39 protein-coding genes and 3 pseudogenes (1 of these 42 cut by a window edge) are annotated in these 47,697 nt (G+C 71.3%); 22 read left to right on the top strand and 20 right to left on the bottom strand.

Features of this window, described 5'->3' with window-relative positions; translation table 11 throughout:
* Nucleotides 1–249: 249 nt before the first annotated feature.
* The 4 genes from LXN57_RS24890 to LXN57_RS24875 form a co-directional block, all read right to left on the bottom strand.
* Nucleotides 250–924: an activator of HSP90 ATPase gene (locus LXN57_RS24890; RefSeq protein WP_251800583.1), complete on the bottom strand. Its 675-nt coding sequence runs from the start codon at nucleotides 922–924 to the stop codon at nucleotides 250–252.
* Between the two features lie 146 nt (nucleotides 925–1,070).
* Nucleotides 1,071–1,919 carry a bifunctional DNA primase/polymerase gene (locus tag LXN57_RS24885; RefSeq protein ID WP_251800582.1) on the bottom strand — a complete coding sequence of 283 codons (849 nt, stop codon included), beginning with the start codon at nucleotides 1,917–1,919 and terminating at the stop codon, nucleotides 1,071–1,073.
* Nucleotides 1,920–1,940: 21 nt separating this feature from the next.
* Nucleotides 1,941–2,993, bottom strand: coding sequence for a beta family protein (locus LXN57_RS24880; protein WP_251800581.1), 1,053 nt, complete (start codon nucleotides 2,991–2,993; stop codon nucleotides 1,941–1,943).
* Nucleotides 2,994–2,997: 4 nt separating this feature from the next.
* Complete coding sequence (locus tag LXN57_RS24875) at nucleotides 2,998–4,332, bottom strand: AAA family ATPase (RefSeq protein ID WP_251800580.1); 1,335 nt, start codon at nucleotides 4,330–4,332, stop codon at nucleotides 2,998–3,000.
* 907 nt (nucleotides 4,333–5,239) lie between these two features.
* On the opposite strand from LXN57_RS24875, the gene LXN57_RS24870 reads away from it, so the two are divergent.
* The 3 genes from LXN57_RS24870 (at nucleotide 5,240) to LXN57_RS24860 (ending at nucleotide 7,107) form a co-directional block, all read left to right on the top strand.
* Complete coding sequence (locus tag LXN57_RS24870) at nucleotides 5,240–5,908, top strand: hypothetical protein (protein ID WP_251800579.1); 669 nt, start codon at nucleotides 5,240–5,242, stop codon at nucleotides 5,906–5,908.
* A gap of 87 nt (nucleotides 5,909–5,995) precedes the next feature.
* Nucleotides 5,996–6,349 carry a DUF2795 domain-containing protein gene (locus LXN57_RS24865; RefSeq protein ID WP_251800578.1) on the top strand — a complete coding sequence of 118 codons (354 nt, stop codon included), beginning with the start codon at nucleotides 5,996–5,998 and terminating at the stop codon, nucleotides 6,347–6,349.
* Nucleotides 6,346–7,107: an SDR family NAD(P)-dependent oxidoreductase gene (locus LXN57_RS24860; RefSeq protein ID WP_251800577.1), complete on the top strand. Its 762-nt coding sequence runs from the start codon at nucleotides 6,346–6,348 to the stop codon at nucleotides 7,105–7,107. The genes LXN57_RS24865 and LXN57_RS24860 overlap by 4 nt, the downstream gene beginning before the upstream one ends.
* A 12-nt stretch (nucleotides 7,108–7,119) precedes the next feature.
* On the opposite strand, the gene LXN57_RS24855 is transcribed toward LXN57_RS24860, so the two are convergent.
* Nucleotides 7,120–8,553, bottom strand: a complete 1,434-nt coding sequence (locus LXN57_RS24855; protein ID WP_285904668.1) for a hypothetical protein — start codon at nucleotides 8,551–8,553, stop codon at nucleotides 7,120–7,122.
* Between the two features lie 130 nt (nucleotides 8,554–8,683).
* Between LXN57_RS24855 and LXN57_RS24845 the strand changes: the two genes are divergently transcribed.
* Nucleotides 8,684–13,600, top strand: coding sequence for an arginase family protein (locus tag LXN57_RS24845; RefSeq protein WP_251800576.1), 4,917 nt, complete (start codon nucleotides 8,684–8,686; stop codon nucleotides 13,598–13,600).
* Between the two features lie 109 nt (nucleotides 13,601–13,709).
* Here LXN57_RS24845 and LXN57_RS24840 read toward each other — a convergent pair whose 3' ends face one another.
* On the bottom strand, nucleotides 13,710–15,305 hold the full coding sequence (locus LXN57_RS24840) for a restriction endonuclease (protein ID WP_251800575.1): 1,596 nt from the start codon (nucleotides 15,303–15,305) through the stop codon (nucleotides 13,710–13,712).
* Between the two features lie 377 nt (nucleotides 15,306–15,682).
* On the opposite strand from LXN57_RS24840, the gene LXN57_RS24835 reads away from it, so the two are divergent.
* The 4 genes from LXN57_RS24835 (at nucleotide 15,683) to LXN57_RS24820 (ending at nucleotide 19,548) form a co-directional block, all read left to right on the top strand.
* A complete protein-coding gene (locus LXN57_RS24835) occupies nucleotides 15,683–17,371 on the top strand; it encodes an EAL domain-containing protein (RefSeq protein ID WP_251800574.1) in 1,689 nt (562 codons plus the stop codon).
* Between the two features lie 19 nt (nucleotides 17,372–17,390).
* Complete coding sequence (locus LXN57_RS24830) at nucleotides 17,391–17,777, top strand: cupin domain-containing protein (protein WP_221383294.1); 387 nt, start codon at nucleotides 17,391–17,393, stop codon at nucleotides 17,775–17,777.
* A gap of 216 nt (nucleotides 17,778–17,993) precedes the next feature.
* On the top strand, nucleotides 17,994–18,452 hold the full coding sequence (locus tag LXN57_RS24825; protein ID WP_251800573.1) for a MarR family winged helix-turn-helix transcriptional regulator: 459 nt from the start codon (nucleotides 17,994–17,996) through the stop codon (nucleotides 18,450–18,452).
* A gap of 4 nt (nucleotides 18,453–18,456) precedes the next feature.
* Nucleotides 18,457–19,548, top strand: a complete 1,092-nt coding sequence (locus LXN57_RS24820; RefSeq protein WP_251800572.1) for an S-(hydroxymethyl)mycothiol dehydrogenase — start codon at nucleotides 18,457–18,459, stop codon at nucleotides 19,546–19,548.
* A 5-nt stretch (nucleotides 19,549–19,553) separates the two neighbouring features.
* Here LXN57_RS24820 and LXN57_RS24815 read toward each other — a convergent pair whose 3' ends face one another.
* Nucleotides 19,554–20,888: an MGH1-like glycoside hydrolase domain-containing protein gene (locus LXN57_RS24815; protein ID WP_251800593.1), complete on the bottom strand. Its 1,335-nt coding sequence runs from the start codon at nucleotides 20,886–20,888 to the stop codon at nucleotides 19,554–19,556.
* Between the two features lie 268 nt (nucleotides 20,889–21,156).
* On the opposite strand from LXN57_RS24815, the gene LXN57_RS24810 reads away from it, so the two are divergent.
* A complete protein-coding gene (locus tag LXN57_RS24810; protein WP_251800571.1) occupies nucleotides 21,157–22,722 on the top strand; it encodes a COG1361 family protein in 1,566 nt (521 codons plus the stop codon).
* Here the strand turns inward: LXN57_RS24810 and LXN57_RS24805 are convergent.
* Nucleotides 22,674–23,735: a DNA polymerase ligase N-terminal domain-containing protein gene (locus LXN57_RS24805; RefSeq protein WP_251800570.1), complete on the bottom strand. Its 1,062-nt coding sequence runs from the start codon at nucleotides 23,733–23,735 to the stop codon at nucleotides 22,674–22,676. The two genes, LXN57_RS24810 and LXN57_RS24805, sit on opposite strands and share 49 nt — an antisense overlap.
* A gap of 190 nt (nucleotides 23,736–23,925) precedes the next feature.
* Here LXN57_RS24805 and LXN57_RS24800 point away from each other — a divergent pair, with 190 nt between their 5' ends.
* Complete coding sequence (locus LXN57_RS24800) at nucleotides 23,926–25,032, top strand: FAD-dependent monooxygenase (protein ID WP_251800569.1); 1,107 nt, start codon at nucleotides 23,926–23,928, stop codon at nucleotides 25,030–25,032.
* Nucleotides 25,033–25,169: 137 nt separating this feature from the next.
* Nucleotides 25,170–26,924, top strand: coding sequence for an aa3-type cytochrome oxidase subunit I (ctaD, locus tag LXN57_RS24795; RefSeq protein ID WP_251800568.1), 1,755 nt, complete (start codon nucleotides 25,170–25,172; stop codon nucleotides 26,922–26,924).
* Nucleotides 26,925–27,040: 116 nt separating this feature from the next.
* On the opposite strand, the gene LXN57_RS24790 is transcribed toward ctaD, so the two are convergent.
* The 5 genes and pseudogenes from LXN57_RS24790 to LXN57_RS24770 all read right to left on the bottom strand — a co-directional run bounded on the left by LXN57_RS24790 (nucleotide 27,041) and on the right by LXN57_RS24770 (nucleotide 32,232).
* A complete protein-coding gene (locus LXN57_RS24790) occupies nucleotides 27,041–27,526 on the bottom strand; it encodes a TetR/AcrR family transcriptional regulator (protein ID WP_438872910.1) in 486 nt (161 codons plus the stop codon).
* A gap of 347 nt (nucleotides 27,527–27,873) precedes the next feature.
* Complete coding sequence (locus tag LXN57_RS24785) at nucleotides 27,874–28,194, bottom strand: DMT family transporter (protein WP_221382905.1); 321 nt, start codon at nucleotides 28,192–28,194, stop codon at nucleotides 27,874–27,876.
* Nucleotides 28,195–29,092: 898 nt separating this feature from the next.
* Nucleotides 29,093–30,283 (bottom strand): annotated as a pseudogene (locus tag LXN57_RS24780) (MFS transporter); the annotation flags it as partial.
* Nucleotides 30,284–30,356: 73 nt separating this feature from the next.
* On the bottom strand, nucleotides 30,357–30,935 hold the full coding sequence (locus LXN57_RS24775) for an isochorismatase family protein (RefSeq protein ID WP_251800566.1): 579 nt from the start codon (nucleotides 30,933–30,935) through the stop codon (nucleotides 30,357–30,359).
* A 10-nt stretch (nucleotides 30,936–30,945) separates the two neighbouring features.
* Nucleotides 30,946–32,232 (bottom strand): nicotinate phosphoribosyltransferase, encoded by a 1,287-nt coding sequence (locus LXN57_RS24770; protein WP_251800565.1) that lies wholly within the window; start codon nucleotides 32,230–32,232, stop codon nucleotides 30,946–30,948.
* 106 nt (nucleotides 32,233–32,338) lie between these two features.
* On the opposite strand from LXN57_RS24770, the gene clpS reads away from it, so the two are divergent.
* The 5 genes and pseudogenes from clpS (at nucleotide 32,339) to LXN57_RS24745 (ending at nucleotide 35,095) form a co-directional block, all read left to right on the top strand.
* A complete protein-coding gene (clpS, locus tag LXN57_RS24765; protein ID WP_221382937.1) occupies nucleotides 32,339–32,629 on the top strand; it encodes an ATP-dependent Clp protease adapter ClpS in 291 nt (96 codons plus the stop codon).
* A 19-nt stretch (nucleotides 32,630–32,648) separates the two neighbouring features.
* Nucleotides 32,649–33,149, top strand: a complete 501-nt coding sequence (locus tag LXN57_RS24760; protein ID WP_221382910.1) for a DUF2017 domain-containing protein — start codon at nucleotides 32,649–32,651, stop codon at nucleotides 33,147–33,149.
* A gap of 47 nt (nucleotides 33,150–33,196) precedes the next feature.
* Nucleotides 33,197–33,687, top strand: a pseudogene (locus tag LXN57_RS24755) (M67 family metallopeptidase).
* Nucleotides 33,688–33,768: 81 nt separating this feature from the next.
* Nucleotides 33,769–34,122 (top strand): MoaD/ThiS family protein, encoded by a 354-nt coding sequence (locus LXN57_RS24750; protein WP_251800563.1) that lies wholly within the window; start codon nucleotides 33,769–33,771, stop codon nucleotides 34,120–34,122.
* A 7-nt stretch (nucleotides 34,123–34,129) separates the two neighbouring features.
* On the top strand, nucleotides 34,130–35,095 hold the full coding sequence (locus tag LXN57_RS24745; RefSeq protein ID WP_251800562.1) for a PLP-dependent cysteine synthase family protein: 966 nt from the start codon (nucleotides 34,130–34,132) through the stop codon (nucleotides 35,093–35,095).
* 9 nt (nucleotides 35,096–35,104) lie between these two features.
* Here the strand turns inward: LXN57_RS24745 and LXN57_RS24740 are convergent, their stop codons facing one another.
* Nucleotides 35,105–35,515, bottom strand: coding sequence for a hypothetical protein (locus tag LXN57_RS24740; RefSeq protein ID WP_251800561.1), 411 nt, complete (start codon nucleotides 35,513–35,515; stop codon nucleotides 35,105–35,107).
* Between the two features lie 261 nt (nucleotides 35,516–35,776).
* Between LXN57_RS24740 and LXN57_RS24735 the strand changes: the two genes are divergently transcribed.
* The 5 genes from LXN57_RS24735 to LXN57_RS24715 all read left to right on the top strand — a co-directional run bounded on the left by LXN57_RS24735 (nucleotide 35,777) and on the right by LXN57_RS24715 (nucleotide 39,434).
* Entirely contained in the window at nucleotides 35,777–36,523 is a 747-nt protein-coding gene (locus tag LXN57_RS24735; protein ID WP_251800560.1) for an MBL fold metallo-hydrolase, read from the top strand.
* A 70-nt stretch (nucleotides 36,524–36,593) separates the two neighbouring features.
* Nucleotides 36,594–37,778, top strand: a complete 1,185-nt coding sequence (locus LXN57_RS24730; protein ID WP_251800558.1) for a glycosyltransferase — start codon at nucleotides 36,594–36,596, stop codon at nucleotides 37,776–37,778.
* Nucleotides 37,779–37,837: 59 nt separating this feature from the next.
* On the top strand, nucleotides 37,838–38,566 hold the full coding sequence (gene rph, locus LXN57_RS24725; protein ID WP_251800557.1) for a ribonuclease PH: 729 nt from the start codon (nucleotides 37,838–37,840) through the stop codon (nucleotides 38,564–38,566).
* Nucleotides 38,563–39,177 (top strand): RdgB/HAM1 family non-canonical purine NTP pyrophosphatase, encoded by a 615-nt coding sequence (gene rdgB, locus LXN57_RS24720; protein WP_251800556.1) that lies wholly within the window; start codon nucleotides 38,563–38,565, stop codon nucleotides 39,175–39,177. The genes rph and rdgB overlap by 4 nt, the downstream gene beginning before the upstream one ends.
* 80 nt (nucleotides 39,178–39,257) lie before the next feature.
* Nucleotides 39,258–39,434, top strand: a complete 177-nt coding sequence (locus LXN57_RS24715; protein ID WP_251800555.1) for a hypothetical protein — start codon at nucleotides 39,258–39,260, stop codon at nucleotides 39,432–39,434.
* 107 nt (nucleotides 39,435–39,541) lie between these two features.
* On the opposite strand, the gene hutH is transcribed toward LXN57_RS24715, so the two are convergent.
* The 6 genes and pseudogenes from hutH to LXN57_RS24685 form a co-directional block, all read right to left on the bottom strand.
* Entirely contained in the window at nucleotides 39,542–41,077 is a 1,536-nt protein-coding gene (gene hutH, locus LXN57_RS24710) for a histidine ammonia-lyase (RefSeq protein WP_251800554.1), read from the bottom strand.
* A complete protein-coding gene (hutI, locus tag LXN57_RS24705) occupies nucleotides 41,074–42,270 on the bottom strand; it encodes an imidazolonepropionase (RefSeq protein WP_251800553.1) in 1,197 nt (398 codons plus the stop codon). Before hutI ends, hutH begins: the two co-directional genes overlap by 4 nt.
* A 218-nt stretch (nucleotides 42,271–42,488) precedes the next feature.
* Nucleotides 42,489–43,823, bottom strand: a pseudogene (locus LXN57_RS24700) (formimidoylglutamate deiminase); the annotation flags it as partial.
* Entirely contained in the window at nucleotides 43,820–44,995 is a 1,176-nt protein-coding gene (locus tag LXN57_RS24695; RefSeq protein ID WP_251800552.1) for an allantoate amidohydrolase, read from the bottom strand. The pseudogene LXN57_RS24700 and the gene LXN57_RS24695, both read right to left, overlap by 4 nt.
* Nucleotides 44,992–46,632 carry a urocanate hydratase gene (gene hutU, locus LXN57_RS24690; RefSeq protein ID WP_251800551.1) on the bottom strand — a complete coding sequence of 547 codons (1,641 nt, stop codon included), beginning with the start codon at nucleotides 46,630–46,632 and terminating at the stop codon, nucleotides 44,992–44,994. Before hutU ends, LXN57_RS24695 begins: the two co-directional genes overlap by 4 nt.
* 12 nt (nucleotides 46,633–46,644) lie before the next feature.
* Nucleotides 46,645–47,493, bottom strand: a complete 849-nt coding sequence (locus tag LXN57_RS24685; protein ID WP_251800550.1) for a MurR/RpiR family transcriptional regulator — start codon at nucleotides 47,491–47,493, stop codon at nucleotides 46,645–46,647.
* A 179-nt stretch (nucleotides 47,494–47,672) separates the two neighbouring features.
* On the opposite strand from LXN57_RS24685, the gene LXN57_RS24680 reads away from it, so the two are divergent.
* On the top strand, nucleotides 47,673–47,697 hold the beginning of the coding sequence (locus tag LXN57_RS24680; RefSeq protein WP_251800549.1) for a hypothetical protein. Its footprint extends 569 nt past the window's final position; the window shows 25 of its 594 coding nt (coding positions 1–25); it begins with the start codon at nucleotides 47,673–47,675; its stop codon lies beyond the right edge, outside the window.

Here is a 47,697-nt window from a genome sequence, read left to right as displayed (position 1 = left end):
GCAGGGGCAGTTCGCCGGCTGAGCTTCAGCCGCTGGCGCCGTGCGCCCGTTCGCCGTCGCGCCGGTCGGCCGCGGTTGACGGCCGTGCTTCAGCCGGCAGGGGCGGGTTGCGGGCCGTGCTTCAGCTGGCAGGGGCAGTTCGCCGGCTGAGCTTCAGCCGCTGGCGCCGTGCGCCCGTTCGCCGTCGCGCCGGTCGGCCGCGGTTACCGGCCGTGCTTCAGCCGGCAGGGGCAGGTTGTCGGCCGTGCTTCAGCCGGTGGGGGCGGGGTCGTCGGCTGTGGTCAGGTTGGCGTCGGCGGCCATGGGGGCCCAGCGCTTGGCCCACGACTCGCGGGCGGCCTCGAAGGTGGCGTCGTCGGCGCCGAACAGCGAGACCGTCACCTCGAAGCGGGTCGCGGACGGATGGTCGAGCGGGATGCGGCCGGCCGCCACGACCAGGTGGCCGTCGGCGTCGACCGTCCAGGCCACGCGCGGACCGAACCGCTCCCACTCGCCGGGCGCCAGCGACAGTGCCTGGCGGCCGGTGGTCTCGCCGGTGAGATACAGGGTGCGCCGCCGGCCCTGCGGCCGCTGGTCGAGCAGGAAGCGCAGCTGGATCAGGAACGACCGCCAGCCCTCCTCGATCGCGTCGTAGACCTCGGGACCGCCGGGGCCCGTGCCCTCGCGGGCCACCCGCACCCGGGCGGCGTCGTCGTCGCCCACGACCTCGAGATAGGACCCGTCGGCCCAGCCCATCTGCTCGGGCGCCCACAGGGTCGCCTCGTCGACGAAGATCTGCTTGATCTCGGCCGCCAGCCCGTCGTAGTCCCACCCGAACCACTGATGCAGAACGTCGATCTGGGTCACGGATTCCCACGCCTCGTCGCGCCCGGCCCGGACCGAGACCTCGAGGTCGTAGGGCTTCAGCCTGCGCGCCTGGGTCATGCCCGCCCTCCGTCCGCGTGGGTGGGCCCGGCGGGGATAGCCGCGGCGGGACGCTGCTCGGTGCGGCCGATCATGACGGGCCGTCGCCGGTGGGTCGAGTGCTGTCGCAGTGGGTCATGACCCCATTTTTTGGGGCAAGAGTGGTTTCACGCCACGTCGCGGTTCAGTTCCGGATCGAACGGGGCACGTCGGCCGGCGGTCAGGCCCGAGCGCAGAGTGCCCCGGATCTCGGCCCGGCCCAGCCCGGCGAACCGTGCCGCATCCTCGAGTTCCCGCGTCGTCTCGGCCTCGTCGAGCAGGCCGGCCCCGATGAAGCGGCCCAATGCGTACGCCGCCCGATTGAGAGTGTCGTTGCGGGTGCCCACCGGCGCCCGGGCCACCCGGTCGGCCTCGGCGGCCAGGGCCGCCCGCGCGTACCGCGACGGGTGGGCGACCGGGCGGTGGCTCGGCGGCGGGGGAGGGCCCGCGATCAGGGCGCGCAGGGCCGCGGGCCCCTCGGGGAGCGCCCGGCCGGGGCGGAGCACCCAGCGGTAGTCGGCCCCGGAGGCGTGGCGCGACGGCGGAGCCACCACATAGCCCCCGTTGCCCCGCCAGTCGAGGCCGGGCAGCAGGCGCACACGGTTGCCGTAGCCCAGGGGACGGAACCAGAAATGCCACCCGCCACCGCCCGTGCGGACGCGGGGCCCGGCCGGCAGCTCGCCGCCGAGCAGGTGGCAGAGACCGTGCCAGCCCTCGGCCGAGTCGACGTCGGCGACATCCATGGCGACGCCCGTACGCAGGCCGATGTTGGCCGCCGGCCAGCGCGCCCACCACAGCTCGATCAGGCGCGGGTCGGTGCTCGCCTCGGTGAGGCCGTGCCGCAGGTGGGGGTGTTTGGCGGGACGCTCGCACGAGACTCCTTTGTCGCAGGAACAGCCGCCGCGCGGGTCAGGCGCATGCACCGGCAGGACCGGAATCCCGTGCCGGGCGTAGGCCAACGCGGCTGTCAGCGACATTAGAACAAGCGTACGACAGTTTCAGTCGATGCCGGGGTCGTCCGGCCGGAGAGCCCGCAGCACGTGCGCGATGTGGTGCGAGGTGCTCCACGACATCCAGCCGGCCGGGCTGCCGGCGCCCGGCGCCATCCGGGCCCGGCGGGCGATCTCGGCGTCACCCCACGAGAAGCGGGCGCCCGCGGCCGGCCAGTGCGGCGAGGCGACCAGCGTGCGGCACAGGTCGTGGCAGCGGTCGTCGCCGCGTCCGCCCCGCCGCGACCAGCGGTAGATCCACCAGTTGTGCTCGGCCGTGTAGCGCAGCGTCGGCAGCTGACGATGGCGCTGGACGCCGCGGCGCCGCACCGGGGACGTCACGCCGTAATCGGCGTACCCGATCCCCGGCCGGCCGATCCCGCTCCAGACCCGGGCGTCGTGCCGGTCGATCGTGACCGGCCGATCGGTGGGCAGCTCGTCGAGGTTGGCCGGCATCGCGCCCGAGGCCACGCTGATCGAGCGCCAGGGGCGGCCGCCCGCCCACCGCAGGATCCGGTGCAGCTGTCCCTCGAACCGGGCGGCGTGCGCCCCGCAGGCCGTCTCGGCCAGGTCGATCAGCAGGTCAGCCTCGTCCGCGGCCAGGCCCGCGCCGCGCAGCATCCGCTCGACGAGCACGTCGGCCTGAGCCGGGTTGGCCGCGTCGGCATGGGGCTGGAACCGCAGCACGGCGTGGCGCCCGTGCATGCGGGCGGCGAGGCCGTGGGCGGCCAGGCGGCGCCGGCTCTCGGTCGCGCGGAGCACGGGCAGCATGGTGATGCCCAGGTCGCCCAGCTGCTCGGCGAGGTCGAGCGACGGGGCCACGAGCGGGTCGGGCGACTCGACGATCTCGGAGAAGTCGACGGCGAGCGTTGCCGTGCGCGGTGGCAGCTCACGGATCAGCGACAGGATCTCGGTGCCCGGGTCGACCTCGAGGATCGGCCGGACCCGGGCGGCCTCGCCGGCCGTCAGATGGGTGAGCGCCGCCAATTCGCCCCGGCGCGGGCGCAGGATCGGCCGATAAACGCCGTCCTGTTCGGAGCCCGTCGTCGCGAAGACCGCCATTCACTCAACGTAGCGGTTTGTGTCGTCTGAGCGACACTCCCTTGTGCAGATGAGACAGGACGGCCTGATTCGCCTCCCAGCCGTCGGGGAACTTCACGGGCACGTTGAGGTGCACCGGCTCGGTCGACGGGTGGGCGTCGAGCAGCTCGGCGATGCCCTCGCGGGCCACCACGACGCACGCGTGCCGGTGGCGGGAGGTCAGCACGCACAGGCGGCCCGACTCGAGATGGAAGGCGGTCGCGTCCTGCCGGCCCGACAGCGGGTGCAGCACGATCGTCAGGTCGTACTCGCGGCCCTGGAGCCGGTTGGCCGTGTCGACGGTGACGCCCTTGGCCTCGGGCGGGAGGAAGGACCGGATGACCGCGGCCTGATCGCGGTGGGCGGCGCCGATGGCGATGCGGTCGGCGGTGAGCGCGCCGCCACCCGACTCGGAGGAGCTCACCGCCTCGCGGGCCAGCGCGCGGACGGCGAACTGGGCACAGGCGGAGGCGGCTTCGGCGTCGGTGCGGACGGTGAAGCGACCGGGCAGCTCGTGCAGGCCCCAGCCGGACGCGGCGGCCGTGTCGAGCACCTCGTCGAGCGGGTCGGCCGGCGGGCGGCCGAATCGCAGGTTGCGATCGCCGGGGCCGGTGCCGGAGCGGAAGCCCGTGAAGGGATAGAAGGCCTCGGCCACCATCGGGGCGGCCGTGTGGGGCAGCCGCCACGAGACGGGCAGGCGGTGGACGGGCAGGTCGGGGTTGTGTCGCAGCAGGACGGCGACGGCGCTCTGCATCGGGTCCCACGACAGGCCCGTCCAGCGCTCGACCTCGACCGTCGAGAACGGGTCGAGCTGGCCGGGATCGCCCACGAAGAGCGCGCGGACGAACCGGGGCGCCACACGGAGCAGCGCGTCGGAGCGCATCTGGTAGGCCTCGTCGACGATCGCCCACGGCCACGAGCCCTCGGTGACTGTCGCCCACTTGGCGGCGGTGCCGATGGTGACGGCGGGCGACCCGAGGTCGGCCACCTTGGGGCCGACGCGGCAGCGGGGATGGTCGCGAACCCGGTCGCTCGCCTCGTAGTCGACCGCGGACAACCGGCCCACGGCGACCTCGGGCGACCGCGCGCCGAGCCGGGCGATGAGGTCGTCGACCTGCTCGTTGGTCTGCGCCACGATCATCAGCGGCTCGCCCGCCGCCGCCAGCTCGCCGGCGGCCCGCACGACCAGCGTCGACTTGCCGGCGCCGGGCGGTGAGTCGACCACCACGCCGCGATGGTCGCCCTCGCGCAGATCGTTCAGCACGGCGTCGACCACGAGGCCCGCTTCGGCGGCCGGGCTGAGCAGGTGTTCCGAGTTCACCGGGGCACCGTAGCGCGAGGCCCCGACAGTTCCGGCCGGACCGGGTGACCGTCAGCGCGTCGTACCCCGCGGGAATGGTCGGGCGATTATCGGCGGCCGGCTTCTTGATCGCATCGCGGACGCCGATCCCGTGCTCCGCCGACGGGTGGAGTGAATGTTCTCAGCCGGTCCGGCGGCTCGTTCACGCCGGCGATTACTTGATTGCGCGCACAAGGGCTTTGCCGACGAGTCACCGACCCGTTGCATTGAGTCGCCGAATGGCTACCCCTCGCATTCATGGCGGCGGCGTTTGGGAGCGTTCCCATTCGCTCCGCTGCGTTATGCGATCACCGACAGTCGGGAGTGGACGTGCCCGCAGCGGCGCGGAAGTCGATGGGTCAAGGGGCGAAAAGGGTCTAAGCCGCGTATCCCCCGTGCCATCGTGGCACTGACGGAAATCCGACAGCGTTCCGGTCGGCGTTTACCTAGCGGTGCGGTCGCCCGGTCGCCCCGGACGGCGCTGAAGGTCCGGTGGGACCGGCGTCGGAGCCGTCGTGAGGCGGATCACCTGTGGTTCGCGGGTTCGCCGTGGTTGTCTTGGTGCAGGTGAGGGCACTGTGGATCGTCACTGTGAGTGGATGTTTGCGTCGTGGTCACCACCCCGAAATATCCGGGTGATTAACTGGCTGCACGGGGTTAATAGCGAAGCCGGCATGCAACTTGCACGTGCGGTTCGCCGTGCAAGTTGCATGTTTCGCATGGTCCCGGGCAGCTGCTCCATCGTCGTGGCAACGTTTTGATCGTTTCGCTGGATTTCATTCACGGGCGTTTTTGGGATCTAGGAAAGTGCACTCTTCCAGTCGATCACCGGAAGTGGAACTCTTCTAGCCAGCAGTAACGCCAGCGACACGGACGGTGGTGGTATGGAATGCGCCCAGACGTTCTGGTCGGTCCGAGCGAGTGGGTGGTCGAACAGTTCGGCGACAAGGTTGCCGCGGAGCTGTGGACCCGGGTGCCCGAGGCCCTGAGCACAGCGATCGAGCGCGAGATCCATGCTCACCCCGCGATGACGCAGACCATGGAACGCGTGATCGCGAATCCGCGATGGCCGCTTCCCTACGAGGAACTGGTGCTCTTCCTGGGCACGCTCCCCGGCGCCGAGATCATTTCTGTGTCGAAGTCGGTCTACCAGCTGGTCGTGATCGACGGCCACGTGGTGGTGCCGTGGTGCTACGGGCAGTCGGCTCGCGACTCGATGCTCGACGCACCTGTGGGGCGGTCCTTCGGCCGCCTCGCCCGCGAACTGCTGCGCCGGTTCGGCCCGCCCTGGCGCCGGTCGCAGGCCGAGTCCCCGCTGCCGCTCGACTCGGTCGACGAGCGGGAGGTCGCCAAGATCTGTGCCGCGATCGCCCAGATCGACCCGAAGCCCGAGGTGATCATCGCCGGCTTCGCCGGAACGCCCACCCTGGGATTGCTGCGGGCCTGCCTCGGTGAGATCAAGTCCACCGACAACGGCTCGCTCAACTGGAGCCACCTCGACGATCTGCCCCTGCCCCCGCCCGTGATCCCGCGCCCGCGCCGCATGCAGTTCCCCTGACCACACCGGACGTCTGACACGCACTTTCCCGCGTACGGGGAAGTGCGTGTCACGTTTTGCGCCGGAACGCACGGGCAATCGCGTGTCATGGACAGAGGAAGCAACAAGCATTCAGCCCGCGTCGACGACGAGATGGCCCACGAGGTGCGCGGCATCACGCAGGGCGTGACCGGCGGCCGCGTCGAGGAGAGCCGCGAAGCCGAACCGTCGGGCGACGACCAGCCCGAGGTCAGCGGCGTCCTGGAGGACGACGAGACCCCCGACCTCAGCCGTTTCGGCCGCTACATCGGCCTCTCGGCGCTGCCCGGCGACCGGACGAAGCTCCGGCACAGCGCCGAGACGCTGCTGGCCCCCGACGACGTGCTTGCCGACATCGACAGCCTGCCCGCCGACCGGGAGTTCGCGACCGTCACCGAGATCTGGCACGCCCTCGGCCGGTGAACACCGTCGTCACCGGCGGCGGTCGCGGGGTCGGGCGCGCGATCGTCGAGCGGTTGCTGGCCGAACCGGCCGGCCGGGTCGTCGTCGTGGAGTTCGACGAGGCCACGCTCGACTGGGCCGGCGACCATGTGGCGCGGAGCCGGCTCGTGCCCGTGATCGGCGACGCCTCCGACGAGCGGGTGGCCGATCGGGCGGTCGAGGCGGCCGGTCCGCTGGGCGGCTGGGTCAACAACGCCGCCACGTTCCCGTCCGGCTGGTTGCCCGACATGCCGGCCCGCGAGGCGAGCGCGCTCATCGCGGGCAACGTCGACCCCGTCATCACCGGGTGCACCGCCGCCATCCGGGCATTCCTCGCCGCCGGCGCAGGCGGTTCGATCGTCAACGTCTCTTCACACCAGGCCCAACGACCCGTACGCGGCGCCTTCGCCTACGCGACGGCCAAGGCCGCGATCGAGGGACTGACGCGGGCGCTCGCCGTCGATCACGGCCCGCAGGGCGTACGGGTGAATGCGCTTGCTCTCGGCTCGATCGCCACCGACCGCTCGGACGCCCATCTGGCGGCCCTGGAGCCCGCGGCCCAGCAGACGTTCGAGGACGAGATCCGGCTGCTCCAGCCCCTGGGCCGCATGGGCCGCCCGGCCGAGGTCGCCGAGGCGGCGGCCTTCCTGTTGTCGGACCGGGCGTCCTTCATCAACGGCGCGGTCATCCCGATCGACGGCGGCCGCTCAGCGGCCGGCCGCGACCCCGAGGAACTCTGAGGCGCAGCCAGGTCAGCTGCTGCCCGGGTGGGGGATCAGGTAGGCCGTCGAGAAGGGCTCGTGGCGGGCGCGCATGTCGGCGTAGGCGGTCAGGAGCAGGGGGCTCATCACCACGCCGGTGGCTACCGAGAAACCGGCCGAGAGGATGGCCGTGGCGACGGTGAAGCCGGGGCCGGAGCCGGTGGTGGGGTTGACGATGGCGCTGAAGACGCCTTCGACGAGCACGAACGCGATGTGCAGGCCGACCATGGTGGCCAGCCGGGCGACCGCCGCGCCGAAGTTGGCGTGGACCAGCTGGAAGGCGCGGCTGATGCCCTGGCCCCGTTCGACCAGGACGATCACGGGCAGGATCAGGAAGACGATCAGCACGTAGATGCCGGGCAGGACGCAGAGCAGCACACCCACCAGGATCACCAGGCCGGCCAGGATCTGCCAGCCGAGCATGGCGGGGAAACGGCGCAGTCCGGTGAGCAGCGCCCGGCTGACCGATACGGGCCGGCCGGTGGCCCGCTGCACCAGCACATCGAGGGTGGCCAACTGGGCGACCAGGGTCAGCAGCACGGCGGCCAGTGTGAACGGCAGCACCACGAACAGCGGTTCGAAGATGTCGCTGAAGTTGGGTGGCGTGGTCGAGTCGAAGGTGACCGCGCGGTCGGGGGCGTAGAGGGCGGTGAGGACGCCGACGACGATCAGGGGGATCGCCCAGAGCAGCTGGACCTGCGCCATCGGGCGCCAGACGGCTGCGAGCAGGGTGAAGCTGCGCTGCCACCAGCCGCCGAAGTCGGCGCTGACCAGCGGGTCGGCGGGGCCGGCGTAGTAGCCGGACGGAAGCTGGTAGCCGGGTGCGCCGTATCCGGCCGGGCCGTAATTCGGCGGGCCGTAGCCGTAGCCGGGCGGGCCGTACCCGGGCGGGCCGTATCCGGCCGGGCCGTAGCCAGGAGCGCCGTAGCCGGGCGGGCCGTAGCCAGGCGGGCCGTAAGAAGCGCTGTTGTCGGGCTGGCCGTAGGAAGCGCTGTTGTCGGGCTGGCCGTATCCAGGGGCGCCATAACCGTAGGCGGAAGGGTCGTAGCCGGGCGGAGGCTGGTGCGGGTCCTGGGCGGCCTGCCACGGGTCCTGGCCGGGCGGCACCTGGTAGTAGCCGTGCGGTGGCGGCGACTGGTGCGAAGTCGGCGGCTGGTCGCCGGGGACAGGCGGCGCCGGCGGGACAGGCAGCGTGGGCGGGGCCGGCGGCGTCGGCGGTGTCGGCTGCGTTGGCGGGGCCGTCGGGTCGGACGGCGGCTGCGCGGCAGTCGGGTCGGAAGGAGCGGCGTCGCCGGACGGCGGCGGGGCCGGGGCGGATGGCGGGGCCGGGGCGGACGGCGGCGGGGTGTCGCCGGGCTGGTCCGGGGTGGGCGGGGGGTTGCCGGAGGGGTCCGGGCGGTTCTCGTCCGGTGCCTTGTCGCTCACGTTTCCCGCTCCCTGTTTGAAGATCAGCCGCGTCACCATAGCTGTCCCGTTGCGGCCGGCGCCTCCCATGCTGGGCGACCGGAGCAAGACCGCGGCGGCCGACGGGACCGGGCGTTCTAGACTTCGGAGGATGGCCGAGCAGCTGGAGTCGCCCACGACGATCCGCGACCGGGCCGTCGCGGTCGCCGACTATCTGCTCGCCGTGCGCTCCCAGATGGAACGGCCCGCCCGGACGCTGCCCGCCGACACCCTCCGGCTGGACGCTCTGCCGGATCATCCGGCCTGCACCACGGGCCCCGGCGACGAGGCGACGTCCTGGTTGCGGGTGGGGATGCCGGCGCTGCCGGGGCCGGTCAGTGTGCCGGCCGAGCTGCGCCGCCGGCTGCGCGGGGAGGTCTCGGCGGCGGCCGAGCCGGCCGCGGCCACCGAGGACGACGAGTTCGCGGTCTGGCGGGACGAGGTCTGGCGGCCCTGGGCGTACGCCACCGGCGAAGCCGAGAAGACCCGGGAGCTGCACCGCCGGCTGTTCGACCTGATGCACCAGCTCGACATGACCGCCGCCACCACCGAGCTGGTCTGGGGCCACGGCCTGCTGCAGACCACGGTCAACGGCGAGCGTGTGCACTACCCGTTGGTCGCGACCCCGGTGCTGATCGAGTACGAGCCCGACCGCTCCCTGATCACCGTCTCGCCGGCCGGCCCGTCGCGCCTGCAGACCGACGCCCTCGCGGGGCTCGACGACCGCTATCTGAGCCAGCTCGTCGCGCTGGCCGGGCCGGCCGGCACCCTCGAGGTCGACCTGTGGAACGACCTGGAGCGCCGGGAGCTGTTCGAGCGGGCGCTGGGCCGGCTCGGCCTCGACCGGCTGATCACCGACGAGGAGACGAGCAGCCCACACGTACGGGATTCCGGCGTCCTCTTCGTGCGGCCCAAACAACGCCTGCTGCGCGGCTTCCTCGAGAACCTGCGCGACCGCCTGCTCACCGGTGACACCACCGCGGTCGGGTCGCTGGCCGCGATCGTCGCGCACGAGCCCAGCCGGCTGCGGATGCCCGGCGACGACGAGGACCGCTGGCAGCGCGTCGGCGAGCGCCTGCTCATGCCGCTGCCCACGAACGAGGCGCAGGAATCGATCGCCCGCCGCCTGGCTCTGCACCGCAACGTCGCCGTGCAGGGGCCGCCCGGCACCGGCAAGACCCATACGATCCGCAACCTGATCTGCCATCTCATGGCGAACGGCAAGCGGGTGCTGGTCGTCGCGCAGAAGGAGGACCCGTTGCGGGTGCTCCGCGACGGCCTGCCCGAAGAGATCCGCTCGCTGTGCCTGGCCGTGCTCGGCCGCACCACCGACCAGCTGGTCCAGTTGCAGCTGGCCGCCCGGGAACTCTCCGACCGGGCCGCCACTCTCGACAAGGCAGCGGAGGCGCGGCGGGTCGAGCGGCTCACCGGGCTGCTCGAGGACGCCGAGCGGGAGCTGGCCACGGCTCTCGGCGGCCTGCGGGCGATCGCCGAGAACGAGGCGGTCACCTACGTGATCGACGGCGCTCCGATGACCCCGGTCGAGGTGGGCGCGTGGCTGCGCGAGCGCGCCGCCCGCAACGCCGGCATTCCCGACCCGGTCGACGGGCCGCCGCCGCTCGACGGCGCCGAGTTCGGCACCCTGCTCGAGCTGGCTCATGGCCTGAGCCGGTCCGATCGGCTGGCCGCCCTCCAGCCGCTGCCGGACACGGACGATCTTCCCTCCGCGGCCGGCGAGCAGGCGCAGCGGGCGGACAGCGACGCGATGGCGGCGCAGGTGGCCGAGCTCGCCGCGTGGGGTCTCGCGATCGAGAACGTCCGCCAGGTGAACGTCGCCGCCGTCCGTGACGACCTGCACGACGCGCTGGCCTGGCTGCGCCGCCGCGAGGGCGCGTGGACCGACCGCCTGGGCCGGCTGCTGACCGACCCGCACTGGCGCGCGGTCTGGACCGACCACGTGGCCGCCACCGAGGCGCTGCTGGCCGAGCTGGCCGCACTGACCAGGATCCTCGCCGGCCACCAGGTGAGCGTCCCCGAGTCGTACGCCTCGGAACCCAAGCGCCTCCTGGCTCAGCTGGCCGAGATCCGCCAGCGGTTCGCGGGCGGCCGTGGTCTGAGCCGGCTCCTCCAGGCGGCGCTGTTCCGGCTGGCCGACGACGTGCGGGTGGACGGCGAGCCGTTGCGCAGCGCCGAGGACGTCGACGTCGCGGCGGCCTGGGTACGCCGCGGTCAGGCCCGCCAGCGGCTCGGCGGGCACTGGTCGGAATGGCGGCAGCGGCTCGGCATCGCCTCGCCAGCGGGCGGCTGGGGTGACCCCGAGATCTGGGCCGGTGCGCTGCTCGCCGAGGCCGGGCAGTCGCTCGACTGGGACGTCCGGCACTGGCCCGCCCTGGCCGAGCGGCTCTCCCACCTCGTACCCCAGCACGACCTCGATCTGGACCCCACGCGCCTGGCGCTGGTGGCCGAACTGCTCGACGCCGCACCCGTCGTCTACCGACTGGACAACGTTCAGGCACAGCGGAAGTCGATGGCCGAGCGGCTCGAGCCCTGGCCCGACCTCGCGAAGGCGTGGGCGACGCTGACGGGCTGGGACTCCGAGGTGGCCGAGGTCAGACGTCTGGCGGGCCTGCGTCCCGGGGCCGAGCGCTTCACCGCGCTGAAGGGCCGGCTCGCGGCGGCGGCGCCGGAATGGGCCGCCCAGATCGACGAGGGCCGCGTCCCGCCGGTCAGCGGCCAGGCCTGCCTGGCGGCCTGGCAGTGGCGGCGTGCGCAGACCTGGTTCGACGACGTGATCGGCCGTGTGGACCCCGCGGTGCTGGCCAAGCGGGTCGAGGCGGCCCGCGAGAAGATCCGCCGGCTCACCGCCGATCTCGTGGTGGCGTCGGCCTGGCTCGAGGTGTCGCGCAGCCTGGACGACCGGCGGCGAGCCGCGCTGGCCGACTGGACCACCGCGCTCCGCAAGATCGGCAAAGGCACCGGGCGTACGGCGGCCGCCTGGCAGGCCCACGCGCAGCGCGCCATGGAATCGGCCGTCGAGGCCGTGCCGGTCTGGGTCATGTCGGTCGACCGGGCCATCGAGCAGTTCGCCGGGGGCGCCCGCTTCGACGTGGTGATCGTGGACGAGGCGTCGCAGGCCGACCTGTTCGCGCTGCCCGTGCTGTCGCTGGCCGAACGGGCCGTCGTGGTCGGCGACGACCAGCAGATCGGCCCCCAGCTGGGCTTCGTCGGTCCGGTCACCGGGTTGATCCACAGCCACCTGGACGACGTGCCGTCGGCCGAGCACTTCGACCCCGAGTCGTCGCTCTACGACCACGCGGTGCGCCGGTCGCCCGAGCGGATCCTGCTCACCGAGCACTTCCGCTGTGTGCCGCAGATCATCGAGTTCTCGTCCCGGCACTACTACGACGGCAAGATCATGCCGCTCCGTGCGGACCGGCCGGCGTTCGCGCCGATCCGCACGGTGTTCCTGCCGGCCGGGGTGCGGCAGCAGCTCAGCGGCTTCGGGGACGTCAACGTGGCCGAGGCCGAGGCGCTGGTCGAGCAGGTCGTCTCGATCGTGCGCGACCCGCGCTACGACGGCCGGACGCTCGGCGTGATCTCGATGCTGAGCACGAGCGGCCAGGCCGGCTACCTGCTGCACCGCCTGCGGGAGGAGATCGGCGAGGACGAGATCCAGGCTCGCCGGCTGCGGGTCGGCGACGCGTACACCTTCCAGGGGGACGAGCGCGACATCGTGCTGGTGTCCATGGTGGTCTCGGACAACGACCCGCGGGTGGCCGCGTTCACCCGGCGCGAGTACCACCGCCGGATCAACGTCGCCGCCTCGCGGGCCCGTGACCAGCTGTGGATCTTCCATTCGGTGCGGCCGGGCTCGCTGCCGGCCGACGACGCGCGGGGCCTTCTTCTCACGTACGCGCTGAATCTCGCGCCCGCCGAGGAAGTGGCCGACCTGGCCGGCCGCTGCGAGAGCGATTTCGAGCGGGACGTGCTCAAGCGGCTGCTGGCCCGCGGATTCCGCCCGATCCCGCAGTTCCGCATCGGCGCCTACCGGATCGACTTCGTGCTGAACGCGCCGGACGGCCGCCGGCTCGCCATCGAGTGCGACGGCGACGCGTATCACGGCCCGGAGCAGTGGGAGAGCGACATGCGCCGCCAGGCGGTGCTGGAACGGGTCGGCAACTGCGTCTTCGTCCGCATCCGGGGCAGCATCTACGCCCGCGAGCCGGAAGCCGCGATGAGCCCGGTCTGGCAGCGCATCACCGAGCTCGGGATCACCCCGCCGCCCCGCCGCACGGTGCTCGAGGTGGGCCAGTGGCAGGGTTCGGGCTCGCCCGACGCCCGGCGCCTGGCCGAGGGCGCGGCCGTGCTGGCCTCGTTGATCCCGGCCGACCAGCGGGTGCGGGTGCCGGTGACCGACTCGCTGGCCGCCAACCTCGCCGCCGTGCGCGCCGCCGTGACCGACCCGCCGATGGTGACTGTCGGCGGTGACTGCGGCGTCGAGCTGGCCCCGATCGAGGCGGCGCTCGAGCGGCACGGCGACGGGCTGGTCGTGGTCTGGTTCGACGCGCACGGCGACCTCAACACCCCCGAGTCGTCCCCGTCGGGCGCCTTCCACGGCATGGTGCTGCGCACGCTGCTCGGCGAGGGCCCGCCGGAGCTGGCGCCCCGCCGGACGCTGCGTCCGGCTCAGGTGGTGCTGGCCGGCGTGCGGGCCCTGGACGCCGCCGAGAAGGAGTTCATCTCGGACCACGACATCGAGATCGCCGACCTCGAGTCGCTGCCCTCGGTGGTGGCGGCGGCCGGGGCGCGGGCCGTCTACATCCACATCGACCTCGACGTGCTCGACCCGGCGTTCTTCAGCTCGCTGGGCTTCCCCGAGCCCGACGGCGTGCGCCCCGAGCGCCTGGCCGACGCTGTCCGGGCCCTCACCGACCGGTTCCCGCTGGCCGGCCTGGGCATCTGCGAGTACCAGCCGGCCGGCCCGGGCGACCGCGAAGTCCTCGCCGACCTGGTCCGCGCGCTGTTCTAGACCCTCCGCAGGTGCGCGCGATGGTGTCGGCCTTCGGGCGCTGGCTCCCGAAGGCCGAGGCTCTCCGTCACTTGTCGGACCTGCCCCACGCGGCGTACGCGGGGGACGTCTACGCCGTCCGCTCGATCCGGGCCTTCACCCGGCAGTAGTTCGAGAGCAGCGTGACCAGGGCCGGGCCGTCGATCAGCTCGAGCGGGCGGCCGGCCACGGCGTCGTACGCCTCGGGGTCGATGCCGCCCAGCGAGACCAGGATGCCCTTGGTCGCGCCGGCCGCCGTGACCGCGCCGGCCAGCGCGTGCACCGCGGCCGAGCCCGTCGCCGGGCCGCGCACCGCGAAGATCACCACCTGGCCGCCGAACACCGGGCGCGGGTCGGTGGCCAGCCAGCGGGTGCCCAGGTCGGTGCGGGTGGCCGCGCCCATCTCGAGCCCCATCACGCCGAAGAGGTCGGCCAGTTGCTGTTCCCAGGCCGCTTCGCTCAGGGTCACCAGGTTGGGGCGCTCGTCGATCTCGGCGAGGACGTTGAACTCCTCGGTGAAGTCGCGGTCGGCGTCCTCATCGAAGTCGATCTTGCTGGTGACCGCGGCGAGCTCGTCGGGGGCGGCCGAGAGCGCGCCCTCGAGGTGTTTCACGCAGGCCACCGGGTCGACCCGGCGCAGCTTGATGGCGGCGAAGGTCTCGCGGGTGGTCTGCACCGAGACCAGGGTGGGGCGCACGAACCGGCCGGTGCGCCGGTCGATGGTGTCGACGATCCCGTTGAACGACACCTGCCGGACCAGGCCGCCGCGGTCGGCCTCGACGACCTCGTGGATGGTCCGCAGGGTCACCCGGGCGATCACCTCGACGTAGCGCCGCCGCACGTCGGACTCGTCGCGCGGGATCGCCGTCACGTCGTCGCGGAAGCGGTCGTACCGGTACTCCTTGATCTGGGGCACCACCTCGACCGGGGGCAGGTGGTACTCGATCAGCAGGTGGCGCTGCTTGGGCAGGTAGGCCAGGCGGAAGTGCTGCGGGAAGTCGTCGGGGTAGACGGAGTTGCCGAGCACCATCGCGAAGTACTCGACCACCGAGGCCGGGTCGGCGCCGGCCACCGCGGCGGCGAAACGGTCGACCTCGGCGTTGTACGCGGTGATCCTGGCCTCGTACTTGCGCAGGCTCTCGTCGTACGCCCGCTGGCGCACCACCAACTGGCGCTTGCGCCGCTGCTCGGCCTCGACCCACCGGGCCCGCGCCTCGTCGAAGGCGCGCTGAGCGCTCGCGGCCTGTTGCTGCCGCAGCCGGTCGCCACCCAGGATCTTGCCGACGCCGCGCGGCTGCGGCGGCACGTAGCTGTCCCACCGGGGCTCGGGCGCCGGGCGGCCCAGCGGTCCCGGGTCGAACGGCGGCACCTCCACCGGCTTCTTGAACAGTTGCAGGTCGATGTGGTCGTCGACGTCGAGCGTCGAGAGCAGCAGACCGTCGAGATCGCTGAGCCGGGCCCGGATCTCGGCGTTGGCGGCGGCGGTGTCGGCCGTCTTGGCCTCGACGTACAGCCGTTGGTGCTCCCGTTTACGGTCGACGTCGCCCGCGGCCTGTTGCGCGGCCGCGATCGCGTGATCGGCGTTTCGCCGGATCAGATCGCGCTGCTGCGCGGCCGCGGTGTTGGCCCGCTGGTCGGCGAACGCCTGTGTGGCGTGCACCCGCTGCATGTCCCGAATGATGCCCATGCCTCGTCCTCGCTCGGCGTATGTCCAATCGCCACCATATCCATCCCTAATCGGATCAAGTCACTCGGCGCATCCTGGCGAGTGCGTTGCGTGCATGAGCAGGGGTCCGGGCGGGTAGCAATCGCACATGGTTCCGCGATCGGCACTGGTAGTGACTGTCCGTCATGGAAAAGCGCGCCTTTTCGGGGCGGAACTACGCAGCGCAGTGGTCAACCGATCAGGCAATTCCCTACTCTGATCGGGCGAGAAGGTGCTGCTCGGGGTTTTGTTGGGGAGGTCGGCAAAACATTGGGGCGGCCGTCCCCTGTTATCTCGACCCCGTGACCGGTCGTAATAGTTCAGGGGCGTGGGGACACTCTGGGGGAGGCGACGGCCGCATGGCGGCACCTGAGGAATGGCAGCGCGTGCCGGTGCCGCGTCAGCCGGCCGAGGATCGAGCCGCCTGGTTCTCCTACTCGGCCACCGGTGACCGCATCGTCTGGTCGGCCGCGCTGCGCGCCCTGCTGGGCGACCCGCCCGGCCGGGACGAGATCAGCCGCAAGGTTCTCGTCCGCTACGTGCACCGCGACGACCACGCCGAGGCGCTCTCGGCCATCACCCGCGCGTGGACCACCCGGGCCCAGGCGCGCACGACGATCCGGCTGATGCGCACCGACGGCGGCTGGTTCGACGTGGACTGCCGGATCGACCCGGTGAAGAGCCCCGACGGCACCGTCCGGGGAATCCGCGGCACGGTGACCGATGTCTCGGTCCGGGAACGCGCGCGCCGCGAGACCGACCGGCTGGCCCGGCGCGGCGAGACCGTGCAGGCCTCGCTGGTCGAGCCCGACCCGGCGACCGGCCTGCTCACCCGGGCGCGCTTCGCCGACGAGATCGACCGCGCGCTGCGCCGCGGCGGCGGCGCCGTGCTGGTCATCCGGGTTCAGCCCGCGCAGTCCGGGGTGGACGACGACACGGTCCGCCCCGAGCGCAACGCCGACCTGTTGCACCGGGCGGCGCGCGTGGTCGAGGGCGTGATGCAGCAGGGCGCGATGCTGGGCCGGGTCGGGTCCAACGAGATCGGCGTGCTGCTGCCCGGCACCAGCTGGCCGATGGCCCGGCGCGAGTCCGAACTGCTGGTCGAGGCGCTGCGGGCGCAGACGTTCGTGCTGCCCGACACCTGGCTGCGGGCGCAGGCGTGGGGCGGGCTCGTGCGGTTCACGCCCGACGGCGACGCCGGCAGCCATGAGCTGCTGATCGACGCCGAGCACGCCTGGCGGCAGTCGCGCGAGGGCGTCGTGGCGCTGACCCTGATCCCGCACCCGGTGCCGGCCCGCGACCGGCAGGGCTCGTACCGCAGCCGGGTCGCCGACGCCCTCGACACCGACCGCTTCACCCTCTACGCCCAGCCGATCCTCGAGCTGCAGAGCAACGAGGTCACCCGGCACGAGCTGCTGCTGCGGGTGCTCGACGAGGCGGACGGACCGCAGTCGCCGATCCAGGTGCTCGACATCGCCGAGCGCCTCGACGCGGTCTTCGACATCGACCTGTGGGTGGTCGAGCGGGCCATGCAGCTCGCGGCCGACCAGCCCGGCACCTGTCTGCAGATCAACCTCTCGGGCCGCTCGGTCGGCGACCCCCGGCTCACCGATGAGGTCACCCGGCTCATCGAGCGCTACGAGGTGAAGCCCGAGCAGCTCACCTTCGAGATCACCGAGACCGCCCTGATCGGCAACCTGAGCGAGGCCCGCCGGTTCGCCGACCGGGTCCGCGAGCTCGGCTGCGAGCTGGCCCTGGACGACTTCGGCTCCGGCTACGCGTCCTTCCGCTACCTGCGGATCTTCCCGATCGACCTGGTCAAGATCGATGGCGAGTACGTGGTCGATCTGGTCGACAACCCGCAGGACCAGGTGCTGGTGCGGGCGCTGGTGCAGGTGTGCCAGGCGTACGGTATCCACACCGTGGCCGAGTTCGTGCAGGACGAGCCGACCCTGCGGCTGTTGCGTGAGCTGGGCGTCGACTACGTGCAGGGCTATCTGATCGGGCGCCCGGCGCCGGTCGTCGAAGGCCGGTTGCGTACGCCCTGAGCGGGGTATAGGGCCGGGCATGGAGCACTACACGATCGCCACCGTCGCCGAGCAGAGCCCCGACTTCCGCCGCGTGCTCTGGACCGGGAAGCACACCCAGCTCGTGATCATGACGATTCCGCCGGACGGCGAGATCGGCGAGGAGGTCCACGAGGTGGATCAGATCCTCACCTTCGTCAGCGGCACGGGCAAGGCCATCGTGTCGGGACAGGAGCGCAACGTCGCTCAGGGCGATCTGGTCGTCGTCCCGGCCGGCCGCAAGCACAACTTCCTCAACACCGGGCCGAACCCGCTGGTCCTCTACACCGTCTACGGCCCGCCGGAGCACGCCGACGGCGCCGTGCACAAGACGAAGGAGGAAGCCGACCGGCTCGAGGAAGCGGGCAAGGACGAGCCGCCCGCCTGAACCACTCGGCAGGACCAACGAGGTAGCACGACGCCGGCGCCGGACGTGGCCCCCCAGCCGAACCGGCGCCGGCGTCGTGCCGTTCTGGTGTGCCCCGGTGGAAGTTCCAGCGCAGCGTACTAGGGACAACGTCGGTCGTCGATCGCTTCGGCACCCGTCCGGGGCAACCTTGGCCCGGATCGTGACCTGGGGCGGCCGCGCTACTAACCTTCCTCCATGGAAGAGCAGCCCCGCTGGTTGACCGACGAGCAGCAGCAGACCTGGCGGCGCTTCATCGAGGTGCTGATCAGGGTGCCCGCCGCGCTCGAGGCGCAGCTCCAGCGCGACGCGGGTCTGACGCACATGGGCTACATCGTGCTCGTGAGCCTGAGCGAGCAGCCCGACCGGCGGCTGGCGATGAGCAAGCTGGCCAAGGCCGTGAGCGCGTCGCTGTCCCGTCTCTCGCACGTCGTCGCCCGCCTCGAGGGCCAGGGCTGGGTCCACCGCGAGCGCGACCCGCAGGACGGCCGGGTGCAGATCGCCGTGCTGACCGAGGACGGCTTCACCAAGATCAAGGAATCGGCGCCGGGCCACGTCGAGGCGGTGCAGCAGTTGGTCTTCGACCGGCTCTCCCCGGCCCAGGTCCGCCAGCTCAACAAGCTCGCCGAAACACTGCTGGATCAACCTCTAGGCTGAGCTGATGAGTCAGCGAGTTCAGGGCGTCATCGCCCGCAGCAAGGGTGCCCCCGTCGAGCTCACGACCATCGTGGTGCCCGATCCCGGGCCGGGTGAGGCCGTGGTCGCGATCCAGGCGTGCGGGGTGTGCCACACCGACCTGCACTATCGCGAGGGCGGCATCAACGACGACTTCCCGTTCCTGCTCGGCCACGAGGCGGCCGGTGTGGTCGAGTCGGTCGGCGCCGGGGTCACCGACGTCGCGCCCGGCGATTTCGTGGTGCTGAACTGGCGGGCCGTCTGCGGCGTCTGCCGGGCCTGCAAAAGGGGCAAGCCGTGGTACTGCTTCGCCACGCACAACGCGACCCAGAAGATGACGCTGGAGGACGGCACCGAGCTGTCACCGGCCCTGGGCATCGGCGCGTTCGCCGAGAAGACGCTCGTACACGCGGGACAATGCACAAAGGTCGACCCGCGGGCCCGGGCGGCCGCGGTGGGCCTGCTCGGCTGCGGCGTGATGGCCGGCATCGGCGCGGCCATCAACACCGGCGGCGTGACCCGGGGCGACTCGGTCGCGGTGATCGGCTGCGGCGGCGTGGGCGACGGCGCGGTGGCCGGCGCGGCGCTGGCCGGGGCGACCACGATCATCGCGATCGACACCGACGACCAGAAGCTCGAATGGGCGCGCGGGTTCGGCGCGACCCACACGATCAACGCGCGCGGCGTGGACGTCGTCGAGAAGGTCAAGGAGCTGACCGGCGGCTTCGGGGCCGACGTGGTGATCGAGGCCGTGGGCCGGCCCGAGACGTACGAGCAGGCCTTCTACGCCCGCGACCTGGCCGGCACCGTCGTGCTGGTCGGCGTGCCCACCCCCGACATGAAGATCGAGCTGCCCCTGCTCGAGATCTTCGGGCGCGGCGGCGCGCTCAAGTCCAGCTGGTACGGCGACTGCCTGCCGAGCCGCGACTTCCCGATGCTCACCGAGCTCTACCTGCAGGGCCGCCTCGACCTGGACGCCTTCGTGACCGAGGAGATCGCGCTGAGTCAGGTCGAGGAGGCCTTCGGCAAGATGCACACCGGCGGCGTGCTGCGTTCCGTAGTGGTCAGCTTCAGCTAGCTCAGTCAGGCCGCGCGGGCGTAAGCCGGCACGGAACGGTCGGCCAGCAGGTCGAGGGCCAGGGCGGCGGTCCAGCTGAAGGTGGGCGCGCCCAGGCCCTCGCCGGTCGCCGGGTGGAAGTACTCGAAGTGGCCGTGCTGATGCACCAGCCGCACCATCGCCGCGCGCAGCTCCTCGGCCTCGTCGCGCAGGCCGTGCACGAGCAGGCCGCGCCGCAGCAGCCAGTTCACGTTGATCCAGACCGGACCGCGCCAATAGCGCATCGTGTCGAAGTCGGCGGCCGTGCGGTCGTAGCTCGGCGCCGGGAATCCGAACCGGGCCGACCTCGCCTCGGCGAGCACGCCCTCGACCTGCTCGGCGGGCAGATCGGGCAGCAGCAGGGGCATCAGACCGCTCACGCAGCGCGCCGGGCTCAGCGTGCCGGTGCGCAGGTCGCGCGCGTGGAAGGTGCGCGACCGCGGATCCCAGAGGCGGGCCACGATCGCGTCGGTGATGCGGTGAGCCCGCTCGCGGTGGACAGCCGCTTCGGCCGTACGCCCGAGAACGCCGGCGATCTGGGCCAGGGCCAGCTCGGCGGCGCCGAGGATCGCGTTGAACGACGGGCACTCCACCGCGAAGTCGTGCCGGGACAGCAGATCGGTGTCCGAGTAGCTCTCGGCGCGGTAGCTGAGGACCAGGCCGACGTACCGGGAGTAGTCGCGGTCGGTCGGGCGGTGCGCCGCGTCGGCGACGTCGAGATCGCGCCGCCGGTAGGTGGTCAGCAGCGAGAGATCGGCGGGCACGCCCGCCATCGCGGCGTCCCAGGCCGGGCTGTTGTCCAGACCAGATTCCCAGGGGTGCACGATGCTCGCCAGGCCGGCGCCGCCCAGGTTGCGGCGGGTGGTCAGGTAGTCCTGCTGGGCGACCAGACGCGGATAGAGCCACTCCAGCTCGGCTCGGGCCTCCTGCACGCAGGCCGCGCCGTGGGCCGAGGCGCGCCGGTAGACCTTCCAGGCCGCCACGGCGTGCAGCGGCGGCTGGACGATGCCGGTGCTTCCGTTGGCCGGCCTGGCCCCGTACGCGGGAACGCCCCAGAAGGCCGGACCGGGGAAGTAGTCGGCTTCGGCGGTGGCGGGGTCGAAGACGATGTGCGGCACCCGGCCGTCGGGCCATTGGGCCTCGAACAGGCTGCGCAGGTCGCGCCAGGCACGCCCGGGATTGACGTAGGCGAGCCCGATCGCGATGAAGGCGGTGTCCCAGCTCCACTGATGGGGATAGAGGCGGCGGGAGGGGACCATGTGGTCGCCCGACCAGTTGGTCTCGAGGACGACGGCGGCGGAGTTCCAGAGTTCGGCAGACATCTCGGTCACGGGTGCGTAGGGCCGGGGAGTTTCGGGGTGCATCTAATCAGCGGACCTTTCCGGTGCGGGCGCCGGTAGACCCCGGTATCGGGTTGCCGGACCTGCATGCTTTCGGTTCTGCCCGGTTCGGGACGGACCGCGGGTGCGCCGACCACCCGATAACGATTGAGTAACCGGCGTACGGCGGCCCGGCCGGAGACCTACGCTGCGCGGGTCTCGATGTTCGGGTCGCGCGGTCTCACTGTTCGGGTCACACGGAGGATCCCCGGTGCATCCACCCCTCGTACGCCGTCTGTTCGCAGTTCTGGCCGCCCTCACCCTGATTTTTGTGTCGGCGCCGGCCGTTCAGGCCGCACCGGCGAAGGCGAGGGTCGACTTCTACGTCAAGAACTACACCCTCGCGCCGGGCAGCAACCTCCTGCTCCACACGCTGCTCTTCGCCGACCGGCGGCTGCCGGTGGGCACGGGCGACGTGAGTCTCGTGTACCGGTTCATCGACCAGGGCCCCGGCTTTCACTTGCAGGAGGCCGGCCACCAGAACAACTGCAGCGTCCGGCAGCCCGACCTGCTCGAGCTGACCTGCGGCGCCGAGGTCGACGCTCTCACACCGGCCGGTGTCGAGTCCCACGTCGTCGGCTATGTGGTCGCTGGGGAGGACGCTGTCGTGGGGCGGGTCGGCACGCTGACGGCGACGATGACGGTCAAGGGCTACGCCCCGGTCACTCGTACGGCCCGGATCCGGATCGGTGAGCGGATCGGCCTCGCCGCCGCCGACAGCGCCCAGGACACGTCGGCCGCGCCCGGCGACCCGGTCGACGTGCCGCTGACGATCAGCAACACGGGCCCGGCGCCGATCCGGGGGATGGGGCTGGGCGCGTACTCGCAGTACTCGTTCGAGAGCCGCACCCAGTTCAGCAACTGTTACTACCTCGGCGGCGAGCTGCGTGGCTGCGTGTTCGACCAGACGCTGGCGCCCGGCGCCACCTATCGGGTCACGCTGCCGCTGCGGATGCGCGCTGACACGTACGCCCCGAGCTTGCAGTACGGCGGCTGGCAGTGGATGACCAAGGACGAGTTCGCCGATGCCCGGCAGTACGTGGAGAAGGGCGGCTTCGAACCGCTCGGCACGCCCGGCCGGGGCGGTGTGCTGCGCCTGACCCCGCTGGCCACGGCCAAGGCCGACCCGCCGCAGGCGCTCGAGGAGTACGTGTCGGACGGGCTGGTCGTCTCCGTCACCGGCAGGCAATCCACCGACCTGGCCGCGGTGGGCGCCCGGGCGGCAGGCAGGAAGGGCGCGGTCCTCCCGGTCAAGGTCGGGATCCGCAACGACGGGCCGTCCACCATCGACCGCACCCGCGTCAACGCGCCGTGGCCGAACGCCCGGGTCTTCATCCCGAAGGGCACCACCGCGGTGCGCGTGCCGGACATCTGCTTCCCGATGACCGACCGCGGGGTGGTCGACTACGGCAACGGCGGAAAGCCGGGTGAGCTGCGGTACAGCTGCTACCTCGACCTGCTGTTGAAGGTCGGCTTCGTCGACCCGCTCACCTTCGGCCTGCGGGTCGATCAGGTCATCCCCGGCGCCGCCGGCTCGGTGAAGGTGGACGCGCCGGCCGAGGAGCTGAACAAGGCCAACAACTCGGCCTACATCGTGATCAATGGAGTCGGGCCCACGCCCGCGGCGCCGCCGCCCGGTGGTCAGGGTGGCGGTGGCGGCCTGCCCATCACCGGTCCGGGTGGCGCGGCGGCCGTCGGGGTGGCGCTGCTTCTCGTCGGATTTGTGCTCTACGCCGGGACGGTCAGCCACAGGCGGCTGCGGCGGCCGGGCAGGTAGGGGGAGTCGAGACGCTTCGCGACGACCCCGCCCAGGCCCTGCGCGGCGGCCGCCTCCAGCGCGAACTTCCCGCCACCGGGGAAGTAGGGCGGGGTCTGCCAGTGCTCGCCGTCGATGGCGAGCCCGTCCAGGAGCTCGCGGCGCTCGGCGTAGCGCAGCGCCTCGACAGTGCTGTGTCCTTCGAGCCACAGCAGGTCGTAGGCCAGGAAGTACACCGGGGTGCGCTCGGCCGCCCGCTTGGCGGCCGCTGAATCCTTCGGCGCCCGGCGCCGCTCCAGCAGCGCGGGATCGGGCAGGGTCACGATCTCGCCGTCCAGCACCGCCTCGACCGGCGCCAGGGCCGGGCCGAGCGGCCGGATCTCCGGGTACCAGCTCGTCACGTCCTCGCCGTCGGCGTCGAGCAGGCGTACGCGGCCGCCGGAGACGTACGCGACGACCCGCCGCCCGCCCCACGCCAGCTCGTAGCCCCAGTCGGCGTCCTCCCGATCGGGTGGCAGGCTCTTCGCGGGCATGGCCAGCATGGGCGCGACGAGTTCGGGCATCGCTTCCCAGCCCGGCTCGGGCGGGTCCATCCGGCGGACCATCCAGTCGTTGCCGCCGGTCTGGAAGAACACGTAGCGCCCGGTCGTGCGGTCGCCGTGAAACGTCACGCCGATCTCGTCGTCGCGCCACTTGCCCGTCTCGTAGGTGCCGCTGTCGAAGATCGTCATGCGGCCGCCGCCGTACTCGCCGGCCGGGATCTCGCCCGCGAAATCGAGGTATTCCAGCGGGTGGTCCTCGGTGTGTTTGGCGAGGTTGTTGCGGCCCTGGTCGCGCGGGAGCCCGCGCGGCACGGCGAACGAGACGAGGACGCCGTCGCGTTCCAGCCGGACGTCCCAGTGCAGGCTGCGGGCATGGTGCTGCTGGATGACGAACCGGTGGGACTCGCTCGGCGGCGGCGCCTGTTCCGGAACGGGCTCGGGCGTGCGCGCCGCATCCCGCTTGCGCCGGTAGTCCGCGAGACGGTCCGTCATGGCTCCATTGTCTTCCCGGCCGGGGCCCGAAATACACGGGCGTAATTCGTCCTACCTGTGTGCGAGAGTGGGGGCATGGTAGCCAAGGGAACAATTCGGATCTCTCGATGATCCCGGGTTTCACCCGGCAGTGGCGCGGGGTAGTGTCTTGGCTCCGGCGCGTGTCCGACGGGTGGGAGGCAAGGCTGCGATGACGTTGCGCATCCTGGTGGTGGGCGCCGGAATCGCCGGGCTGTCCGCTGCGCGTGCCCTGCGGCTCGCCGGGTTCCGGCCCGATGTGGTCGAGGAACTGCCGGCCACCATGCTTCCGGGCGCCGGCATCTATCTGCCGGGCAACGCGTTGCGCGCTCTGCGCCAGCTCGGCCTCGACGCCCCGCTGCGCCCGCTGGGCGACCTCATCTTCCGCCAGGTCTTCCTCGACTCGCGGGGCCGCGAGCTCTTCGAGATGGATGTGGCCGGCCTCTGGGCCGGCGTCGGCGAGTCCCGCGCGCTGTCCCGGGCCGACCTGCAGCAGGTCCTGCTCACCAGCGTCGGCGGCGAGGTGCGTTACGACACGGCCGTGCGCGGCCTCGAGATCTTCGACCAGACCGCCAAGGTCGAGTTCGGCGACGGCCGCGTCGCGGAATACGACCTGGTGGTCGGGGCCGACGGGCGCCGCTCCACGATCCGGGCCCAGGCCGGCCTGGGCGGCCCGGCCGTGCCCACCGGCCAGATCGTCTACCGCTCGGTCGTCACCGGTGGGCCGCCGCTGAGCGACTGGACGGCTCTGCTCGGGCGCCGGTCCTCCTTCGTGGCCATGCCGATGGGCGGTCGCAAGCTCTACTTCCACGCCGACGAGACCGCCCCCGACGCGCCCAACCCCGACGACCCGCTGGCCCACGTGCGCGAGTTGTTCGGCACGTTCGCCGGCCCCGTGCCGGCGATCCTCAAGGCGCTCGAGAAGGTGCAGGTCGCGCGCACCGACGAGGTCGTGCTCGAACGCTGGTCGACCGGCCCGGTGGTGCTGCTGGGTGATGCTGCCCACGCCACCGCGCCCACCCTGGCCCAGGGCGCCGCCATGTCGTTCGAGGATGCCGTCGTCCTCGGCGAGGAGCTGCGGAAGCTCCCGGACGACATTCCGGCCGTGCTCCGGGCGTACGAGGAAAGGCGCCGCCCGCGCTGCGGCGAGGTCCGCGACCGCACCCGTGAGCGCGATCGCACCCGCGACGTTCCGCCCGCGCTGCGCGACCCGATGCTCCGCAGGCGTGGCCTGCGGATCTTCTCCGACCACTACAGCGCGCTGGTGCAGCCCGCCTAGGCGATGGCACAAACCCCGGTTGACCTCTTTGGTCACCCCGCGCCCGCGGTAGGTCGGTGGGGGACTATTCTGCCTGCGAGGTACGCCTTTCACTTCCGGCGTAGTGAGAGGGACGAACGAGACAACGGAGGCTATTCGTGACGACCGTTGCGCCTAAGCCGATCGTGACCCGGCCATACCCGGTCCGGCGGCAGGTCAAGGGTTCGGCACTCGCCCGGATCCTGCGCACGACGGACGCGAAGCAGATCGGGATCATGTACATGATCACGGCCTTCGTGTTCTACATGCTCGGCGGCCTCATGGCGCTGCTGATGCGCACCGAACTGGCGCGGCCGGGCATGCAGTTGCTCTCGCCCGAGCAGTACAACCAGCTGTTCACGATGCACGGCACGATCATGCTGCTGTTCTTCGCGACGCCGATCGTGTTCGCCTTCGCGAACTTCGTGGTGCCGATCCAGATCGGCGCGCCCGACGTGGCGTTCCCGCGGCTGAACGCGTTCGCCTACTGGCTCTACCTGTTCGGCGGCACGATCACCATCAGCGGGTTCTTCACCCCCGGCGGCGCGGCCGACTTCGGCTGGTTCGCCTACACCCCGCTGAGCGACGGGCTGCACTCGCCCGGCGTCGGCGGCAACATGTGGGTCGTCGGCCTCGCCCTCTCGGGTCTGGGCACGATCCTCGGTGGCGTCAACCTGATCACCACGGTGCTCACCCTGCGCGCCCCCGGCATGACGATGTTCCGCATGCCGATCATGACGTGGAACATCCTCGTCACCAGCCTTCTGGTGATCATGGTCTTCCCGTTCCTGGCGGCCGCGCTGTTCGCCCTCGCCGCCGACCGCGTGCTCGGCGCCCACGTCTTCGACGTGGACACGGGCGGGCCGATGCTGTGGCAGCACCTCTTCTGGTTCTTCGGCCACCCCGAGGTCTACATCGTGGCGCTGCCGTTCTTCGGCATCATCACCGAGGTCATCCCGGTCTTCAGCCGCAAGCCGGTCTTCGGCTACAAGGGCCTGGTCGCCGCCACGCTGCTGATCGCCGCCCTGTCGATGTCGGTGTGGGCGCACCACATGTTCGTCACCGGCCAGGTGCTGCTGCCGTTCTTCAGCTTCCTGAGCTTCCTGATCGCGGTGCCGACCGGCATGAAGTTCTTCGTGTGGATCGGCACGATGTGGCGCGGCCAGATCAGCTTCGAGACGCCGATGCTGTTCGCGATCGGCTTCCTCGTGACGTTCCTCTTCGGTGGTCTGTCCGGCGTGCTGCTGGCCTCGCCGCCGATCGACTTCCACGTGTCCGACTCGTACTTCGTGATCGCCCACTTCCACTACGTGCTCTTCGGCACGATCGTGTTCGCGGTGTTCGCCGGCATCTACTTCTGGTTCCCCAAGATGTTCGGCCGAATGCTCGACGAGCGCCTGGGCAAGATCCACTTCTGGCTGACGTTCCTCGGCTTCCACGCCACGTTCCTGGTGCAGCACTGGCTGGGCACCAAGGGCATGCCGCGGCGCTACGTCGACTACCTGGCGTCGGACGGCTTCACGTTCCTCAACACGTTCTCGACGATCGGCAGTTTCGTGCTCGGCCTGTCGACGCTGCCGTTCATCTACAACGTGTGGAAGTCGTACAAGGTCGGCCAGCTGGTCACGGTCGACGACCCGTGGGGCCACGGCAACTCGCTCGAGTGGGCCACGTCCTCGCCGCCGCCGCTGCGCAACTTCGACCGGATGCCCCGCATCCGCTCCGAGCGCCCGGCCTTCGACGCGAAGTTCCCCGAGCTGGCGGCGGGCGAACAGTCCATCGCCGGCCCGCCCGAGGGCGGCGCCCGCCCGCTGACCCGCGAGTCCGACGGCGGTGCGACCTACCCGGAAGACACCGGCGCCAACCGCGACTGACAGCGTTCAGGTAACGGCCCGCTCTCACCGAGAGCGGGCCGTTACCGTCTGTCTGCCCGCCCCGGCCGCCTGCCCATGCCCCAACCGACCCGCTGCTCGCGCCCACCCCCGCTTGCTCAGGGCGTCGTGAGGCGGCGGATCGCGCTGGTGAGGGCCTGGAGGTCCACTTCCTGGCCGGTGATCAGGGCGCGCAGCGTCACGCCGTCGAAGAAGGTGACCACGTCGCGTGCGGCGTCGACGCCGACGTGGGGTTCGAGCAGGTCTCGCATGCCGGTGAGCCAGGCCATGGCGAGGGGGCGCAGGGCCGGGTCACGGCCGGCGACCACGTACAGCTCACATTCCAGTTGGGCGCGCTGACGGTCGGTGACGTATTCGACTATGAACGCGGCGACGGCAGCGGGGATGTCAGAGGCTTCCCTGAGCCGCCCGGCCCACTCCTGGAAGTCGGATTGCAGGTCGGCCGCGGACAGCCGCAGCCCTGCGGTGATGAGATCGTCCAGCGTCGGGAAGTAATAGGTCGTCGCGCCGAGAGGCAGCCCGGCCCGCGCGGCCACGGCCCGGTGCGTGGTGCGGCTGATTCCCACCTCGGAGATCACCTCCAGGGCCGCGGTGGCCAGAGCTCGGCGCCGCGCCTCAGGATCCCGCGCCCGTTGAGGCCGCCGTCCACTCGCCGGCGGTTCGTCGTCGCCCTCGGTCGCCGGATCCCCACTGCGCCGCGCAACCGGCCGCGAGGCGGCTGTTCCGCGGTCGCCATGTCTGCGTCCGCCTCGCGCGAGGATCGGCGCCTCTTCGGTGCCCGGTTCGCGGTCCGCTCGCCTTCGGCCGCCCGCGGTCACGCGACGGGCCGGTGCGTCGGCGGCCTGACCGGAGGGTGCCGGGTCGGAGGATGCCGCGCCGGAGGGTGCCGGGTCGGAGGATGCCGCGCCGGCGGGCGGGGGAGTGGGGTCGATCAATGGGCACCGCCCAGGTTCACGGTCACTACACCGGCGATGATGAGGCTGACGCCGACGACCTTAGCGGTGTTGAGGGGTTCCCCGAGGAAGACCGCGCCGATGGCGACGATGGCGGCGGTTCCGAGCGCCGACCACAGCGCGTAGACGACCCCGACGGGCAGGTCTTTCACGCAGACCGACAGCGCCGCGAACGAGATGACATAGCCGGTCAGGCAGGCCACCGTGGGCCAGAGCTTGGAGAAGCCCTCGGTCGACTTGAGCAGGCTGGTCGCCGCTACCTCTGCCGCGATGGCGATAAGCAGGAACACGTAGGGCACGGCGACCTTCTCTCACTCTTGTACGTCTGTACAAGTACAAACGTACAAGTCGCTGCCGCTTCTGCCAACGGTGATCTGGGCCACCACCACTCATGACCGATTCGCGCCTGCCACCCAGCGAAGACAGCTCCCGCCGGTGTCGACCACCGAAGAACAGCCCGGCCGGCCCGATGGAGACGCGCCAGCTGCACCGGGCGAGACTCCAAGCCGACGGCGGGATGGGCCGGAAAGCAGCGGGCAGCGTGGGGCCGCCAAGAGCCCGTCGGCACGTCCATCAACCAAGGACTGTCGCCTGCTCAGAAGGAGCTGAGCCGCGCCCGACGCGGAACGAAGTGGTGGTCGCCCGGCCCGGATTCGGGCCGGTCAGCGGACGAAGGGCGCTGAGGCTTCTGCGGGAGGAGAGGGCGGTGGTGGAGCCGTGGCGCCAGCCAGGTCATCGACAACCAGGATTTCAACCCGGGCAATTCGGGTTGGTATGTGGAGGGCGGCGAAGGTGTGTGCCGAAGTTCTCCACCGGCGGTCTGCTCGCCGAGCTACTCATGGCCGAGTGCCGCGGGAGCGGCAAACCTGCACGCCGAGGCCTGGGCGTCGGAGTCCGGCCGGCTGCGTAGGGGACGCCGGGTGGGTCAGGGTGGCGGACGTGAAGCGGGTCGCCCTGTGTGGTGGGGCTGTCGTCGGAGACGGCTTGCTCCGGTTCGGTGGTGGCGAGGTGTGCCGAGTCGTCGCTGGTCGGCGTCGCGTGGTCGGTGGTGGCCGCGGCGTAGGTCAGCTCGGTGGTGGCGTAGGCGACGGCGGGCGGTTCCTCGACGAGTGGTTCGCCGTCGCGCGGGCGGATCATGCGGTGCGACGGAGCCCCGGCCGGCACGCCATCGTGTGAAGCCGTGGCGGACCCGGAGCCTGGCGTTGTGTCGGTGGCGGCGGCTCGGCGGCGGCGGAGTTCGGTGGGGAGGACCAACAGGGCGATCAGGACGCCGGCGCCGCCGACGGCTACGAAGCCCCAGGGCGGGGAGAAGTGGTCGGCCGCGAAGCCGGCGATCGGGCCGCCCAGGGCGACGCCCACCGTGAGCGACGAGTTGTGCAGGCCCATGGCCTCGCCGCGGGCGCCGGCCGGGATCATGCGGCTGATCGCGTCGGCCGTGGCGGTGATCAGCGGGGCACAGAGGGCGCCGGCCGGGATCAGCAGCAGAGCTATCAGCCACCAGTGGGCGCTGCCCAGGCCGACCAGCGATGTCGCGACGGCCAGCGGGACGAGCAGGACCACCGGCGGCAGCGGGCGGTGGATCACGCCGTACGCGAAGCCGCCCAGCAGCGAATAGAACGCCCACAGCGTCATGACCAGGCCCGCCCACCCCAGTTCGCCGTGGCCGCGCAGCACGGCCACCAGCGCGACGTCGGTGCCGGACAGGACCAGGGTCGCTGCCATCGTCACGAGTAGCAGGGCGACGAAACGGGGCGTGAGCCAGCTGCGCCGGGGCACCCGCTCGCCGGCCGTGATGGGCGCCTCGTGCGCGGCCCGGACCGGCGGGTTGAGCAGCCACAGCCCGACACCCGAGAGCAGGATGCCGACAGCGAGGCCGAGCATGGCCCAGCGCGGGCCGGCGGTGGTGGCGATCAGCACGCCCAGCGCGGGGCCGGCCATGAACGACAGCTCGGTGGAGATCGAGTCGAGCGCGAAGGCGGGCAGGCGCTGGGCCTCGGGCGTGAGCGCGCTGATCGACTGGCGGGCGACCGAGAACGCCGGCAGGGCCAGGAAGCCGCCGATCAGGGCCATGGCCAGCAGGGACCAGTAGGGCACGGCCTGGGCCAGCGACCAGAAGATCACCTCGGCCACCGTGGTGAGCACGAGGATCGGGCGCAGGCCGCGGCGGTCGATCAGGCGGCCCATGACGGGAGCGCCGAACGAGCCGCCGACGGTGAACGCGGCGCCGATCAGGCCGGCCGCGCCGTAGCCCCGGCCGAGGTCGGTGACCACGTGCAGGGTGAGCACGACGGCGCCGGCCGCGATCGGGATGCGGGCCAGCGTCGCCACGGCCAGCAGGGATCTGATGCCGGGCAGGGCGAGGGTGTCTCGGTAAGGCTTGAGAAGCATGTGGTTCCTGACCTCCGGGGCTCATCCTGCCCCGGGGGTGCGACAAAAAACCAACTACTTGATCAAGCAGAAATCAGGACGAGACGACGGGCTCCCCGGTGGTTTCGATCGACGCCGCCTTGAGCTGTTCGAGCGCGGCCGCCGTCGTGCCGGCCGCGACACCGGCCGTGAGCTCCAGCAACACGGTCGTGTCGAAGCCCTCGGCCTTGGCGTCGAGCGCCGTAGCGCGCACGCAATGGTCGGTGGCGATGCCCACCAGTTCGACTTCCGTCACATTCCGCTCGCGCAGCCACGCGGCGAGGGTCTCGCCGTTCTCGCTCCTGCCCTCGAAGCCCGAGTAGGCCGCCTGGTGCTCGCCCTTGCGGAAGATCGCCTCGATGCGGTCGGTGGCCAGCTCGGGGTGGAAGTCGGCGCCGCCCGAGCCGACCACGCAGTGCGGCGGCCAGCTGTCGACGTAGTCCGGGTGGTCGCTGAAGTGGGCGCCCGGGTCGACGTGGTAGTCCTTGGTGGCGACGACGTGGTCCCACCGGTCGCCCGCCCTGCTCAGCACCAGCGAGATGCCCGCGGCGACGGCGGCGCCGCCGGTGACGGCCAGCGAGCCGCCCTCGCAGAAGTCGTTCTGGACGTCGACGATGATCAGCGCTCGTGTCACGGGACAACCCCTAGCTGGTCGGGACGATGGTGACGGGGATGGCCGGGTCGCCGGCCGAGAGCTTGAGACCCTCCCACGGTATCGAGATCAGGCCCTGCCGCAGGTGCTCGCGCGACTCTTGCAGCGTCGGCAGCTCGACCACCTCGCCGCCGGCGACGAACGAGCGCTGGAGCAGCCGGTCGTTGGCGGCGTGGTCGGGCACGCCCTGCGACACGATGATCTCTTCGGTGGCCGTGCCGGTGGGCTTGTGCCGGCGTACGGCGGTCTTGCGGCCGCCGACGGTCGCCTTGTTCTCGGAGCGTTTGACGACCGGGCGGCCCTCGACCTCGACCAGCTTGTAGACCAGCCCGGCGGTGGGCGCGCCGGAGCCGGTGACCACCGCGGTGCCGGCGCCGTACATGTCGACCGGCTCGGCGGCGAGCGTGGCGATCGCGTACTCGTCCATGTCGCCGGAAACGACGATCTTGGTCTCGGTGGCGCCGAGCGAGTCGAGCAGCTCGCGCGAGTGCTGGGCCAGCACCGAGAGGTCGCCCGAGTCGATCCGGACGGCCCGCAGGTCGGGGCCGGCCACGGCGATCGCGTTCCGGATGCCCTGGCCGATGTCGTACGTGTCGACCAGCAGCGTCGTGTTCTTGCCGAGGGCGGCCACCTGGGAGGCGAACGCGGCCGGCTCGTCGTCGTGGAGCAGCGTGAACGCGTGGGCCGACGTGCCGGTGGTCGGGATGCCGTAGCGGGCGCCCGCCGCGAGGTTGGAGGTCGACGCGAACCCGGCCAGGTAGGCGGCCCGGGCGGCGGCGATCGCGGAATCCTCGTGCGTACGCCGGGAGCCCATCTCGATGATGGGCCGGCCCCGCGCCGCGGTGACCATACGGGCCGCGGCCGAGGCGATCGCGGAGTCGTGGTTGAGCACCGAGAGGATCAGCGTCTCGAGCACCACACACTCGGCGAACGTGCCGCTGACGGTCAGGATCGGGGAGCCCGGGAAGAAGAGCTCACCCTCGGCGTACCCGTCGATGTCGCCCGTGAAGCGGTAATCGGCCAGCCACCGGGCGGTCGTCTCGTCGACGATGCCGGCCCCTCGCAGGAAGTCGATCTCGGCCGGGCCGAACCGGAAGTTCCCGATCAGCTCGACCAGCCGGCCCGGCCCGGCCACCACGCCGTAGCGCCGGCCGCTGGACAGGCGCCGGGCGAAGACCTCGAAGACGCACTGCCGGTCGGCCGTGCCGTCCTGAAGGGCGGCGCTGACCATGGTCAGCTCGTACTGATCGGTCATCAGCGCGGGGGCGTAGGTGTTCACGGAACCCACCCTATTGCGCCCGACGGCCCCTTACGAACCGCGTCCTGACCTGCGGTTCGGTGTTCCGGTTCACCAATGCGGCAAAACCGGTGGCAACATGGTGGGCATGGCGCTGCCACAGGTCGCTCCCATCGAGAGCCCAGAGATCGAGGAGGCACCCGCTGACGACCGGCCGTGGGTGACGATCGTCTGGGATGATCCGGTCAACCTCATGTCGTACGTGACCTGGGTTTTTCAGAAGCTCTTCGGCTACTCGAAGGAGAAAGCCGAGGCGCTGATGCTCGACGTGCACACGAAAGGCCGGGCGGTGGTCAGCTCGGGTGCGCGTGAGCGCATGGAGATGGACGCCAATCAGCTGCACGGATACGGTCTCTGGGCGACGGTTGACCGGGACTGAACACCGCGGGAGAGGGCAGATGTTCCGACGCAACGGCAGCACGTGCGTGGCCACGTTCGCGGTCGACGAGGTGCGCGTCCTGCGCAAGGTCGCCGGTGAAGTGGTCGGCCTGCTGACCGACGGCATGGATCACACCGATCCGGTCGTCAGCCGGCTTTTCCCCGACATCTATCCGGACCGGCCGGACGATTCGGAGGAGTTCCGCCTCTATACCGAGGGGGAGCTCAAGACCGGCAAGATCGACCAGGCCGGGGCCATTCTCGCCGCCCTCCCCGACGAGGGCGAGGGTGAGGTTCGTCTCGACGGCGAGGCTGCCGAGGCCTGGCTGCGGGCGATCAACGACGCTCGGCTGGCCATGGGCACCCGGCTCGACATCCAGGCCGACACCGACCTGGGCGCCGAGCTCGACGACGCAGTGCTGCACGACCCGGGTTCCAGCCGCGTGTTCCAGCTGAGCGTGTACGCCTACCTCGGCTACCTGCAGGAGTCGCTGCTCAACGCGCTGCCCGAAATCGAGTGAGCGCCGCCACGCCGGGCTCTCCGCATTCTCACGGTAATGTGAACAGCGTGCTGACCATCGACAGCGCGATCGTCGACGCGATCGTCGCCCACGCCCGCCGGGATCACCCCGACGAGGCCTGTGGCGTCATCGCCGGCCCGATCGGCAGCGACCTGCCGACCCGGCTCATCCCGATGGACAACGCCGCCCGGTCGATGACGTTCTACGAGTTCGACTCCATGGAACAGTTGCGCGTCTGGCGCGAGATGGACGACAACGACGAGGAGCCGGTGGTCATCTACCACTCGCACACGGCCACCGAGGCCTACCCGTCGCGCACCGACATCTCGTTCGCCGGCGAGCCCGGCGCCCACTATGTGCTCGTTTCCACGCGCGAGAGCGACTCCGAGGAGATTCGATCGTTCCGCATAGTGGACGGCGTGGTGACCGAGGAAGAGATCAACATCGTGGATGCAACGGTGGACGCGTGATGGCGAGCGCTGTGCAGTCGTACATGTTCGGGCAGAGCCCGGTGTCGGTCTTCTACGAGTGTCGCTGAGGACACTTGAGCTCTAGCGGGCTCAATCCGTAGACGACCCTGCCCTCAGTTCGACCTTCCTTCTTTGGAGCATTCACAGCCATGGCTATCGAAGTTCGCGTTCCCACCATCCTGCGCAGCTACACCGGCGGCGCCAAGACTGTCGAGGGCGCCGGCGAGACGCTGACCGCGCTGATCGACGACCTGGACGCCAAGCACAAGGGCCTCAAGGGGCGCCTGATCACCCCCGAGGGCAGCCTGCACCGCTTCGTCAACATCTACGTCAACGACGAGGACGTCCGCTTCCTGGGCGCGCTCGACGCCAAGCTCAGCGACGGTGACTCGATCACCATCCTGCCCGCCGTGGCCGGCGGCGCCCTGGGTTTCGCGGCGGCGGCCGCCCTGCTCGGGCGCCCGTCCAACCACGTTGCTGCCGCTGTCTCGACCAAAGGCTGAGCTGACGATGGCTCGCTACGAGAGCCTGCTTGACGCCTTGGGGGGCACGCCGCTGGTCGGCCTGCCCCGCCTCTCGCCGTCGGTGCCCGAGGGGGCGCCGGCGGTGCGGCTCTGGGCCAAGCTGGAAGACCGCAATCCGACCGGCAGCATCAAGGACCGGGCGGCGTTCTACATGGTGCGCGAGGCGGAGGAATCCGGTCACCTGCACCCGGGCGACACCATTCTCGAGCCGACCAGCGGCAACACCGGCATCGCCCTGGCCATGGTGGCCAAGCTGCGCGGCTACCGCCTGGTCTGCGTGATGCCCGAGAACGTCTCGGCCGAACGGATTCAACTGCTTCGCATGTACGGCGCCGAGATCCTGTTCTCGCCGGCGGCGGGCGGCTCCAACCAGGCCGTCGCCACCGCCAAGCAGGTCGCCGCCGAGCATCCGGACTGGAAGATGCTGTACCAGTACGGCAACCCGGCCAACGCCCGCGCGCACTTCGAGACCACCGGCCCCGAGCTGCTGCAGGATCTGCCCACGATCACCCACTTCGTGGCCGGCCTGGGCACGACGGGCACGCTGATGGGCACCGGCCGCTTCCTGAAGGAAAAGGCCGACGGCATCCAGATCATCGCGGCCGAACCGCGCTACGGCGAGCTGGTCTACGGGCTCCGCAACATCGACGAGGGCTACGTCCCCGAGCTGTACGACGCCAGCGTGCTCGACCGCCGCTTCTCGGTCGGCACCCGCGACGCCGTGCTCCGCACCCGCCAGCTCGTCGAGGTCGAGGGCATCTTCGCCGGCTTCTCCAGTGGCGCGATCCTGCACGCCGCGCTGGCCGTGGCCCACGAGGCGGTCAAGGCCGGCCGCCGCGCCGATGTCGCCTTCGTGATCGCCGACGGTGGCTGGAAATACCTCTCGACCGGCGCCTACGGCGGCACGCTCAACGACGCCGAAGAGGCCCTCGAAGGGCAGCTCTGGGCATAGGGCCTAGCCCTAGTAAAGGACCGCAATCAGAATGTCGACTGTCAGTGGCCCGGCTGCGCAAGCGAGCAGGAGCCACGGCAGGAAGGCGCGGTGGATCGACAGGAACGCGCCGACCGTGAGAGCAATGCTCAGCAATCCGAATAGCGCGAGCGTCGGCACATACCAGAACGGCGCCCCGCCCAGCAGCGTGACAAATGCGAGCGCTCCCACGGCGACTGCGGCGAAGCCGAGAGCGGCTGCCCCTACAGCCATGGTCAGAAGGCGGGCCGTGCTGGGTGCGGGGTCATCGGGGGCAGGAAAACGGAAAAGCGTCTCATCGTCGTCCAGGCCCGCTCGCGCCGGTGTACTCTCCCACCCACCGAACGGCATGATCTCCGCCGCCTCGGTGCGCGTGGTGCGGTCTTTCTGGACCGTGGTCACGCTGCCTCCGTCTGTTCCGTCCTCTGAAGTCCTCGCTTTGTGCAACGCAAACGACTCACCGGACGTAACGGGAATTGCGTTAATGGTCGAGGTCACGGGCGGTGTGATGTACGTTGTCGATTTAGCGACAAATCGATCAGACGTTTACATGGCGCGTAGGCCCCGGCGTACGCTTCGCTCCGTGATTGACTGGTCTGAACAGTTCAGCACGGACCGGTCGGGCGGGGCCTGTTCGACCCAGCGTGAGTCAGAGGGACCCGCATGCGACTGACCGTTCTCGGCTGTGCCGGCAGTTTTCCCGGCCCCGAGTCGGCTTGTTCCGCCTATCTCGTCGAGGCTGAGGGATTCCGGCTGCTCATCGACTTCGGATCGGGTTCGCTGTCCGCGCTTCAGCGCTACTCCGACATGAACTCGATCGACGCGATCATCCTGACCCACCTGCACTGCGATCACATGCTGGACGCCTGCACCTACATCGTCGTCCGGCGCTACGACCCGGCCGGCCCGCTAACGCCGGTGCCGGTCTATGCCCCGCTCGGCGCGGCCGAACGCATCTCCTCGGCGTACAGCCAGGAGAACGAGACGGTCGACGATGTCTACACGTTCTACGGTCTGCAGCCGGGCACGTTCCCGATCGGTCCCTTCATGATCACCGTCGACCGGGTCAACCATCCCATCGAGACGTACGGCGTCCGGATCGAGCACGCTGGGCGAGTGCTCGCGTACTCCTCGGACACGGCGCCGTGCGAGCCGCTGCTGCGACTCGCCGCGGGTGCGGATTTGTTTTTGTGTGAGGCGAGTTACGCCGACGGCGCCGACAACCCGCCTGGCCTGCACCTGACCGGCGGCGAGGCGGGCGAGGCGGCGACCAAGGCGGACGTCGGTAAACTGCTGCTGACCCATCTCGTGCCCGCGTGGGTCTCGGAGGCATCTATTGTGGATGCCGCCGTGGCCGCGTTTACCGGACCGGTTGAGGTCGTGCGTCCAGGTGCCCGTTACGATCTCTGAGTCCTGGGCCGGGCGGGGGTGCGGTCCGAGCACGGGAGCACCCAGCGAATCGTGATCTTGGAGTTGTTGCATGCGCATTGTTCGCCTGGCCAACTTCGTGACAGCCCATTCGGGTGGCCTGCGGACCGCGCTTCGTAATCTCGGCGAGGGCTATCAGCGCGCCGGGCACGAAGCGGTGCTGATCGTTCCCGGACGTGAGCGCTCCGACAAAATGACCTCGCAGGGCCGCGTGATCACGCTGCCCAGCGCCCCGCTGCCGCGCACCGGCGGCTACCGCGTGATGACCGGCCGGCGCGAGCTCACCCAGCTGCTCGAGGACCTCGAGCCCGACCGCCTCGAGGTCTCCGACCGCACCAGCCTGCGCTGGACGGGCGGCTGGGCCCGGCAGCGCGGCGTCGGCTCGATGATGGTCTCGCACGAGAGCCTGGCCGGCCTCCTCGGCGTCTGGGGCGTGCCCAAGCGCGACGCTCTGGCCGACAAGTTCAACCTGCGGACGGCCGAGTTCTTCGATCAGATCATCTGCACCACCTCGTTCGCGGCGGCCGAATTCCGGCGGCTGGGCGTGCCCAATCTGACCGAGGTGCCGCTCGGTGTCGACCTCGACGGATTCCACCCGTCCCGGTGGGACGAGAGCATCCGCGAGCGCTACGCCCGTCCCGGCGAGCTGCTGATCGCCTTCGCCAGCCGGCTCTCCGGGCAGAAGCGCCCCGAGCTCGCCGTGGACACGATCGCCGCGCTGCGCAACGACAAGGTGCCCGCCGTGCTCGCCGTGGCCGGAGACGGCGTACGGCGGGCCGCGCTGGCCTACCGTGCGGCCCGCCTGCCGGTCCGCTTCACCGGCCACCTCGCCGACCGCGCCGCCGTGGCCGGGCTACTCGCCAGCGCCGACGTCGTGCTGGCCCCCGGTCCGGTCGAGACGTTCGGCATGACCGCCCTCGAGGCGCTGGCCTGCGGCACACCGGTCGTGGTGAACGAGACGAGCGCCCTGCCCGAGGTCGTGGGGGAGGCCGGCGTCGCGGTGCCGGGCACGCCCGAGGCCTTCGCCGCGGGCGTACGCGGCCTGATGGAACGCCCGGAGCAGGAGCGTCGCGCCGCCGCCCGCGCCCGGGCCGAGAACTTCGGCTGGCCGCAGGCGGTCGACGGCTTCCTGCGGGCCCACGGCGCGCTGCCCGAGGTGGCGCTGGCCGGCCGCAAGCGCCCCACCACGGTGCTGCGCCCGGCTGTGCCCCGGCCGGCCGGTCCCACGCTCGGATAGTTATCCACAGGCGTGGGGCGGGCGCAGCGGTCCGGTCGTCGGCCTAATAAGGTTTGGGCATGGCACGCCCCGACGGCCGCGAGGCCGACCAACTGCGCCCGGTGACCCTCACGCGGAACTGGAGCATCCACCCCGAGGGGTCGGTGCTCGTAGAGTTCGGCAACACCCGGGTTCTCTGCACCGCCAGCGTCACCGAGGGCGTGCCGCGCTGGCGCAAGGGCTCCGGGCTGGGCTGGGTCACGGCGGAATACTCGATGCTGCCCCGCGCCACCAACACCCGCGGCGACCGCGAGAGCATCAAGGGCAAGGTCGGCGGCCGTACGCACGAGATCTCCCGCCTGATCGGCCGCAGCCTGCGCGCCTGCATCGACCTCAAGGCCCTGGGCGAGAACTCGATCGTCCTCGACTGCGACGTCCTGCAGGCCGACGGCGGCACCCGCACGGCCGCCATCACGGGCGCCTACGTGGCCCTGCACGACGCGGTGGGCTGGCTGGCCGAGCGCAAGTCCCTGGCCGGCCGGGTCGACAAGGTCATGCACCGTTCGATCCAGGCCGTCAGCGTCGGCATCATCGACGGCCAGCCCCGCCTCGACCTGATGTATACCGAAGACGTCAAGGCCGAGGTCGACATGAACGTGGTCTGCACCGGCGACGGTGACTTCGTCGAGGTGCAGGGCACGGGGGAGGACGGCGTCTTCCGCCGCGACCAGCTCGACGCGCTGCTCGACCTGGCCGTCGCCGGCTGCGCCGACCTGGCCGCCGCCCAGCAGAAGGCGCTGGCCGCATGAGCGCCAAGCTGCTGCTGGCCACGGCCAACCAGAAGAAGCTGGCCGAACTCCAGCGCATCCTCGACTCGTCGCTCGGCGCCAACCGCATCGCGCTGGTCGGCCTGACCGAGTTCGAGGGCTATCCCGACGTGCCCGAGACGGGGCTGACGTTCGGCGAGAACGCGCTGATCAAGGCCCGCGAGGGCGCCAAGCGCACCGGGCTGCCCACGGTGGCCGACGACTCGGGTCTCGCGGTCGACGCGCTCAGCGGCATGCCCGGCGTGTTCAGTGCCCGCTGGTCCGGCCGGCACGGCGACGACCAGGCCAATCTCGAGCTGGTGCTCGCCCAGATCTCCGACGTGGCGGACGAGCAGCGCGGCGGCGCCTTCGTCTGCGCGGCGGCGCTGGTGCTGCCCAACGGCCGCGAGCATCTGGTCGAGGGCCGCCAGCCCGGGCGCATTCTGCGGGCCGGGCGCGGCGAGGGCGGCTTCGGCTACGACCCGATCTTCCTGGGCGACGGCCAGAGCCGCACCAACGCCGAGTTGTCGCCCGCCGAGAAGGACGCGATCAGCCACCGGGGCAAGGCGTTCCGCGAGCTTTCCAAGGTGATCGCCCGTGAGGTGACGAACTGACCCGGAGGCTCTCAGGAAGCTGTCAACAAGCTGAGACATGCTTGCGGGAGCGCCTGCCGAAATCGACTGGGGGAACTCTCATGCAGCTCCGGTTCGCCGCTATCGTCGCGGCCACAGCGCTGGTGGGTCTCTCCGTGCTCTTCGCGAGCGAGCCGGTGAGCGCCCCCAGCCAGATCGCGGCGGCCAAGACGTTCGTCGTGGTCGAGCCCGAGGTCAACGACTGCCCCTGGAAGGCAGGCACCGACCCCGCCGCCTGATCAGCGCTGACCGCGGGGCCGGGCGCCGGTTCTGCCTCCAGCACCGGCCGCGCCGCCGGTGCGCAAGACCGCCTCAGCCCGGTCACGACGGATCGGGCGGCGGTTGCTCATCGGAGCGGGCCGATGGCGTCCTCGATCGCGGCTCGCAAGGCGCGGGCGGCGACGACCGCGCGGGCCTCCTCGAGGGCCGGGGCCAAGAACAGGTCGGGGCCGGGGCGGCCCGCGGAGGCTTCCAGGGCGGCGATCGCGGCCCGGCCCGCGGCCGAGGGCACGAGCGGTTCGCGCAGCTGCAGGCCGCGTACGGCGGAAAGCAACTCGACGGCCAGCAGGCTGGTCAGGTTGTCGAGGACCGTGCGCAGCTTCTTGGTGGCGGCCCAGCCCATCGAGACGTGGTCCTCCTGCATGCCGCTCGTGGGCAGCGAGTCGACCGAGGCCGGTGCGGCCAGGCGGCGGTTCTCGGCGACGATGCCGGCCGCCGTGTACTGGGCGATCATCAGGCCGGAGTTGACGCCCGCGTCGGGCGAGAGGAACGGCGGCAGCTCACGGGAGCGGGTCACGTCGAGCAGGCGGTCGACGCGGCGCTCGGCGATCGCGCCCACCTCGGCGGCCGCGATGGCCAGGAAGTCGGCGGCGAAGCCGAGCGGGGCGCCGTGGAAGTTGCCGGTCGACTCGACGCGGCCGTCGGGCAGCACGACCGGGTTGTCCACAACGGACACCAGCTCGCGGCTCGCCACCGTGCGCACGAAGTCGAGCGTGTCGCGGGCCGCGCCGGCCACCTGCGGGGCGCAGCGCATCGAGTACGCGTCCTGCACCGCGTGAGCCAGGTCGTCCCGGTGCGAGTCCATGATTGCCGAGCCCTGCAGCAGCTTCAGGATGTTGGCGGCCGACGCCGACTGGCCCGGGTGCGGCCGGATCTCGTGCAGCTCGGGCAGGAACGGACGCTCCGAGCCGAGCATCGCCTCGATCGCCAGCGCCGCGGTGACGTCGGCCATCGCGAACAGGTGCTCGGCGTCGTCGATCGCGAGCAGCAGCATGCCCAGCATGCCGTCGGTGCCGTTGATCAGGGCCAGGCCCTCCTTGGCCGCCAGCTCGAGCGGTTCCAGGCCGGCGGCGTGCAGGGCCTCGGCGGCGGCGATCCGCGCGCCGTCCTTGCCCATGACCCAGCCCTCGCCCAGCAGCACGATCGCGCAGTGGGCGAGCGGGGCCAGGTCGCCCGAGGCGCCGAGCGAGCCGTGCTCGGGCACCCACGGCGTGATGTCGTGGTTGAGCAGGTCGGCCAGGCCCTGGGCGAGCAGCGGGCGCACACCCGAGCGGCCCAGCGCCAGCGAGCGCAGGCGCAGCAGCATCATGGCCCGCACGACCTCGCGCGGCATGGGCGCGCCGATGCCCGCGGCGTGCGAGCGGATCAGCGCGTGCTGCAGCTCGGCGCGGCGTTCCGGGGCGATGGACGTGTTGGCCAGTGCGCCGAAGCCGGTCGACACCCCGTACACGGGACGGCCGGAGGCCTCGATCCGGTCGACGATCTCACGGCTGGTGGCCATGGCCGTGACGGTCTCGGTGGCGATCTCGACGCGGGCGTTACCGCGGGCGACCGCGAGCACATCGGCGGGGGTTACGCCGGTGGGCTGGACTACAACATTCATGACAGCAGGCCTTTAGTCGTGTCAGGGGCGGCGGCGGGGTAGTTGGACGGGATTCCGTTGTGCAGAACTTGCCGGATCAGGGGTACGCCGGGCCGGTAGGCCAGGTGCAGGTGAGACGGCGCGTCGAGCACCGTCAGGTCGGCTCGGGCGCCGGGGCGCAACCGTCCGATGTCGTCGCGGCGCAGCGTCTTCGCCCCGCCCGCCGTCGCCGCGTGCACGGCCTCGGCCGGGGTCATCCGCATGTCCCGGACGGCGAGCGCGATACAGAACGGCATCGACGACGTGTACGAGGAACCGGGGTTGCAGTCGGTAGCCAGTGCGACTGTGACACCGGTGTCGATCAGCCGGCGCGCGTCGGGATAGGGCGAGCGGGTTGAGAACTCGGCGCCCGGCAGCAAGGTCGCGACCGTCGCTGAGCCGGCCAGCGCGTCGACATCCGCGCTGCTCAGGTGCGTGCAGTGGTCGGCGCTGGCCGCACCCAGCTCGACCGCGAGCCGCACGCCCGGCCCCTCGGTCAACTGGTTCGCGTGCACGCGCAGGCCCAGGCCCCTCTGCTTACCCGCGGTGAGAATCGCGCGCGTCTGCTCCTCGTCGAACGCTCCGCGGTCACAGAAGACATCGACCCATTTCGCGTACGGGGCACAGGCCGCCAGCATCGAGCCGCGCACCAGGTCGACGTACTCGCCCGGGTCGCTGCCGGCCGGCACGACGTGCGCGCCCAGAAAGGTAGTCTCATCGCTCAGCTCGCGGGCGATCCGCAGCGATCGGGCTTCGTCCTCGACGTTCAGCCCGTACCCGCTCTTGATCTCGATCGTCGTGGTTCCCTGCCGGCGCGCCTCCGCGACCAGCCGGCCGGCGTTGCGCCGCAGGTCGTCGTCGCTCGCGGCCCGGGTCGCGGCGACCGTGGTGCGGATGCCGCCGCCGGTGTAGGGCTCGCCTGCCATCCGCGCGCCGAACTCGGCCGCCCGGTCACCGGCGAAGACCAGATGCGCGTGACTGTCCACAAAGCCCGGTAGCACGGCGCCGCCCCCGGCGTCGATCCGCTGGTCGGAGGCCGGAGCCTGCGCCGACGGCCCGATCCAGGCGATGCGATCACCCTCGACGACCACGGCGACGTCACGCCGCAGACCGAGCAGCCCCGCACCCTCGTCGTTGGTGACGAGCTCGCCGATGTTGTCGATCAAAATGCTCATGCGTGGCCATCCTCGGCGTGCGGAGTGACGCTTTGAGCGAGTCGTCCGCTGTCATTTGCGCGGCCGGTGTCGTTTTGAGCGAGTCGTCCGCTGTCATTTGCGCGCCCGGTGTCGTTTTGAGCGAGTCGTCCGCTGTCATTTGCGCGGGCGGTGTCGTTTTGAGCGAGCCGTCCGCCGCGCTGAGCGTTTGTGGTGCTGTCTTGAGCGCTGCGATCATCGGTCAGTTCGGCGATCGTTTCGGCCAGCGCTCGTGGCGCGTCGATCGTCTGGTGGTGGCCGTCGGCGACGATTACGCGGCCGTCGGCGATCACGTGGGTGATGTCGGCAGCGGTGGCGGCGAGGATTGCCTGCGCGGGATCGGTGCCGGCTGTGCGCACACTGTCGAGGCGTACGCAGACGAAGTCGGCTCGACGGCCCACGGCGATCTCACCGGCGTCGGGCCAGCCGATCGCGTCGTGATTGGCGGCCGCCGCGATCAGTTCGGCCGGTGTGAAGCGGCCACGCTGCTCGCTGGCCAGCCGGTCGTTCATCTCCAGGCCGCGCAGCTCCTCGAACTGGTCGATCACGGCGTGGCTGTCGCTGCCCAGGCTCAGGCTCGCGCCCGCTCCGGCGAGCCGCCGCGCCGGTCCGATGCCGTCAGCCAGGTCGCGCTCGGTGGTCGGGCAGAAGCACACGTGGTGACCGCCCAGGATGTCGATGTCGCGGTCGGTGAGGTGCGTCGCGTGCACGGCGACGGTGTCCTCGCGCCAGACGCCGTTGCGCTCGAGCAGTTCCGCGGGCGTGCAGCCGTACGCCGCCAGGGTTTGCTCGTTCTCCGCACGTTGCTCGGACAAGTGAACATGCACGGGCAGACCCGCGGTCCGGTCGGCGAAAGGCGCCATCGCTGATGCCGGAACGGCCCGCACCGAATGCAGTGCCGCGCCGATCCGCGCGTGCGGCCCGGAACGCAGGCCGGCGACCCGCCCGGACCAGCCGTCGAGGTCGCCGTCGCCGAAGCGGCGCTGCACGCCTTCGAGCGGCTTACCGTCCACAGTGGCCGTCAGATACAGCGTGTCCAGCAACGTGATCCGGATGCCGGCGTCGGCCGCCGCCTGAACGAGCGCGTGACCCATCGCGTTGGGATCGTCGTAGGGGACGCCGTCCGGGCCGTGATGGAGGTAGTGGAACTCGCCGACCGCGGTGATGCCGGACAGCGCCATCTCCGCATATACGGCCCGGGCCAACGCGTAGTAGCTGTCGGGATCGAGCCGGCCCGCCACGGAATACATGAGATCGCGCCAGGTCCAGAAGCTGCCGCCACCGGCGTGGGTGCGCCCGCGCAACGCCCGGTGGAAGGCGTGCGAGTGCGCATTGGCAAAGCCAGGCAGAACAAGGCCGGGCAGGCGGACGTCCGTGTCGGCAATTCGCGAGGCGCCGGGGAGACCGGACGAGGCGTTGGGTGGACCGCTTGAGGCCGGCGTGACGCTGGTGATCACGCCGTCGTGCACCTCGATGCGGACGTCCGCCGCCACCGAGGAGCCCGTCCAGGCGTACGAAGCGAGATAGACCGTCATGTGAGGTCGCCCAGCACCCGTGCGAGCGCGCTGATGCCGGCCACGCAGTCCGCCTCCTCAGCATGCTCGGCCGGCGAGTGCGAGATCCCCGTCGGGTTGCGCACGAACAACATGGCCGTCGGCACGTGGGCCGACAGCACCCCCGCGTCGTGCCCCGCGCCCGTCGGCAGAATCGGCACGTCGCCCAGCAGCGAGGCGATCCGCGCGGCGAGCGGCTTCTCGAACGTCACCTCGGCGCTGTACGACTCCGGGGTCACCGCGACCTCGGTGCCGTCCCGCCCGGCCCGGTCGTGGGCACGCTTGATCACGGCGTCGACCAGCACGTCGAGCGTGCCCGTCTCGGCCGCCCGCGCGTCCAGCCACGCGCGCACCAGCGACGGGATCGCGTTGGTGGCATTGGGTTCCACCTCGACCCGGGCCATCGTGGCGTGCGCCCCGGCCAGCCGGGCCTCCTTGTTGGCCGCCAACACCGTGTACGCGAAGGTCAGCATCGGGTCCCGCCGGTCCGTCATGCTCGTGGTGCCGGCGTGGTCGCCGATGCCGGTGAAGTCGAAGCGCCACCGCCCGTGCGGCCAGATCGCACTGGCCACCCCGACCGGCACCTCGAGCGCCCGGCCCTGCTCGATGTGCAGCTCCACCAGCGCGTTGATCCGGCCGGTGAGCCCGGGCAGGCGCCCGGCCGGCGTACCCCCGAGGGCCTCGCCGAACGTGATGCCCTCGCGGTCGGTCAGCGCGGCCGCCTGCTCGGGCTCGATCGCCCCGCTCAGCAGGCGCGATCCCAGGCAGGGCACGCCGAACCGGCCGCCCTCCTCCTCGACGAAGGCGACCACCGCGATCGGCCGCCGCGGCACCCGGCCCTGGCGGCGCATCTCGTCGATGGCGAGGAACGCGCTGACGATGCCGAGCGGGCCGTCGAAGCCCCCGCCGTGCGGCACCGAGTCGAAGTGCGAGCCGGTGAGCACCGCGTCGTGGCCCCACTGGTCGCCCCACCAGGCGAACAGGTTGCCGTTGCCGTCGTCGGTGACCGGCATGTCCCGGCGCGCGGCCTGGTTGCGGAACCAGTCGCGCAGCACGAGTTCGGGTTCGTCCAGCGCGTACCGCAGGTAGCCGCCGTTGCGGGCTCGCCCGATCGGCGCGATCCCGTTCCAGAGCTCGGCGAACGTCGCGGTCACGGAGCCTCCCGCCGCATCGGGAGGTGCACGCCCGCCGCGGCCTGCGACTCGTAACCCGCGTCGACGTGCCGCATCACCCCCGTGCCGGGGTCGTTGGTGAGCACCCGCTCGATCTTCTGCCCGGCCAGCGGCGTGCCGTCGGCCACGCAGACCTGCCCGGCGTGGATGGAACGGCCGATGCCCACGCCGCCGCCGTGGTGGATCGACACCCAGCTGGCCCCGCTGGCCGTGTTGAGCATCGCGTTCAGCAGCGGCCAGTCAGCGATCGCGTCGGAGCCGTCGAGCATCGATTCGGTCTCGCGGTAGGGCGAGGCGACGGAGCCCGAGTCGAGGTGGTCGCGGCCGATCACCAGCGGCGCCTTGAGCTCGCCCGAGGCGACCATGTCGTTGAACCGGACGCCGGCCTTGTCCCGCTCGCCGTAGCCCAGCCAGCAGATGCGGGCGGGCAGCCCCTGGAACGCGACGCGCTCCTCGGCCATCTTCATCCAGCGTGCCAGCGATTCGTTCTCGGGGAAGAGGTCGAGGATGGCCTTGTCGGTGGCGGCGATGTCGGCCGGGTCGCCCGAGAGCGCCGCCCAGCGGAACGGCCCCTTGCCCTCGGCGAAGAGCGGCCTGATGTATGCCGGTACGAAGCCCGGGAAGGCGAACGCGCGCTGATAGCCGGCCAACTGGGCCTCGCCGCGGATCGAGTTGCCGTAGTCGAACACCTCGGCCCCGGCGTCGAGGAACCCGACCATCGCGGCGACCTGCTTGGCCATGCTGCCGCGGGCGCGTTCGGTGAACTCCTCGGGCTTCTTGCGGGCGTACTCGGCGGCGTCGGCCAGCTCGATGCCGACCGGCAGGTACGAGAGCGGGTCGTGAGCGCTGGTCTGGTCGGTGACGACGTCGACCTCGACGCCGCGGGTGAGGATCTCGCCGAACACCAGCGCCGCGTTGCCGACAACCCCGATCGAGACGGCGCGCTTCTCGGCCTTCGCAGCCAGAGCGCGGGCCAGAGCATCGTCGAGGTCGTCGGCGATCTCGTCGAGGTAGCGGGTGTCGACCCGGCGCTGCAGACGGGTGCGGTCGACGTCGACGATCAAGCAGACGCCGCCGTTCATGGTGACCGCGAGCGGCTGAGCGCCACCCATGCCGCCGCAGCCACCGGTGAGGGTCAGCGTGCCGGCCAGCGTGCCGTTGAACCGCTTGGCAGCGACCGCGGCGAAGGTCTCGTACGTGCCCTGAAGGATTCCCTGGGTGCCGATGTAGATCCAGGACCCGGCAGTCATCTGGCCGTACATGGTCAGGCCCAGGTTCTCGAGGCGGCGGAACTCGGGCCAGTTCGCCCAGTCACCGACGAGGTTGGAGTTGGCGATCAGCACCCGGGGGGCCCATTCGTGCGTACGGAACACACCCACCGGACGACCCGACTGCACCAGCAGCGTCTCGTCGCCGTCCAACTCGTCGAGCTCCCGCACGATCGCGTGGTAGGACGGCCAGTCGCGCGCGGCCCGCCCGGTGCCGCCGTAGACCACCAGGTCCTCGGGGCGCTCGGCCACGTCCGGGTCGAGGTTGTTCATCAGCATCCGCTTGGCGGCCTCCTGCGGCCAGCCCTTCGCGGTGTACGCCGCGCCGCGTGGTGCCCGGATCTCCGACATCGTCGCCCTTCCTCACGCTTGAAAGATCTGCCGGCGCGTGGCCGTCGCCTCGAACCGCTCCAGCCGTCGCTGCACCGGTTCGGGGTCGGCGTCACACATCGCCTGAAGAACCACCATCGCCATCGCCATCGGCCCCGTGTGCAGGTCGAACACCAGCCGCGTGCCGACCGCGGCGGGCAGCACGACATCCGCGTGCTCGGCGACCGGCGACACGGCCGAATCGGTGATCGCCACCACCGCGTACCCCATGCTCCTGGCCTCCCGGACCGCCTCCAGCGACTCACGCGGATAGCGCGGCAACACCAGCGCCAGCATCGCATCGGCGCCGGCCGCGCGGGCCTGATCGAGCCGGTCGAGCAGCGAGGTGCCACCCGTGTCGAGCACGCGCACATCCGGGTGGACCTTGCTGGCGAAATATCCGAAATACCCGGCGAGGGGCGCGGCCGACCGCAGCCCCAGCACCGTCAGCGGCCGGCTGGCCACCAGAAGTCCGGCCCCCCGCCGTACGTCCTCAAGTCGTTCCAGCTGCTGGCAGAGCCGCCCGAGGTTGTCCGCCTCGGCGGCGATCGCCCCCTGCATGGCGTTGTGCTCCCGGCCGCGCTCGCCGTCCGAGCCGTCGGTCAGCTCCCGCAGCACCCGCCGCAGAGCCGGATAACCCTCGTAGCCGAGAGCGATGGCGAACCGGGTGACCGACGGCTGACTGACCCCGGCCAGGTCGGCCACCTCGGCCGCGGAGAGGTAGGCGACCTTGCCCGCATGCTCCACGAGGCAGTGCGCGATGCGCCGCTGCGTGGGTGTCAACCGCGCCCCGGCGAACAGGTCGAGCACCCGCTCACCCGCCCTGACCCCTCCGTCATTCACCTACGCAGCTTATGCATGAAATCTTTCAGTGCGCTAGTGGTTGTGAAGACCCAGCGGATTGCTCCGATCGCATCCCGATCACATGGATCGCCGACGCCCTCTCCTCGCCGAGGCGCTCAGTCCGTGTCTACTGGACCCGTGACTAGAGGTTGGCGGTCCCCTCGCCCTACTGTGTACCGGTGACGTCCGAGGCCTCGCCCGATA

Origin of the sequence: Paractinoplanes hotanensis (assembly GCF_023717965.1) — a bacterium.
GTDB lineage: Bacteria > Actinomycetota > Actinomycetes > Mycobacteriales > Micromonosporaceae > Actinoplanes > Actinoplanes polyasparticus.
This window is presented reverse-complemented; position numbering and strand designations above follow the sequence as displayed.

What these genes read in the sequence shown, in the direction of transcription:
- LXN57_RS24890 (WP_251800583.1), bottom strand. Translation starts at nt 924, where the DNA reads ATGACCCAGGCGCGCAGGCTGAAGCCCTACGACCTCGAGGTCTCGGTC.
- LXN57_RS24885 (WP_251800582.1), bottom strand. Translation starts at nt 1,919, where the DNA reads ATGTCGCTGACAGCCGCGTTGGCCTACGCCCGGCACGGGATTCCGGTC.
- LXN57_RS24880 (WP_251800581.1), bottom strand. Translation starts at nt 2,993, where the DNA reads ATGGCGGTCTTCGCGACGACGGGCTCCGAACAGGACGGCGTTTATCGG.
- LXN57_RS24870 (WP_251800579.1), top strand. Translation starts at nt 5,240, where the DNA reads ATGCGCCCAGACGTTCTGGTCGGTCCGAGCGAGTGGGTGGTCGAACAG.
- LXN57_RS24865 (WP_251800578.1), top strand. Translation starts at nt 5,996, where the DNA reads ATGGACAGAGGAAGCAACAAGCATTCAGCCCGCGTCGACGACGAGATG.
- LXN57_RS24845 (WP_251800576.1), top strand. Translation starts at nt 8,684, where the DNA reads ATGGCCGAGCAGCTGGAGTCGCCCACGACGATCCGCGACCGGGCCGTC.
- LXN57_RS24840 (WP_251800575.1), bottom strand. Translation starts at nt 15,305, where the DNA reads ATGGGCATCATTCGGGACATGCAGCGGGTGCACGCCACACAGGCGTTC.
- LXN57_RS24835 (WP_251800574.1), top strand. Translation starts at nt 15,683, where the DNA reads ATGGCGGCACCTGAGGAATGGCAGCGCGTGCCGGTGCCGCGTCAGCCG.
- LXN57_RS24830 (WP_221383294.1), top strand. Translation starts at nt 17,391, where the DNA reads ATGGAGCACTACACGATCGCCACCGTCGCCGAGCAGAGCCCCGACTTC.
- LXN57_RS24825 (WP_251800573.1), top strand. Translation starts at nt 17,994, where the DNA reads ATGGAAGAGCAGCCCCGCTGGTTGACCGACGAGCAGCAGCAGACCTGG.
- LXN57_RS24820 (WP_251800572.1), top strand. Translation starts at nt 18,457, where the DNA reads ATGAGTCAGCGAGTTCAGGGCGTCATCGCCCGCAGCAAGGGTGCCCCC.
- LXN57_RS24815 (WP_251800593.1), bottom strand. Translation starts at nt 20,888, where the DNA reads ATGTCTGCCGAACTCTGGAACTCCGCCGCCGTCGTCCTCGAGACCAAC.
- LXN57_RS24805 (WP_251800570.1), bottom strand. Translation starts at nt 23,735, where the DNA reads ATGACGGACCGTCTCGCGGACTACCGGCGCAAGCGGGATGCGGCGCGC.
- LXN57_RS24800 (WP_251800569.1), top strand. Translation starts at nt 23,926, where the DNA reads ATGACGTTGCGCATCCTGGTGGTGGGCGCCGGAATCGCCGGGCTGTCC.
- clpS (WP_221382937.1), top strand. Translation starts at nt 32,339, where the DNA reads ATGGCGCTGCCACAGGTCGCTCCCATCGAGAGCCCAGAGATCGAGGAG.
- LXN57_RS24760 (WP_221382910.1), top strand. Translation starts at nt 32,649, where the DNA reads ATGTTCCGACGCAACGGCAGCACGTGCGTGGCCACGTTCGCGGTCGAC.
- LXN57_RS24750 (WP_251800563.1), top strand. Translation starts at nt 33,769, where the DNA reads ATGGCTATCGAAGTTCGCGTTCCCACCATCCTGCGCAGCTACACCGGC.
- LXN57_RS24745 (WP_251800562.1), top strand. Translation starts at nt 34,130, where the DNA reads ATGGCTCGCTACGAGAGCCTGCTTGACGCCTTGGGGGGCACGCCGCTG.
- LXN57_RS24735 (WP_251800560.1), top strand. Translation starts at nt 35,777, where the DNA reads ATGCGACTGACCGTTCTCGGCTGTGCCGGCAGTTTTCCCGGCCCCGAG.
- LXN57_RS24730 (WP_251800558.1), top strand. Translation starts at nt 36,594, where the DNA reads ATGCGCATTGTTCGCCTGGCCAACTTCGTGACAGCCCATTCGGGTGGC.
- rph (WP_251800557.1), top strand. Translation starts at nt 37,838, where the DNA reads ATGGCACGCCCCGACGGCCGCGAGGCCGACCAACTGCGCCCGGTGACC.
- rdgB (WP_251800556.1), top strand. Translation starts at nt 38,563, where the DNA reads ATGAGCGCCAAGCTGCTGCTGGCCACGGCCAACCAGAAGAAGCTGGCC.
- LXN57_RS24715 (WP_251800555.1), top strand. Translation starts at nt 39,258, where the DNA reads ATGCAGCTCCGGTTCGCCGCTATCGTCGCGGCCACAGCGCTGGTGGGT.
- hutH (WP_251800554.1), bottom strand. Translation starts at nt 41,077, where the DNA reads ATGAATGTTGTAGTCCAGCCCACCGGCGTAACCCCCGCCGATGTGCTC.
- hutI (WP_251800553.1), bottom strand. Translation starts at nt 42,270, where the DNA reads ATGAGCATTTTGATCGACAACATCGGCGAGCTCGTCACCAACGACGAG.
- hutU (WP_251800551.1), bottom strand. Translation starts at nt 46,632, where the DNA reads ATGTCGGAGATCCGGGCACCACGCGGCGCGGCGTACACCGCGAAGGGC.